This window comes from Larkinella fluvii (assembly GCF_051857545.1).
Classification (GTDB): domain Bacteria; phylum Bacteroidota; class Bacteroidia; order Cytophagales; family Spirosomataceae; genus Larkinella.
On the sequence record NZ_JBPZHB010000003.1, the window covers coordinates 1 to 57,671 of the forward strand.

Consider the following 57,671-nt stretch of genomic DNA (forward strand, 5'->3'; position numbering starts at 1 on the left):
TTGCGGAAGGTGTACAACGACAAGACGAACGGCTTCGACAACTTCGTGGGTCACGTGAACCCGAGTTCGAACCAGGCGTTGCAGGAGAAGCATTTGCTGTTGCCGCTGGGCAAGCAGGAGATGCTCAACAACCCGAACCTGAAACCACAGAATCCGGGGTATCCGAACTAAAAGTGGGTAAATTCTTGTATAATACTGGAATAGCACAAAATAAAAAAGCCGAAATTGCAGTGAAAATGGTCTCACTTGTTCTGTTCGGAGTCAATGATTAGAATGAAGCTAAAAATGACGAGCCGTATTGGGATGTGGATGGCGGGATTGGCGTGCTTCTCCGGAAGTGTGCTGATTCAAAGCTGTGGTGGGGTGGAAAAACCGGCTGAAATTGAAGCGTTGGCGGATCAGCTTCCCGAGAAGGTGGATTACAACCTGCACGTGAAGCCGATTCTGTCCGACAAATGTTTTTTCTGCCACGGGCCCGATAAAGCCAGTCAGAAAGGCGGTTTGGAACTGGCGACCCGTGAAGGGGCGATGGCGGCTTTGAAAAAAGCGAAGAACAAAAAACACGCCATTGTTCCCGGCGATCTGTCGGAAAGCGAAGTCTATTACCGGCTGGTGACGACGGACGAAGACGAAATGATGCCTCCCAAGTCGTCCAACCGCGTTCTGACCCCGTACGAAAAAGCCGTGCTCCTCAAATGGATCGAAGATGGTGCGGAGTACAAACCGCACTGGGCGCTGCTCAAACCGGAAAAGGCGAAGTTGCCAACCGTAAAAGACGCCAGTTGGCCCAAAAATCCGATCGACTATTTTACGCTAAGTAAAATGGAAGAGAAGGGCTTAAAACCGTCTCCTGAAGCCGACCGGGAAAACCTGCTGCGCCGGGTTACACTGGATTTGACCGGTTTGCCGCCTACGGTGGAAGAGCAGCAGGCTTTTCTGGCCGACCGTTCGCCGAATGCCTACGAAAAAGTGGTGGATCGGTTGCTGAAGTCACCGCATTACGGGGAGAAAATGGCCGTCGACTGGCTGGATTTGTCCCGCTATGCCGACACCCACGGCTACACCGTCGATCGCTACCGGCCGATGTGGCCCTGGCGCGACTGGGTGATCAAGTCGTTTAACCAGAATCAGCGGTTCGATCAGTTTGTGACCTGGCAACTGGCAGGCGATTTGCTACCCAATGCGACGCGGGAACAACGGCTGGCGACGGCGTTCAACCGCAACCACTCCCAGAACATGGAAGGCGGGATTATCAACGAAGAGTTTCGGGTGGAATACGTCGCCGACCGCGCCAACACCGTCGGAACCGCCTTGATGGGCCTGACGGTGGAATGCGCCCGCTGCCACGACCACAAGTTCGATCCGTTTTCGCAGAAAGATTATTACAGCCTTTTCGCGTTTTTCAATAATGTGGACGAAGCCGGGCAAATTTCCTGGGACGACGCCATGCCGGTGCCGACGATGCTCCTGAGCCAGCCGAAACACGACAGCCTGCTGACGTTTCTGGATACCAAAATCAAGGCGACGGAAAGCGCAATCCGGCAGACGGCTCAGCAGGAACAACCGGCCTTTGAGCAATGGCAATCCAAAACCGCATCGGCCCTTCCGTTCGACGCTCGGAAAGGATTGCAGGCTCATTTTACGTTCGATAAGCTGGCAAACGGCAAGTTTCTGAACGCCGTCAGCAAGAAAGACAGCGGCAAGGTGCTTGATCCGGTTTTGGTGCCGGGCAAACGCGGCAACGCTTTTCAGTCCAACGGCGACGATATTCTAACGCTGGGCGAGGTCGGTATTTTCAATCGCTCGCAACCGTTCTCCATCGGCGTCTGGGTCAACATTCCCAAAGACGTTTCCAAGGCGGCTCTCGTCCACAAAGGCAACGGCGATATTCTGTACAATTTTCGGGGGTATTTCCTGAACCTGCGCGACGGCAAACCGGAGCTGCTGATGGCGCATACCTGGCCTTACAACAGCATTATTCGGATCGGAAAGCAGGTTTTGCCGAAAGAAAAATGGATTCAGTTGACCATGACCTACGATGGTTCGAGCAAAGCGAACGGCTTGCGGCTGTTTGTGGATGGGAAAGAAACCGCGCTGGTGACCGAAAAGGACAATCTCTACAAAGACATTCTGTTTAAAGGCAAACAAACCGGGTTGATGGTGGGCGCGGACATGCGCGGCCCCGGTTTCAAGAAAGGGGCGCTGGACGAACTGGTGGTGTATAACCGCGCCTTGTCGGCCCCGGAAGTGCAGGCACTGGTTCAATCGACCCAAACCCTGCCCACCGTCACAGGCGAACCGCTGAAGGACTATTATCTCAGCACGGTTTCGACGGCCTACCAGCAACAACGCGACGAATTGCAGAAACTGCGGGCGGAGCGAAACCGGATTGCGGAGGACATTCCGGAAATCATGGTGATGGAAGACATGAAAACGCCCCGGCCAACGCACATTCTCAAACGGGGTGTGTACGATGCCCCCGGCGACCCGGTTCAGCCCGACGTGCCAGCCAGCGTGTTGCCGTTTCCGAAAGAATATCCGAGAAACCGGCTCGGTCTGGCGAAGTGGCTGCTGCATCCCGACAATCCGCTGACGGCCCGGGTGACGGTCAACCGCTACTGGCAAACGTACTTCGGAACCGGCCTGGTGAAATCGGCCAATAATTTTGGCAATCAGGGCAATTTGCCCACGCATCCCGAATTGCTCGACTGGCTGGCGGTTCAGTTCCGGGAAACCGGCTGGAATGTAAAAGCCATGCAGAAACTGCTGGTGCTATCGGCAACCTACCGGCAATCGTCGCGCGGGCGACCGGACTTGCAGCAGAAAGATCCGGAAAATACATGGCTCGCCCGTGGCCCGATGTTCCGGTTGACCGCCGAAATGATTCGGGATAATGCCCTGGCATCGAGCGGTTTATTGTCCGGCAATTTGGGTGGTGAAAGTGTGAAACCGTACCAGCCGGAAGGCTTGTGGGCGGTGAACAACACGACGTATGAGCAGGACAAAGGCGAAAAATTATACCGCCGGAGTCTGTACACGTTCTGGCGTCGAACCAACCCGCCCCCGTCGATGAACACCTTCGATGCGCCCTCGCGGAGTTATTGCGTGGTGCAGCGGCAGAAAACCAGCACACCCTTGCAGGCGTTGGTGCTGCTCAACGATCCGCAGTTTGTCGAAGCTGCCAAAGTGGTGGCGGCCCGGTCGATTGCGCCCGGCAAACCGCTACCCGACCAATTGACCCACCTGTTCCGGTTGCTGACCAGCCGAAAACCGGTCGAAAAAGAGTTGACGATTCTGACGAAACTATACCAGCAGGAATACCAGAAATTCCGGAAAAGTCCCGCCAAAATGCAGGGCTGGATTGACGCTGGCGAATACAAACTGACCCAAACAACCGAGAAACCAGCTCTGGCGGCCGGTGCCGTCGTCGCCAGTGCGGTGATGAACTCGGAAGCGTTTATTACGAAACATTAGATAGTTTTCGGTATACGGTTTTCTGTTTACGGTGGCTGACGCAGGCTTGCTGACGCGCCTTTATTCGTGCGATAGCCCAAATGCGTCAGCCACCGTAAACAGAAAACCGTATACCGTAAACCTGAAAAACATGAAAGAGAAACTCGCGCAAAGTCTGGCCGATACCTTCAACCGGCGGTCTTTTCTGAACAAAGCTTCCTGGGGCCTGGGTTCGCTGGCGTTGGGCTCGTTGTTGCCTTCGCAGCTTTTCTCCAACCCGGCCGAACGCATCGAAACCGTACCGAACCGCGCGCCGAAAGCCAAGCGGGTCGTGTATCTGTTTCAGAGCGGGGGGCCGTCGCAACTGGAGACGTTCGATTACAAACCGTATCTGGAAAAAATGCACGGCAAAGACCTGCCCGCGTCGGTGCGGAAAGGCCAGCGGTTGACGAGCATGAGCGCCCAACAATCGGCATTGCCGCTGGTGAGTTCGCCCTACAAGTTTGCCCAGTACGGCAAAAGTGGTGCGTGGGCGAGTGAATTGATGCCGTATACCGGAAAAGTGGCCGACGATCTGTGTTTCATCAAATCGATGTACACCGAGCAGATCAACCACGACCCGGCATTGACGTTTTTCCAGACTGGCAATCAACTGGCCGGGCGGCCCAGCATCGGTTCGTGGGTGAGCTACGGGCTGGGTTCGGCCAATGAAAATCTGCCTGCTTTCATCGTGATGGTGTCGAAAGATGCCCCGCAGGATCAGCCGTTGTATGCCCGGTTGTGGGGCAACGGTTTTCTGCCGTCGAAACACCAGGGTGTGCAGTTTCGCTCCGGCAACGACCCAGTTTTGTATCTGAGCAATCCCAACGGCTACAGTTCGGCGGATCGGCGGTCGATGCTTGATGCGCTGAAGGATCTGAACCAGGTGCAGGAGGAAATCTACGGCGATCCGGAAGTGTCGAACCACATTGCGCAGTATGAAATGGCGTTTCGGATGCAGACGTCGGTGCCGGAAGTGAACGATTTGTCCGACGAGCCGGATTGGGTGTTCGATCTGTACGGCGAATCGGCCCGGAATCCGGGGACGTATGCCGCCAACTGCCTGATGGCCCGTCGGTTACTGGAGCGGGATGTGAAATTTGTGCAGTTGTATCACCAGGGCTGGGATCAGCACGGGAACTTGCCCAAGAGCATCACCAAGCAGTGCAAAGCGACCGATCAGGCGTCGGCGGCTCTGGTGCAGGACCTGAAGCAACGCGGTTTACTGGACGATACGCTCGTGGTGTGGGGCGGAGAATTTGGCCGCACGAACTACTCGCAGGGCAAACTGACGAAAGACAATTACGGCCGCGATCACCACCCGCGCTGCTTCACGATGTGGATGGCGGGGGGCGGTGTCAAACGCGGCATTACCTACGGCGAAACCGACGAATTTGGCTACAACATCATCAAAAACCCGGTCCACGTCCACGATTTTCAGGCGACCCTGCTCCACTTGCTGGGCGTCGATCACGAAAAACTGACCTACGAATTCCAGGGCCGGCGGTTTCGGCTGACGGATGTGGAAGGGAAACTGGTGAAGGGGATTTTGGCGTAAAAAACCGGGTATAGCTAATCTAAACTTAAGGTCTGTGTCTCACAGACCTTTTTTTAATCACACTTGTTAAGCTCTATTCCGACGCCTGAATCCTGACAGACCTTTTTTCTTAATCTTTTATAGTTAGTGAAGACATAGACCTTGGATTAGGAATACCTCAAAAATTCAATCTTTTTTCACGCTTGCAAAATCTCTGGGGATTATGTAGGTTGGGGGAGAAATACATATTTGTATGCTTAAAAGGTGTCGGGACATAAGGGAGAATAATAATCTATATTCCTCCTTGTTAAGTCAAATAAAGTTTGTTGATAATCGCCCAATTCTTTTTACAAGGGGAATTGGTTCTCATTGGGAGTATACATCTTTCAATTCGGAGTTACAATATCAAAACGGATCAAGTGGGAAATTTACTGGTAAACAGAAAGTTGGCGAATATAGCGATTATGGTTTTCAGATCTTTTCAGAAAGTTTTCAGCGTCCTATCTTCAGGTTTGACGCAGATGGAGTTGTGCATGAAAATAGAAATGAAACTCTTCCTATTCTTCAAAGACGAGTATTTACTCCACACTTTCACCAGTATGATGAAGAGGGAGTTGAGTTTGCGTTTCGCACCCTTGAGATAAACGAGAATGTAGCAAGAATTCAATCTGACTTAGATTTTGGATTTGCCTGCTTTTGTAGAGAAGCTAAAATTCTAATGAATAGTGGCGGACGGCCCGCTCTTAGTTTTCAGGCAAGTTTATTTATTGATTCGGAATGCCTGGATTTACATAAAGGTATAGATTTTGAATAAAGTAAACGACAGATTGGTAAGTATTTTCGAGACAATTAAGTCCGATATCTGTAACCTTGTAGAATACAGGGCTAGAGGAGAAACTATAGAAATAATTACTCAATTTACTACTCTCAATAATTGTGTAGTGTCGGTTTTTTTAAGCGTTAAAGAAGATAAAATTATTGTTTCCGATGGCGGTTGGTTGCATCGTGATAAATATAATGACCAAGGCTTAGTCGACGAATTATCTATTGTTACTAGAATCAATACACAGCTAATTGAATATTACAAAATCAAACAAACTCAGTCAAAACAAAATATTAATTACTTTTATAAAACTACCAATAAGAAAGAATTGGTGTCATCCTTAGTATTAGAACTTAGTCAATTCATTGTTGCGTCTGTTAATAGCCGAATTCTAAGCTATTCTAAAGAAGAAGATGTCAATGATAGTAAAAAGGCATTTCATGATCAGGTTAATGGATATATTAAAAGCTTATTTAGAGATGTTGAGACCAATGAATATATAAAAGTGAATGAACAATACAGAGTTAAGTTTGATTGTATTTTTCGAATAAAAGTTAGGCCGTTCCTTTTAATGTATATAAGCGGTTCTAACAATTCTGTCTTTAACAAAGATATCTCTCAAGCAGTTGTAAATTTTAATGTGGTAAACCGGAACGCAGTTGCTGATGAATACTTTACCAAAATTGCCATTCTTAATACTCAGGCTCCGGGTTATAATAAAGCAAAAAGCGATTTTTATTTAGCTGAACTACGGGAAGCTGCTGATATGCCTTTAATTGATTATTTTAATCCTGCTGAATTGACATTAATTGAAAATCTTCGACCAAAAACGGCCTGAAATCACTCCGAAGTGTGTGTCTTCATAAAACGTAACCAAAAATAAATAAGTATAGTCTACAGGAATACCTAAATTATACACACATCTTTTTGGTCGCTTAGCGACCGAATGTTTGTAGAAAAGACGCTGATTCGATCTCATTCGATCGCTACGCGACCAGAAAGAGGGCGTGAATTTTACCAGCTACAAACATTAAGTCGCTACGCGACAAAAATCTGCCTCAAAGATTTATATATCCCGATCACTAGAATCCCGTTGCCCAGCACGGATAAAAGGCCACACAGCGATTCGCAAACCAAGAGCGGTTTTACTAAACAACATAACTCTGGAATTAGCCAATCCCAATCCCCTCCAACCGAAAATTCCCCCCAATCCTACTTCCCTCTGCAACCATCCAGCCCAATTCGTCATCTTTCGTCCATCAATCGGACAAATAGCATGACCGCGACCCCTCTTCTTTTAACGTTCGTGACCTTATTCAACCTGCTGGCGGCTTCCGGTCAGGCCCAGAACAAACCGGCTGATCCGGCTTTTCCTCAGCTTGACCGGGCCGTTAGGCAACTCATGGATAGCGCGAACGTACCCGGCCTGTCGCTGGTGTGGATTCAGAAGGGGCAGTTTGTCTATCAAAAAGCCTACGGTTTCACCAAAGCCGACTCAACCCAACGCGTGGATGTCAATACCGTCTTCGAAGCCGCTTCGTTGACCAAGCCCCTCTTTGCGTATGCGGTTTTGCAATTGGTGGAAGAAGGGCGTCTGGATCTGGATAAACCGCTGGTCGATTACCTGCCTTATCCGGACGTGGCCGACGATGAGCGGTATACGAAAATCACGGCCCGGCTGGTGTTGAGCCACCGCTCGGGATTTCCGAACTGGCGCAAAAACCGCCGATCCTCCCAACTGGCAATGGTTCGCGCGCCCGGTGAACGGTTTGGGTATTCCGGGGAAGGATTCGTCTATCTGCAAAAAGTCGTGGAAAAAATCACGGGCGAACCGATCAACGCGTTCATGGAAAACCGGGTCCTGAAACCGCTGGGGATGGCGCACAGCAGCTTTGTCTGGCAACCGGCCTTCACCGCCAATTACGCCCAGCCGCACGACGAATCGGGAAACGTTGGGCAAAAATACCAACCGGCGCAGGCCAACATGGCCTATTCCCTGCACACCACCGCTCCGGATTATGCCCGGTTTGTGCTGGCTCTTCTCAACGTAACGGGACTGAAACCCGCCACGGTCGATCAGATGCTGAGTCCGCAAAGCCAGTTGCCCACCCGGTTTTCCGGCTCCGATACACTGGCGGCCGGTTCCTACTGGGGATTAGGAATTGGCCTGGAACAAACACCGGCGGAAACCTATTTCTGGCACTGGGGCGATAATGGCGCTTTCAAATGTTTCGTCCTGGCGAACCGCACGCGCAAAGACGCGGTGGTCTATTTCGCCAATGGATCGAACGGCCTGGATTTCGCCGACGAGATTGTCCGCCAGACGGTGGGTGGCCAGCATCCGGCCTTTGCATTTCTGGGAATTAACTGGCAGCAGAAAGCGGGCAAGGCGGCAAAAAAATAACCCCAAAATTACTTGGTGAAGGAGGTTCTGAAGTGACAGCTTATACACCACGAGGTCTATTCATGTAGGCCAGGGTTGCGGCATTGTTGACTTCATTCCGTTCAATAACTTCAGGCGATTGATTCATCACGCCCATAAACTCGCTTATGGATTCGCGTGATAATATACCATCGAATTCAAGAAACTGAAAGATGCTTAAGATTTCAAGATCACGAACACCGGATTTTCTTACGAGGTGCCGTCGCTCGCGAAGCACTACGATGTCCTTGAAATTGCTGTAACTCAGCATAAATTCACAGAATAACCCATTTTTATGCCATTCCCCTCTTTCAAATTCATCGAGCAGTCGTTTCTCCTCCTTAACTTTTGGGTGAAGGAACATCGCATGAGCTAATTCCTTCGTGGCATCCGTTCCACTTTCTTCGTTCTCAGCACGCGTGGTAATCCACAATTGACCCCCCAGGGAATCTTCGTCGTCGTCGTCGAAAATTATTGCATAATCAACTAATCGTAAAGCCATTGAAAAATCAGTTTAGACACCTAAATATGCTCATCGAACCCGTTACTCCGCCTTTCCCACAAATCCTTTCCCCATCAACACCTGCCCCGGCCGCTTCCCGTTGTGTTTGCCGTTTTCAACGACTGGAATCCCGTTGACCAAAACGTACGAAAAACCGGTCGAATACGCGTGCGGTATGTCATACGTCGATTGATCGGATACGGTTTTTTCGTCGAAAATCACAAGGTCGGCGGCAAAACCGGTTTTCAGAATGCCGCGATCATCGAGCTTAAACCGCTGGGCGGGCAACGACGACATCCGCCGGACGGCTTCCTCCACCGGAATCACTTTTTTGTCCCGAACATACATTCCTAACACGCGGGCGTTCGTGCCGTATCCGCGCGGGTGCGGCATACCGGATTGAAACCGTGCTACGCCCGCATCCGACGCAATCATCGTGTTCGGGTAGCGCATGATCGTGGCTACATCATCTTCCGACATCGTATGGTAGACCATCTGAATGCGTTTCATGGCGGTTTTGTCCATCAGTTCCAGTACCAGATCGGCTTCGGTTTCGGCGTTGTTTTTTCGGCCCAGTTTCTGATTGATTTTGCTGATGCTCAGGCCGTTGAAGGTGGTGTCGGCGGGGTAATAAGCCACCACCGCGTAATCGTAGTTTTTACGGTCGTTTTTCTTCAAACCGTCGAGCATTTCCTTCCGGATTTTGGTGCGGGTGGCCGGATCACGGAACCGGAGTAAGGTCGCCGAATCGCCGTCGGCCAGCGCCCAGGACGGAACAATGCTGGCGAGTGATGTGCTCGAAGCGGTATACGGATATTGATCGACGGTTACGTCAAGCCCCTCGCGCCGGGCGGCTTCCACCATTGCCACGGTTTCGATGCTGGAACCCCAGATCGGTTTACTGGCGACTTTAAAGTGCGAAATCTCGACCGGAATCCCGGCTTCGCGGCCAATCTGAATGGCTTCTTCGATGGCTTTTTTGACGTCCTGCCCTTCGTTGCGCATGTGCGACGCGTAGACGCCCCCGTAGCGCGACGCCATTTTGGCCAGATTGACGATTTCGGGGGTGCGGGCGTAGGTGCCGGGCGTGTAAATCAAACCGGTCGAAATTCCGACGGCACCGTCTTTCATGGCCTGTTCAACGAGGGCTTCCATCTCGGTCTGTTCTTTGGCGGTCGGTTCGCGGAAGGCCATTTTCATCACTTTCAGCCGTACGGTATTGTGGCCGATCATCGACGCCAGGTTGGGCGAAAAACCGCCGATGCGCAGCGAATCGAAGAAGGTGCGCAGGTTGGTGGCCGAACTCCCGCAATTGCCGGTGACGAGGGTCGTAACGCCGTCGTAGAGGAAATTCTCGGCACCGGGACGGTCCTGCAAACTGCCTTCCACGTGCGTGTGAACGTCGATGAAACCGGGGGCCACGAGCTGGTTTTTGGCGTCGATCACGGTTTTGCCGTCGGTGGCCGGGATTTTTCCGATGCGGGCGACTTTGCCGTTCTGAATGGCCACATCGGCGTAGTACCACGGATTGCCCGTGCCGTCGACCACGCGACCGTTTTTGATGACCAGATCGAACGACTGGCCGTAGGAGAACGTGCTGATGAAGAGGAAGTAAAGCAGGTGTTTCATGGATTAATCAGAGTCCCAAAGGGTGATGATCTGGTCGGAATGCAGACTTTTAAACACATAAAAAAGCGTACTGTAGTTGCTGCTGGCGGCATAATCCGGAATGGCCTTTTTCGGAACGTCTTCCCATAATTCCCCCGGTTCGCACTCTTCCTTCAGGGTGTAATAGAGGGATTGTTCGAACAAGGATTGCGCATCAGAATCGTTGGCCAATTGCTTGTAGAGCGGTTTTGAACCGTAGCCGATAAAGCGGGCATAGTCACCGTCGGCGCAGGGCCATTCCCAATCCTGCCAGGTTACGAGATGCGGGGTGGTTTTCTCCAGTTCGAGCGTTTTGTGGTCGGCCAGATCGTCGATGTCAGCTTTATTCAGCGCTGGATTGGCTTCATGGAGCTGCCGTTTTAATTCCGCCACATCGCCCTGACAGGTATAGCTATCCCGTTCGTAAAGCCGGCCGTTTGATAAACATTCCGGGCAAATAAAAGCAAGTTCGTCTTCGCCGAAAAATCCAGCCGCGTCGAAACAGGGTTTTTGCCGGTGGCACAGATCGCAGCGCGAATTTTCGTCGCTGACGCCAACAAAAAGCTCCGGTTGATCAAGGTAGGTGAAGGTCATAACAGATGGCCCTTTTGTGGTGCCAGACACTAACTTAACAAACAAACGCCGGATTTGCCAGTGGAGGGGATCTGCAAATGAAGTACCGCCCGATTAAATCACGCCCGTTGGAACGTGGATTGAATGAATAGTGCAAGCGCCGAAAGGAGAAATCCGGTATTCCGCATCAGGGGTTACAGATTGACGGGTAGCGAACTCTAGTTATTAAAAAAGTTATGATTTTTGCCCGGATTTTAAGGCTGTCAATAAGGATAGTTCAAAACGGGAATGAAGGCAATCCCGACATTTTTCCTAAATTGCAAGCTTACCAGTAGAAATCACCACGATGGGATTAAAAAGTTTGCTGCCCAATTCACTCAAAACCTCCCTAAAAAAGATCATTCCAATCGAAATGATCGACCGGCTGGAGTTGCTGACCGGTGAACGCGACGCGTTGACGCCACCCTCCCGAATGATCTTCATCGGCGACGGTGATTTCAAGGCCGTTGGGGTAAAATCGGTTGATCACATCAAGGAACTGGTTGGATTACATTCAACGGATAACGTTCTGGATGTTGGCAGTGGAATTGGCCGGGTTGCGATTCCCTTAACGGACTATATCTCCGCCCCGGGCAGCTACGACGGGATCGAGATCGTTAAAAACGGCGTGGATTGGTGTACGAAAGAAGTAACGAAGCGGTTTCCGCATTTCCGCTTTCACCACCTGAATGTCTATAACAAGATGTATAACCCGCTCGGAACCATGCAGGGACACGAGCTGCGGTTTCCGTTCGAGTCTTCGACGTTTAGTCTGGTGATTCTGAATTCGGTGTTTACCCACATGCTCGAGAACGACTTTGAGCAGTATCTGGCCGAAATTTCGCGGGTCATGAAAAAAGGGGGACGAGCCTATATAACCATGTTTTTGCTCAACAGCGAGTCGCGCAAAGCCAACGCAGAAGGTAAAAGCCTGTATGGCCGTCAGTTGACGCCGTTTACGGAACGCACCATGGTGCATATTCAGGAACTGCCCGAAAGCATGATTGCCTTTGACGAAGTGTATGCCAAAGAAGCTTTTCAGAAAGCCGGCTTGACGATTCGGACGATCAATTACGGGAGCTGGGTCGGCCGCACCGGCACCATCGACTACCAGGATCTGCTGTATGTGGTGAAGTAAAAAGCGTCCGGGCTATTCCGGAAGGGGCAGCAGCACGCTGGCTTTTGTTCCGGCCGATTCGCCGGACTCCAGCCAGAACCGGCCGCCGATCGTCTCGGCGCGTTCCCGGATGTTGTGCAGGCCGGTACCGCCTTCCACCGACGGGTTCAGCCCGATGCCGTCGTCCAATACCTGTATGGCCAGCCATTTGTCATACCAGATCAGCTTGATATGAGCCTGCCGGGCCTGGGCATGACGAAGAATGTTCGTGCATAGTTCGAGGCAGATCACGTACAGGTTGAACTTGACTTCCGGGCTGAGCGGCAGCTTGCCGCTGGGGTCATAATTCAGCGAAAAAATCGTTTTTTCGACCAGATTCAACTTTTTAACCAGACTTTTGAGCGATACCAGCAAGTCCTGCTGGAGCAATTGTTCCGGCAAAATGTTGCGCGACAGTTGATGAACCTGCGCGACGGCGTCGTTGAGCAGGTTCAGGCTGTTTTCGTACAGGGTTTTGTTGCGGGGTGATAAAATATCGGCGTCCATCGTTTGGAACGTCATCTTGGTGGCACCGAGCAGACTGCTCACCCGGTCGTGGAGTTCGGTTGCCACGCGTTTGCGCTCAAGGGTCTGGCCTTTGATCAGCGCCATTTCAATCTCCCGGTTTTTGGTCCGCAACGCCAGGTTGGTTCGCCGGAGCCGCAGGCTATAATACAGCAGCAGAAACCCCAGCGAGCTGATGATGGCAATCCCAACGTACAACAGATTGCGGATGCGTTTCTGTGCCGACAGGCCCAGCCGGAGCTGGTCGATGTGTAGCTGCTTGATGGTGGCTTGCTGGGTGGCCTGCTTCTGAGCGGCAGCGGTTTTTAGTTGCTGCGTTTCGAGCTGGTGTTTCAGGGCGTTGGTCTGGGCCAGCCGACGGAATTCATTTGTTTTGAAGGTGTTGTTAAGCCGGTCGATTTCAGCCTGTTTCGCCAGCGTCTGGTAGCGCTGGTTTTGCAACAACCGCTCCTGGCGGTAGGCCGTTTCGAGTCGTTCGCGGTCGAACTGGGCCTTGCTTCGCAGGCTTTCGGTCTGGTTGATGGCCCGTTGTTCCTCCCGTTTTTTGTCGTTATAAAGTCGCTGGTAAACAAAGGCACTTTTCCAGTCCTGCTGGTGCTCATAGGCATTCATCAGCACGGAATAGGCCGTTAGCATGGGCGCGTACACCTTCTGATTCTTCGTCAGGGCCTCTTTCGCGTTGGCAATGGCCTCGTCATACTGCTTGATACCGAGATAAGAAACCGCCAGATCGGCCAGCGCGTCGGCCTGAGGAAGGGGCGCGTTGAGCTGCTCCCAGTACGCCACCGACTGTTTCAGGTACGGAATGGCCTGGGTGAATTTCTGCTGGAGGTTATACACCAGGCCGATGTCGTTGGTCAGGTAAGCTTTGTTGGAAATCGACACCCTGGGTTGTTGGTTCAGAATGTCCCACGCCCGGAGGTAGTGCATTTCAGCCTCCGCCATCTGCTGCTGCCCTTTGTAGGCATTGGCCAGAAGCCGGTGGAGGTCGGACAAATGAACGGGGTCGATTTTTTTGTCTTTGCCAAACCACGCAATGCTCTTCTGCAAATAGGCCACGGCTTCGCCATTCTCCCCGATCGAACTGCTGATGTGGCCGAGATTCCGGTAGATGCGCCAGAAATAGAGGGCATATACCTCCGGGGCGGTTTCGATCAGCGACAGCAGGCGGTGGTTCAGTTTGATCGCCCGGGGGTAATCGGTTTTGACCTCCCGGTAATACCGTTCGGTAACCAGCAGTCCTTTAATCTGGTATTTGATATTCTTTTTCCGCTCGGCGAGGTGGATGAGGTGGTTAGCCACCAGCAGCGCACTGTCGCGGTGGGTCATGCCACTGTAGTGGACATACGCCATAAAATGCAGGTATTCCATCCGGGCGGTATCGACCATGGGGGCGGGGTGCAGCCGGTCGAGGCCAAGCAGCCGGATGCGGGTGGTTTTCAACAAACTATCCACATAAGCCCGGTCCATACGTCGGTCGAAGTCAAAAGGCGGGGTGTAATACCGCTGGGCCAGCAGGGAAGCGGATGAACCCAGCCAACTGATCAGCAAAATGACTCGTTGAAACCATTTCATAGACACCTTGAACACTCAAAACCCCCTTATTTCACACGTGTGGCGACGATTGGATCTAAAACGCACCGGATTCAGTGCCAAAAAACCACGGATACCGTTGATTTTTTGGACAGCAGGAAAAGTGACCTTTGCATCGGTAATAAACTGATACACACACTTAAAAGTAACACCTCTTCGGGATTGAAACGAATCACATCACCGCCGATTTACTAAACGGTGATCACGACCCGGCTTTGGTCCGGGTCATGAACGGCATCCGCTGATAGCGGGTAGTCCCTTTTTTAATTTCCACATCCATTCAATTCGCCCGCTCGAATGGGTCGGTGTTGTAGGTAATTTCTATCGGCTCGTCTGATCGCAAAGCCGCCGGATTTATAAGCTGGATTCGGTTCGCGACGGGGTTGTATTGATAATCTTTTCCGGCTTGTAAAATGGCATCTCCTGCTTTGACCGTTATAGTCTTCTCATCGATGCCAAGTGTCGGCAAAAAAAACGCTCCTTGTTCCAGCGTATCGACTGATTGATTTTTCCCGGGCTTTATGAAAACTGTGTGAAACCGTGGCGCAGATTGAGAAACCAGTAGCGTTCTTCTGAAGGGTGCGGATTGGTGTGAAGGAAGCGAATCAGGACCGGCGAAAGGCGTTGGCCCTTCGGCTGAATAGGCGTGATTCAGAACCGTGAAGCTGATCAACGGGGCATATACGAAGGCGGTTTTCATGGGCCGGTTTGGAGAGAAAGGTTTTGGAATACAACGGGTTACGTGTTTTTTTGTTGTATTGACTTTATGAGTCATTCTCCGGCCTCTTTTGCTGTCTATAATGGTCCAATTATTGAAGGAGCGAATGTTTTTTACGTAATGCCACACAAGTTTTACTAATTACAATGATTGTAAATAACCAGATTCAGGAGTTTGTGTTAAGAACTCTTGAATCTGGTTTAAATAGTAGTGATCGTATGAAACCGGCAATTCTTTTCTTTTTATTAATTTCTCATAGTTTCGTTGTTAAATCACAAACTATTCCGCAAAGAAATTCGATTCGCTTTGGAGCAAGCAGAGTGGGTTTAGATGCACCAGATGCGTTGGGTGCAAGGTATGAAATACATTATACAAGGCTGCTGGGTTTTTCAAGAATTAAATTTGAAGCTAAAGCGGGTGTACTTAAGACAGAATACTATGAAACTATTCATCCCACTTTTTTAAATTCCAGAAAAAGGAAAAGTCTGGATTTAGTAATAAATTATAACGTTTTTAAAAGTTACAGGCACGCTATTTATCCCGGATTCGGATTTTCAATTTGGCATCGGAAGGATCTTCTTTTGAACCAGGTACAGTATGAAACTAATTCAGATGGGACAATTTATGTCTCTTCGTTTACAACGAGAGTGTTTGATGAAATAAATATCGGACCTTATTTTAGTTTACAGTATGAGTATCGTATGTTATCGAACCTTTCGATCTCAATTCAATCCGGTTTGAACTCTTTAGGCGAAGCTGGCTGGAATTCGAATTTAGGATTGTCGCTTGGTTGTCATTTTTAATGACCCATATTTCAAGTCATAAACCAATCTCCGTTTTCACTTATAGCGCACTTAGTAAGATCGCGAAAAGGGGACATGCAGTTGTTCGTTAGCTACTTTTGAGTTTTCGTCTCAATTGAATGAGTCGGAATTTTACGTTGTCATAAATTAAACCCAAAACTAAGGCAGCCGCAGCAAAAATCAGAGCGTGAATTCCCAATTTTGAATATAAAATACCACCAATAATACCGCCGATAAAAAAGAAACTGATGATGGTCAGCCGAAGTTTTATTGACGATAGAAGTTTGTGCTTCTGTTCCCGCTCTTTGTAAAAGAACAACTGCGATAACTCAATGCCCAGGTCGGTAAAAAGCCCCGTTAAATGCGTTGTCCTGACGCTGGCATTCGAGATGGTGGTAACCAGGGAGTTCTGTAGGCCCATCGCAAAAAGCAAGCTACAGGCAATGGTATTTGGGTTTTTGATGAGCAAATCCTGTCCCCAGAAGCCGATAGTAAATAGAATCAAACATTCTATCGAAGCAGGAACTACGTAAATATAATGGTCGTCTTTTTGTGAAATAATTTCAATGACCAGGCTGGAAACAAAAGAGCCCAGGAAAAAGAAAAATATATACAGGAAGTAAACAAATCCTTGCCAAAAGTTGAGTTTGAAAACTTCTTCTACAAAAAAAGCGAAATGGCCGGTTACGTTCGTTGTCAACCGCTGAACGGCAAAAAAACCGGCTACGTTTACAATACCAGCAACGAGAGATAATAACGAAGCAATTTTTAAATTATGGCTTAACGTCCGTGTCTTCCCCTGGTGTCTAAACATGGTATGTTTTTGCTTCGTTTATCAAGGTTTTTGAAGTGGCGCAGTAAAATGGGGCATAAAGCTTTGGTGGCTTTGCAATGTTTTGAAATCGAGAACTGCCTGCCAAAACCAACGTTTATTTATTACGATTTGCTATATGCACTGTCCGGCTACTTATGCAAAATTCCTTGTTTGCAGCATGTTTACCCGTCATAATCACTCTAAGTGCATTGTGGTTTTAGATTTTATTTCGTTCGCAATGTCGGGCCTATTTGGTTTTATCCAATTGTCAAAAGCATTTTGAACAAAAAGCGATACCCAATATTGTGAATCTTCTTCAGGTGTTATACCTATATCAAGAGAGTCAATATAGTCCGTTGACATCATATAGTGATCATTTAAGTAAAAGAGATAAGCAAAATGTTGAACGAAAACAGCCGTTAAGTCCGTAGAGAAAATGTCTAATTCTCTAACTCTGTTGGGTAAACAAATTTCATTGTCATTGAGTAATAGGTTGTAATAGTAATTGTAATGAGTATGGTCGTTGCATCGGTCTCTCACACCTTTATAAAGTTTGTCTTTTGAAAGTAGGTCTGTTATTGGTTTTAATTTATCGGAGTCTTTGATATATTTTGAAATTATTCGATATTCAGGAATTGATGCTGTTCCTTTTCTCCAATTATCAATATGCTCAACAATGAAATTGTCTATATTAAAATGGTTATTTAAATACAGGTTCGTGTAGATATTGATTATCGTCGAGTCGTAATATTTTCTCAATAAAGCATAAGAGTCATTTATTCGTCCGTTTGATAACAATTCTTTGATTGAGTCAAGTGTTCCTTTTACAGAACTAAATACGTAGGTGTCTAAGTTTAAAGTTGCTTTTGTTCCTTGGCTCATAAATCTCATTGTCGTATGAGCCAAAGAGTTATAAAAATCTGCGAGATCTGAAAGTTGTCCAAATACTTTATGGTCTGTATATTCTTTTCCTAATCTTTCTAATTTGTCCATTCTTGTCTTTTTTTAGCCTTCCCATTAACTCTAAAATATGCAAAATTTTATCGTATTATCGAACTATATAGTGTTTTATATGCATAACTTTAGTTTCATCTCTTTCCCGGCCTGTATACCAAAGACCGAACACAATAATAGCCGGGCTTAGTTGTCCGGCTATTGTTGTGTTCGATAATTTTCTGACAACCGCTACACCTTCCCCCTCAAAAAATCCGCCGTATAATTCGCACCCTGCGGTAATTTCACCAGCTCTTCCGGGGTGCCGGCAAAAGTGACGTAACCGCCCGTATCCCCGCCTTCGGGGCCGAGGTCGATGAGGTAGTCGGCCGATTTGATGATCTCGGTATTGTGTTCGATGATGATCACACTGTCGCCCTGATCAACCAGCGCGTTGATGGCTTTCAGCAGCTTGCGGATGTCGTGGAAGTGCAAACCGGTGGTCGGTTCGTCAAAAATAAACAGCGTTCCGCCTTTGTTGGCGTTGCCTTTTCCCAGAAACGATGCCAGCTTAACCCGCTGTGCTTCACCACCCGACAAGGTGTTGGACGACTGCCCCAGGGTGATATAGCCCAAGCCGACGTCCTGCAACGGCATCAGTTTTTCAACCATCTTCGGTTCAGCTTTCCGGAAGTAGTCAATGGCTTCATCGACGGTCATTTCCAGAATATCCGCCACGTTTTTGTCGTTGAGCGTCACTTCCAGAATTTCCTGCTTAAACCGCTTGCCGTTACAGCCTTCGCATTTCAGGAAAATATCGGCCATGAACTGCATCTCGATCTTGACCTCGCCTTCGCCCTGACACACCTCGCAGCGACCGCCATCCACGTTGAACGAAAAGTGCGACGGTTTATAGCCCCGCGCTTTTGCCACGGGCTGTTCCGCCATCACCTGCCGCAAATAATCGTAGGCTTTGATGTACGTCACCGGGTTCGAGCGCGACGACTTACCAATCGGATTCTGGTCGATCATCTCGATGGAGGTGACGCGGTCCAGACTGCCGCCCAGGCTATCGTGCTTGCCGGCTTCTTCAGAACCGTCGCCCTTCAAACGCGTCAAGGCCGGGTACAACACCTTGCGGATCAGCGTCGATTTGCCCGAACCACTCACGCCCGTCACCACGGTCAGCGTATTCAGCGGCAACCGCACGTCCAGATCCTTCAAATTATTCTCCCGCGCGCCGTTCACCTCCAGCCAGTGCGTCGCTTTCCGCCGGAATTTCGGCACCGGCACGGTTTCTTTTCCCGTCAGAAAAGCCAGGGTGTGAGAATTATGGGTGAAGCGTGAAGAGTTATGGGTTACGACGGAGTTGCCAGGCGGTTGTTCTTCGTTCTCACGATAACTCTTCACGCTTAACTCATAACTCATAATTTCCTCCCAGGTGCCCTGAAACACCAGGTGGCCACCGTTGACACCCGCATCCGGGCCGATGTCGATGAGCTGATCGGCCGCCCGCATCACTTCCTCTTCGTGTTCGACTACAATGACGGTATTGCCCAGATCGCGGAGGGTTTCCAGCACGCTCACCAGTTGCTTGGTGTCGCGCGGGTGGAGGCCAATGCTGGGTTCATCCAGAATATACATCGATCCAACCAGCGCACTACCGAGCGAGGTTGCCAGTTTAATGCGCTGGTATTCACCGCCGGAAAGGGTGTTGGTCAGTCGGTTTAGCGTTAAATAGGTCAACCCAACACGCTCCATGTAATCCAGGCGGTTACGGATTTCGGTGAGTAGCCGCTTGCCCACTTCCTGCTGGTGCGGGGGGAGTTCCAGATTCCGAAAAAAAACGGCGGCTTCGCCAATCGGCATCAGCACAATGTCGGTGATGGATTTTTCACCGGCAATTTTTACGTAACTGGCGTCCTTCCGCAGCCGCGAACCCCGGCATTCGGGGCAGGTGGTTTTGCCGCGGTAGCGCGACAGCATCACGCGGTATTGGACCTTAAACGTCTGGCTTTCGACGAAATCGAAAAACGCGTTTAGACCCTGAAAATATTTGTTACCCGTCCAGAGAACTTCTTTCTGCTCCGGTGCCAGGTCTTTATACGGGCGGTGAATCGGAAAGTCGAACCGAATGCCGTTTTTGAGCAGCGGTTTCAGAAATTCCTCATTCATTTTCTCGCTTCGCCAGGGCGCCAGGGCCCCTTCAAAGACCGACAGATTTTTGTCGGGAATGACCAGATCCGGGTCAATGCCCAGCACTTTACCAAAACCGTCGCACCGGCGGCAGGCACCATAGGGATTGTTGAAGGTGAACAGGTTAACGCTCGGTTCTTCAAAAACCAGCCCGTCCAGTTCAAATTTATCCGAGAAAACGCGCGATTCTTTGCCCACGACATCGACCCGGCAAACGCCTTCGCCTTCGTTGAAAGCGGTCTGGATCGAATCCGAAAACCGGTACTGACTGTCTTCGTCGGGCTGCCCGTCCGCATCGAACTGAACCGTGCTGCGGTCGATCAGAATTTCCAGCGCGGCCCCCGGCGCGGGTTCTTTCACACCCTGTTCCAGCATTTCTTCCATGAACAGCACTTCGCCGTCGGCCACAATCCGGGTGTAGCCTTTCTGGAGCAATACTTTCAGCTCGTCGGCCAGCGTCCGGTCGGGGCGGATGTGCAGCGGAGCCATAATCAGCACGCGCTGTCCCTGTTCGTAGGTATACAGGTATTTAACAACGTCCGTTACCGTATCTTTGCGCACTTCCTGCCCCGAAATGGGGGAGTAGGTGATGCCCAGGCGGGCAAAAAGCAATTTCAGGTAGTCGTAAATTTCGGTGGTCGTTCCAACTGTTGAGCGGGGATTGCGGGTCGTTACCTTTTGTTCGATGGCAATGGCCGGCGACACCCCTTTGATGTAATCGACCTCGGGTTTTTCCATCCGGCCCAGAAACTGCCGGGCGTAACTGCTCAGGCTTTCGACGTACATGCGCTGACCTTCAGCAAATAACGTGTCGAACGCCAGGGAAGATTTGCCGGAGCCCGAAAGGCCGGTGATCACCACCAGTTTGTTGCGCGGAATGGCGACGTCGATGCTTTTTAGGTTGTGAACCCGGGCACCCTTGATGATAATATACTGTTTGGGATCAAGATGTTCAACGTTGGGTTGCTGAAAGGAGCCGTCAGGCGGCAGACTAACCGATAAATTCATCCTATAAATTTAGCAAAACTCTATCTTTGGACTAACGGTTTTTTTGAAAGGATGGTTTCCTTTTCAATAACGATTGCCCCCAGCCGAAGCAGGAGATGGCGTAACCAACGGAAATACATGGATTCAATTGTTCAGGAAGATATTCTGAAACTTCTGCTGGCGATGGTGCTGGGCGGTTTGATTGGCGCGGAACGCGAATACCACAGCAAATCGGCGGGACTCCGGACCACGATTCTGATCTGTGTCGGATCGGCGCTGTTCACCATCGTTTCGCGTCGTTTCAGCGACGACGACCGGATTGCGGCCAACATTGTCAACGGCATCGGTTTTCTGGGTGCCGGTATTATTTTCCGGCAGGAGACCAGCGTCAAAGGCCTGACCACGGCGGCCACCATCTGGGCCGTAGCCGCCATCGGAATGGCGGTGGGCGGTGGTTTTTACGATGTTGCCGTGGGCGGTTTTATCATCATTGGAGCCACGTTACTGGTGTTGCCGGCGCTGGCGGCCCGCATTGCCCGCGCCAATCAGGCCCGACAATTCCGAATTGTTACTACCTTTAAACACAAAACGCTGATGACGTATGAAACGCTGTTTGAGGAATGTGGGTTGCATCCCCGGCTGCAAAGCCAGCAGCGCATTGGCAACGAAATCATTGGCATCTGGCGCGTTACGGGGTCCGAAAAAGCCCACGAGCGATGTATTCAACACTTGCTGAATGACCCGGAAGTAAAAGAGTTTGGGTTTTGAGTGAGGGCATTATTGCCAGAACCCGCATTTTGCTGCTCCTAAATCCCCTAAAGGGGACTTTAGCATCCGGATTAATCGCGTCCAAGTCCCCTTTAGGGGATTTAGGGGCGGTAAGCGCAAGTTTTACTTACTAAAAACCACTATTTTTTCGTTTATAATTCAAGTGTCCATTTTTGTTCATTAATCAACTCTATGAACCTCATACAGAAAGGTTTATTGGCAATTATGCTGATAAGCAGCAGTGCCGCCTTCGGGCAAATTACCGAAGATCCCGAAGAACGACGTGAAGAAGGGAGAGATCCGTTGAAAACCAAAACGCCGGAAGGAGACCCGTTACCCTTTTCGCAGCGGCTGCGGTTTGGGGGCGGCATCAGCAATGTGTCCATTGGGAATCCTTTCAGCATTGGCGTCGCGCCCGTCATTGCCTATCAGGCTTCCGAGCGGGCCATTCTGGGCGTCGGCATCAATTATGTCTATTACCGGGCCAAATTATACTACCAGGGTGGAGCCACCGAAATCTACCGGGCCAATCAGTACGGCGGGCGGGTGTTCGGGATGTATGAGATCGTTCCCAACATTGTCAAAAACCTCTACGTTCACGGGGAATTCGAAAATACGAATGTTGGCTACACGAACTACAACATCATCCCCTACGAAACGCAGCGACGCTGGGTGAGTGCCGGCTTGGTCGGGTTAACGTATTCCCAGCCCATCAGCCGGCGGTTTGGCGTGAATTTAACGGCCTTGTACAACCTGAGTTATAATGCCGATCCGACGTTCTCGTCGTTCGTCTACGGCAGCAGTCCGTGGGTGATTCGGGTGTCGTTTTTTTAGTGGAGAGAAAAGACGCGGGAGTAGAGAATAGAGACCGTCGCAGGAATGGTTTTCTTTATTCTCTACTCCCGCGTCTTTTCTCTCTCTTTTTAGCATTAATGCCATTAGAATTATAAAAATTTCTACTTAATTCGGGTAGATTTTCAAAACCGGATTAAGACCTTGACCACCGAACGGCAACCCGACCCAATTCTCTGGAACGCCCTGAAACAAGGCGACCGGCGGGCTTTTGCCGAACTCTACGAGCGGTATTACCGCATCCTCTACAATTACGGATACAAACTGCTGCCCGACGCGGCTCTGGTGGAAGATGCCATTCAGGATTTGTTCGTGGACCTCTGGCGGATTCAGCAGAATTTGGCCGAAGCCGAATCCGTCAAGTTTTATTTGTTTCGGTCCCTGCGCCGAAAAATTCACCGCCTGAGTGAGAAAGAAAACCGGTTTTTATCCATCGACCAGGCTACATTCCCGTTTCAGACTGACACCACGCCGGAGCATCAGTTCTCCGACGGGGAGCAGCAATTGACCCGGCAACTGGCCCAAGCTCTGAAACAACTCCCTGATCGTCAGTTGGAAGTAGTCACGTTGCGGTTTTACGAAAACTTCAAAACCAGCGAGATTGCGGCCATTATGGGCATCACCGACAAGTCCGTCCGGAATACGCTGCACAAGGCCATGATCCACCTCCGCGAAAATGCCCGCTATCTGGCTCCTTTTCTGGGCCTCTTGTTGCTGCTTCTTTTGGCATAGTATCCTCCACAATCATACGTGTTTCGTTTTTTCAGCCCGCGTTTTTAACCGGGGCTGATAGAACCATTCCGGCCGTAATCAAGTCCGTAAATCCAGAGTCGGCTAGTTTGCTGTTTCGTAAAAAAGACAGCACGTAATGCCGTATAGAAAATAGCATACCGCAACTGCAAGCCGGAGATTGGTACGTTGAGTGACTGCGTAGGAATCAAAACGCCATTGGCACTTGTGTCCGAAAAAAGACAGGTGATGTCCACTTTTGGACATCACCTCATAAAGAGAAAGTTAGTTAACTACTTGACAATCAATTATTTAAATTTAAATTATCTGGTATTGGCAGGATATTTGTTCTACAAAAGTTAAAGTATTCCTGCTTTACGAATCGTTGTTTCCTGACCAACCCCAGTCCACAGGGACATAGACTGGTATCCCAGGCAATGCAGTGCAAAAAAAGTCCATGAGTAAGTACTAAAATCTTTATTTTGTGAAAAGGTCTCACCGCTTCCTGCTTATCCTAGCCTTCCTGCTTATCCTAGCCTTCGTGGCTCAGCCCCTTCTATCGAATGCTCAAGCCAGCAGGGCACTCGACAGTTTGTTTCATGCCTTAGATACAGCCCATGTTTTTAACGGGAATGTGCTCATCCGTGAGAAGGGTCGGACTACTTTCCAACGGTCAGTTGGCTTGTCGGACTTAAAAACCCGCCAAAAGCATTCGTTGCATTCCGCTTTCCAGATTGGCTCCATCTCCAAGACTTTTACCGCCCTGGCGGTTATGCAATTGATCCAGCAGCATAAACTTGGTCTTAAAGATAGTTATCAAAAATATTTCCCGGATTTTCCTTTCGCACAGATTCATATCGACCATTTGCTTTCGCATACGTCAGGGCTGCCCGACAAGGAAGAATTATTCTTTCCGCTGATTGATCAGGACTCAACCCGACAAATAAGCAACCACGATATTATTCCGGCTTTAAAGCAGTCGAAGAAAGCACTGGCTTTCTTACCGGGCAGTCAATGGCGTTACTGCAACATCGGTTATGCCTTACTGGCGACTTTGGTCGAAAAAATAAGCGGTGAACGTTTCGGCGATTACTTGACTCGTCATATCTTCCGCCCGGCTGGTATGAAGCACAGCTATCTCCTGGGCGACCTTCCAGGCGATACCAGTTATGTGACGGGTTACCTGGTTCGTCACCATTATCTCAACGACATGGAAAGTATTGGCAGCAGCCAAAAAGTTAGGCGCTGGACGTTTAATCTGCGTGGGCTTTACGGGCCAACGAACATCGTCAGTACGACCGGCGATCTGGCTACCTATGCCACTGCCATAGACGAGCACAAGCTACTGAGTAAGGACATGCAGGACCTGGCCTTTACGCCCTATCAACTAACAGATGGCACTTTGGCCGCTCCCGGCGGTGAGTTTGGGGCGACTAACTATGGATTAGGTTGGTTTCTGCCCACCAACACCCAACTGGGTCGAATCGTCATGCACACCGGTCGCGAACCTGGTTTCTTTACCTTTTTCTGGCATGATCTTACGCACCATCGGACCATTATTTTACTCGATAATGCGGAGAGTACCGGTTTCGGCACGGCCTGCAAGCAAACGATCAATCGGGCTTACCAAACTCCTTTTTTCGGGACGGAACAACCCGGCAAGCGGTCGCTCTTCCTGCCTTACGTTCGAACGTTATTAAAAGAAGGGCCGGATGCCGCTGCGACCTTATTCAACCAGCGCAAAGCCGACACCGCTCATTACTTTACCGACGAGCGGGAGTTGAACGAACTGGGTCTGGAGCTTCTGGCAGACCATCATGACACCGCTGCGCTGGAAGCGCTCAAGCTAGCGACCTTGCTTTACCCGCAGAGTTGGAACACGTATGATAGCTACGGAAAAGCCCTGCTGCAAAGTGGTAGACGCAAAGAAGCCATCGCCATGTATCGCCAATCGGTCCTGATGTTTCCCGGCAATTTGCCAGGCCAAAAAATTCTGAATGAATTGACGAAGGACTAGTGAAGGCCGTATTTGTCTTTCAAGCGGTTTTACTCACTCGAATCAGAAGGTAGCACGTACTGAAAAGGGGGACAGTTCTGCTTCACACTCGCATACGAACGCCCTTCAACCGAGCCCACGATTTGAATCGTGGGCTCGGTTGAAGGGCGTTCGTAATCCAACGCGTAAATCCAGAGTCAAAATAAAAAAATCAGAAAACGAGGGGACACTTCGCTACTTCCAGGCTCTTGGTATATAACAATGGAATAGTTATCTATTTTATGGGCCGGATGCAATGAATGACTACCGTAATTATACCACCGAAGACTTTGCCGAAGATGATTTTTTCCGACGCTGGGTGCTGGCACCCGATGTCGAAACCGATTCGTTCTGGCAGGGATTTCTGGCGGAGCATCCCGAAAAAAACACGGTTATTCTGACCGCCCGTTCGCTGCTACAAGCCATTGCGCAGGTGCAGACCATGCCCACAGAAGCGCAGGGAAAACGGATGTGGGCCGCCATCGAGCACCGCACCGCCGGACTGCCCGGGCTGGAGGAACAACCGGATGCTGACGATGAAAACCGCTGGGTTTGGCCAAAAATCAGACGCCCGGACTGGTTCCAGTTGGCGGCTGCTGTAGTGTTGCTGGTGGGAATTGGCTGGTGGTATATGCTGCGGTCCAAACTGGTGGAACAGCCGGGAACCTATTCCGGACTGGTGGCTGGGTCGACAATCGATCTGGTCGAAAAAATAAACAACACCCCGCAGCCGCTGACCGTCCGGTTTGAAGACGGCAGCACGGTGGTCTTGCAACCGGGGAGTCGGGTGAGTTACACGGCTACGTTTACGGGCGAAAAACGGGAAGTTTATTTGTCGGGCGAAGGTTTTTTTGAGGTCTCCAAAAATCCGGAAAAACCCTTCATGGTGTATGCCAATGGATTGGTTACCAAAGTGATCGGGACCAGTTTTATGGTTCGGGCGCTGGAGGAAGCCAGGGGCGTAACGGTTATTGTGCGAACCGGGAAAGTAGCGGTTTTTCCGATCAAATCGCTTGATCGAAACCAGCCCGAAACCGGGCAACCGGCGGGAGCGCTCTTGCTGACGCCCAACCAGCAGGCCTTTTTCGATGCCGGTAGCGACCGGCTGACCCGCAAACTCGTGGAAGCTCCGCTTTTGCTCAAAACGCCCGAGAATAACCACAACTTTATTTTTGAAAATACGCCGGTGGGCGAGGTCTTCAAAACACTGGAAACCTCGTATGGCGTGTCGATTGTCTACGATGCGAAGACGTTGAAAAGCTGCAACCTGACCGCCCCGCTGGGCGACGAACCGTTGTTCCGAAAACTCGACATCATCTGCCAAACCATCGACGCTACCTATGAAGTCTGGGATGCAAAAATTGTGGTAACCGGAAAAGGCTGCCAACCAACGGAATGAATCCTGAATTAGTGATACCGTATTGAGCTAGTTGGATGCTAAAAAATAAAATAGTACAAATAACTCATAACTCATAACTCATAACTCATAACTCATAACTCATAACTCATAACTGAATCTTTAACCCTGATTGCATGAAGAAACGCCAACCCAACGAATAACAAAAAGCCGGAACAGAACCGTACTGTTGCGACCAGTACGGCTCCATCATCCCGGCGAATCAGTGCCCTCCCTTGCTTTACCGGTATTGCGACTACCCTGAAAAACGGGGACGGGGATTGTTTTTGCCTCCACTTCTGAAAAATGTTGAACAAAAACACTGCTAAAAGTATGAAAAAACTGCGGGATTATTCCCCAACTCTTTGCCAGATTATGAAGATTACTTGCGTACAGTTGGTGCTGGCCGTAGTCTTTGCCGGGCTAACCCTGGCCCGTAATGGAATGGCGCAGGAATTGCTCAATCGGCCGATCTCTGTTCAATTGGAAAACAAGGACTTACGGACCATTCTGAACCGATTGGAGAAAGCTGCTAATGTAAAATTTACGTACGTTCCGCAACTCATTTCGGTCGGCAATAAAGTGACACTCCGTGCCGAAAACGACCGCCTGGAGGTGGTGCTGAATCGCCTGCTGAAACCGCTGAACATCACCTACCAGGTTTCGGGCAATTACATCGTGCTGAAAAAAGAGCCAACCAGCGCGGTTTTGCCCGAAGAAACGACCCTGGAAGCGCCAGCCCTGATGGCGGAGATACCCATTACGGGGATGGTTACAGACGAAAAAGGCGAAGGATTGCCCGGTGTTAGCGTGTTGCTGAAAGGCACGCAACGCGGCACGGCCACCGATAGCAAAGGGACATTCCGGCTGGCGGTGCCCGACAATTCGGCGGTTCTGGTGTTCAGTTTTGTGGGTTACAGAAATCAGGAAATAACCGTTGGTTCACAATCGACCCTGACGATTCGGCTGGAAGCGGACGAAAAATCGCTCAACGAAGTCGTCGTGGTCGGCTACGGAACCGTGAAACGCTCCGATCTGACAGGCTCGGTGGCCAAAGTGGGCGAGGAAAGCATCAAAGCCACGCCCATCGTGGCCCTGGATCGGGCCATGCAGGGCCGGGTGGCCGGTGTGCATGTGACCACCAATTCGGCCCAGCCCGGTGGTTCAACAACGGTCCGTATCCGGGGAACGGGTTCGGTGAATGCGGGGAATGAACCCCTGTATGTGATCGATGGCTATCCAACCGGCAATCTGAACTCCATTAATCCCAATGATATCGAATCCATTGAAATATTAAAAGATGCTTCGGCGACGGCTATCTACGGCTCGCGGGGCTCCAATGGGGTCGTTATGGTTACCACCAAGCGCGGCAAAGAAGGACAATCGAGGGTCAATTTCGAGAGTTACTACGGTGTGCAGTCGGTCCGTAGGAGCGTTCCGCTGATGAATGCCCGGGAATATGCTGAATTCATCAACGAAGCCCGGATCAACGGCGGCAGCACGGCCTATTTTGACGGTTCTGCTGCCGACCGTCCATTGCCGACGTCGCTGGGCGAAGGCACCGACTGGCAGAAGGAAGTGTTTCGGGAGGCACCTATTCAGAGCTACCAGATGAGCTTCACGGGGGGCGAAACGAAAACCCGGTACGCGATATCGGGAAGTTATTATGACCAGCAGGGCATCGTCAAAAACTCGTATTTTAAACGCTTTACGCTTCGCGCCAATCTGGATCGTGACGTAAAGTCTTGGCTGAAGATCGGTTTATCGATGCAGGGCGCCTACACCAAATCGAATGCGGCCCGGACAGAAACCGATGGCGGGATTAACAGTGGCGTTACGACATCGGCGATCAACTACGCGCCGGTTTTTCCGGTTTACAATAGCGCAGGCGGCTATTATCTGGATCAGGGTTCTTTAAACGGCAATCTGGTCGATAACCCGGTGGGGCTGGTGAACGAAATCACCGACCAGAATCTGAACGCCCGGCTGCTGGGAAATGTGTTTGCCGATATAAAGCTGGCCGAGGGACTGACGCTCCGCACGAGTTGGGGGGCCGACATCCTGAATACGAAATCAAATTATTATGCTACCCGGCAGATTCGTCTGGGCGCTACATCCAACGGAAGTGCTTCCGTCAATTCAGGCTTTAATCTGAATTGGCTCAACGAGAACACGCTGTCGTACACCCGGAGCATTACCCCAAAACACACCCTGAACGCCCTGATCGGGTATACGACGCAGGGATATCATAACGAGGGAATTACGGCGAGTGCTGTCAACTTTACCGACGACTTTGCCCAGTTCAACAATCTGGGGGCCGGAGCCACGCTGCAAACTCCATCCTCATCGGCGAGCGATTGGGCGCTGGTTTCGTATCTGGCCCGTCTGAACTACAACTACGATGATCGCTTTCTGCTTACGCTCACCGCTCGACGCGATGGATCGTCGCGGTTTGGAACCAACAATAAGTACGGTTTTTTTCCGTCGGGAGCGCTGGCCTGGCGCATTATCAATGAAAAATTCCTGCAAAATCAGAAGGTATTGACCGACCTCAAGCTCCGGACCAGTTATGGATTAAGTGGGAATCAGGCTATTGGCGATTATCAGTATTTATCGGGGTTGGGCGTCAGTACGGCGATCTTGGGCGGAGCTTCTCCTGTGTTACGAACTGGCTGGACCCCCACGGCCATCAGTAACCTGGATTTGCGCTGGGAAAAGAATGCCCAGTTTGACGTAGGGCTCGATGTTGGCTTATTGAATAACCGGATTCAGTTTACCGCTGATTACTACATCAAAACGACTTCTGATTTGTTGTTTTCGGTTAATATTCCCCAAACGACCGGGTATAGCACGGCGCTCCGGAACATTGGCAAGGTCGAAAACCGGGGCCTGGAACTAGCGTTGTCAACGATTAACGTTGACAAAAATGGCTTCCGGTGGAATACGGAGTTTAGTATGGCCGTAAACAGCAACAAAATTCTGACCCTCGATGGTCGCCCTGAATTTACGACGGGCAGTGGCATTGGTCACCTTCAGGTATCCAACACCGTTTTATTGAAGGTGGGTGAAGCACTGGGTAATTTCTACGGACGGGTCATGGACGGCATTTTCCAGAACCAGGGGGAAATTGACAATTCGGCCCAGAAAACCGCGAAACCGGGCGATATCAAATACCGGGATCTGAACGGTGATGGCATGATCAACGACAACGACCGCACCATTATCGGAAATGGCTATCCTAAACTCTTCGGTGGGCTGAACAATACCGTAACGTATAAAGGCTTTGAGCTGAATGTCTTTTTTCAGGGCGTTACGGGAAATCAGATCCTGAATTATCTGCGGTTTGACCTGTATAATCTGAACGGAAACAACAACCAGGCCGAGGAGGTGGTGAACCGGTGGACACCAACCAACCCGAGCAACGAAATTCCACGGGCTACGCTCACGGGCGGTCAACGGATTCTGTCGACGTTCCAGATTGAAGATGGGGCGTATCTGCGGCTCAAAAACCTCTCGCTGGGCTACAACCTGCCTTCAGCGCTGCTGAACAAAATTGCCGTTCGGAATGCCAAAGTATACGTGGCGGCCCAGAATTACCTCACGTTTACGGCCTATAAAGGCTATGACCCGGAGGTGAGTCGCTTCGGTACTACCTCGATCAGCCAGGGGATGGATTACGGGGGATATCCAGCAGCTAAAACACTTCTTGTTGGTTTAAATCTGACCTTCTAAACGCCTTACTATCATGAGATCCTCTATTTTTCTTCTGTTTATAACCGGCTTACTGACGGCCTGTTCGACTGATCTGGATTTGAATCCGCTCGGTTCTCAATCGGTCGGGACCTACTACAAAACAGCTTCCGATGCGGAGGCCGCGGTGTTGAGTATGTATGGTCAGTTGCGGGGAATGTACCGCGATGAAATTGTCGTTACGCCAAATGTGATTGCCGCCGACGATGGCATTCCGTTTCTGACGGGGAATGCCGACCGGGTGGCAATGTGGCGTTATGGCCTGATTTCGACCAATACGTTTGTCGGAAACATCTGGAGTAATGCCTATACCGGTATTCAACGATCCAACCTGATCATCAGCCGGGTTCCGGCCATTCCGATGGAGGAGGCTACCCGGAAAAGCTACGTTGGAGAGGCTAAATTTCTGCGGGCCATGCACTATTTTACGTTGGTTCGCTTTTTTGGCGACGTGCCGCTGGTGACCACCGAAACGACTTCACTGGAAAATGTAAACGCAGCACGGTCTTCGGTCGATGAGGTGTATAAGCTGATTGAAAGCGACCTGAAAGAAGCCGAAACGGTATTGCCTAAAAATTATACGGGCAACAACATCGGTCGGGCAACATCGGGTGCTGCGAAAGGCCTGCTGGCCAAAGTCTATCTCACCTGGGCGGGGACAAACGCGAGTTCGCCGTATTGGGCACAGGCGGCCGCCAAGGCGAAAGAGGTGATCGATTCAGGGATTTATGATCTCTGGGCCAATTATGCCGATGTATTCGACCTGAAAAACCGGGGTGGAAAAGAGTCACTTTTCGAAGTCATGTACATCACCGATTTGGCGGGCAACAATTTTACCACGGGGTATGCCCCGCGTGGAGCGCCCATCGTACCGAGTACCGGCAGCGGTATTTTTCGGGTCAGCAAAAGCTTGTTCGATAGCTACACGGCCGCCGATAAACGCAAAGCGGTCACGTTCCTGACGTCGTATGTTCATCCGACTACCAAAGCAACCGTTACCCTGTCAACCGATGATGCCGATCCCGCCCGGGCCGTGTCGTTCTGGAAGTTGGCCGATGTAACCGCTACCGTTAGCGGAGGAGGGGGAAAAAGTTTTAGTGTCCAGCGCTTTTCGGATATTCTGCTGATCTATGCGGAGGCACTCTCGGAAGCCAATAACGGCCCGAATGCCGAGGCCTATGCTGCGATGAATCGGGTTCGGGTGCGGGCGGGCCTTCAGCCTGTGAGTGGTCTCAACCGGCAGCAATTCAAGGATGCCGTTTTGCTGGAACGCCGACTTGAGTTTGCTTTTGAAGCGAACCGGCGGTTCGATCTGGTTCGGACAGGACGTTTGCTGGATGCGGTGAATGCCGAAACGTCGTACGGTCGGAGTCCCGCCATCAAAGCAACCAACGTACTGTTCCCCATTCCGCAACGCGAAATGGATGCGAATTCGGCTTTAAAACAAAATGACGGCTATTAAACGCGAACGCAATGACTTTTCGAAAACAACTTTTATTCCTGGTTTTTCTGCTTTCCTGGAAGACCCAGGCCCAACAAACTTATGACGTCGTCGTTTATGGCGGGACACCAGCGGGAGTCATGGCGGCTATTCAGGTAGCGCGTATGGGGCAGTCGGTGGTCGTATTGGAACCGGGTAAGCATCTGGGGGGGATCATGGTCGAAGGGCTGGGCGGAACGGATATTGACAATCAAAAAGATTTTCAGAATAGCCCTGCCGTTGGGGGCCTGGCCCTCGAATTTTACCGACGGATTGTCAAAGTCTATGGCCGAAGCGACGAGTTGGAGGAGGTGCTGCGTACCAAAACCAAAAAAGCAGACATCTGGCGCTTCGAACCGCACGTGGCCGAGCAGGTAATCAAAGACTGGGTCGCCGAGCATAAGATTATCGTGGTGTATGAAAGCCAGTTGCTGGAAACACCGGGGGCTGTCTCGAAAAAAGGCACAGCCATCCAGCACATCAAACTTACCAACGGAAAAACGTATCATGGAAAAACGTTTATTGATGCGACGTTGGAGGGCGATTTGCTGGATCGCGCCGGGATCAGTACGGCCATTGGACGCGAAGCCAACAGTGTCTATGGCGAAACCAAAAACGGCATTCGGGCCGTCACAGACCACAACCAGTTTGCGGTGAAGGTAGATCCGTACAACGTGCCGGGCGATCCCTCCAGCGGGGTGATTTATGGGGTCTTTAATGAGCCGTTGGGAGAGCCTGGCTCGGGCGACCACCGTCTCCAGGCCTATTGTTTCAGAGTCTGTTTGACCAACAAGCCGGAGAACCGAATCCCGTTTCCGAAACCGGCAGATTATGACCGAAAGAAGTACGAACTATTCGAACGGTATCTGAAAGCGGGCGGAAGGTTGTATCGTCCGGGTGCGAATATCCCGAATCAGAAGACGGATTTTAACGGGGGCCGGGACGTATCGCACAACCTGAACGGGATGAACTATGCGTATCCGGGTGGAACGTACCAAAAACGAAAGGAAATCATTGATTTCCACCGGCATCACACGCTGGGACTTTTCTATTTTTTAGCTACAGATCCCGAAATTGGCCGACTGGATTCCGATCTGCAAAAAACCTGGTCGCAGTGGGGACTCGCCAGGGATGAATTCACCGACAATGGCGGCTGGCCCCGGATATTCTACGTACGCGATGCCCGCCGGATGGTATCCGACTACGTGATTACGGAACACCATGTCAAAAAAGACAACCCTACGCCGGTTGAAGACCCGGTGGCCCTGGCCTATTGGCCTCCCGACGTACACAATGTTCGTACCATCGTAAAAGAGGGCTATGCGTACAATGAAGGATTTGTGTTTGGCGGCCATGAGTGGCAACCGTTACCCATTTCATACCGGGCTCTGGTGCCCAAAGCTTCGCAATGCACCAATCTGCTGTCGGCTTCCTGTCCATCATCCAGCCATATTGCTTACGGAGCCATTCGGATTGAATTTACCTTCATGGCCCTGGGGCAGGCCTGTGGCACGGCGGCCGTGCTGGCGAATGAAAAACGCGTAGCCGTTCAACAGGTTTCGTACCCCAAACTACGGGAGCGACTATTGGCTGACCGGCAGGTGATTCGTCTCGAAAAGACCGACGCACCCGCTAAGTAAAAAACCGGTCTTCGGGCCTTTCTGGTACATGACTACCAGCAGGATCAAAACCCTTCTTTTCTATAGCATTCTTTTCCTTTCGTGGCCTGGGAACGGGGTTGGGCAAACGCCCGACTTCTCCCGGGTGCCGGGAGCGATTGTCGCCCACAGCCCGGCGTCTTCGGGTTTGTACATCGGTTCGCCCAGCCTGTGCGTGTTGCCCAACGGCGATTATCTGGCGTCCCACGACCTGTTTGGCCCCCAGTCCAATGAGTTCGTGAAACCCAATTCGCGGATTTATCGCTCGACCGACAAGGGCAAAACCTGGACGCAGATCGCGGAAATCAACGGGCAGTTCTGGTCGAAACTCTACGTCCACCGCAACGGCCTGTATTTCTTTGGCACCGACAAACACCACGGCAATACGATCATCCGAAAATCCGACGACAACGGCGTCACCTGGACCAACCCGACCGACGGCGAAAACGGCCTGTTGCTGGCGGGCGAATACCACTGTGCCCCGGTGCCGTTTCTGGAACACGACGGGCGGCTCTGGCGGGCGATGGAAGACGCGATGGGACCCATCAAAAAGTGGGGCAAACGCTACGGCGCTTTCATGATGTCGATGCCGCTGGAGGCCGACCCGATGAAAGCTGCTAACTGGACCAGCAGCAACGTGTTGCGGCACGATTCCACCTACCTGAACAACGGTTTTGGCGGCTGGATTGAAGGCAATGCGGTGTTGAGTCCGAACGGTGAAATGCTGGATATTCTGCGCGTCGATCATAAAGTCTCGCTGGACGAAAAAGCCGCTTTTGTAAAAATCAGCCCGGATGGCAAAACCGCTGCCTTCGATGTCAGCACCGGTTTTGTGCCGTTCCCCGGTGGCAGCAAGAAATTCACGATTCGGTATGATCCGACATCAAAGCTCTACTGGACGCTGACGAATTACATTCCGCAGGCGTTCAAGCAGGCCAATGCCGGGAAAAATCCGGCCAGTTTGCGGAATACGCAGGCATTGTGCAGCTCGAAAGACTTGAAGACCTGGGAACTGCGGCAAGTTGTGTTGCAGCACCCCGACGTTGCCAAACACGGTTTTCAGTACGTCGACTGGCTGTTTGAAGGAAAAGACATCATTCTGCTATCGCGCACGGCGTATGATGACGGCCTGGGCGGGGCGCACAACAACCACGATGCCAACTTCCTGACGTTTCACCGAATCAAGAAATTCCGGAAAAAAACGGTGGCGAGTTTATAATGAAGCTCGATCCGGCAGCGATTTTCCTGGTAGAACCGATCCGTATGAAGGCGGTTTCATTCGTTTTTTGCCCCTGTCGAGACCCATTTTCTATTCTTAAAACGCCGAAAGGTACTCTGACTGACGGGTTGCGGAAGTTGCCGGTTGAGCTCTGCCAAAGCCTGCCGCGAATCGTGAGGATATTTGGAAAGGGCCTTCTGAACGGCTTCTACATGGCGGGTATTGGCCGGGTTTAATTTGGGCTTTAATCCCCGCCCCGTCTTGTCATACAATCCAGCCATTCCTCTTCTTTTCCACCGGTTTAACCAATTATAAATACTCCGCTGATCTACGTTAAAAATCCTGGAAAGCTCTGAAATATTCATCCCATAATAATGATAAAGAACACATTGGCATCGCTTTTCAAAGGGTTTGTCGGTGCCAGCACGCACGATTTGACGGAGTTGCTGAAGATCTTCTTTATTGATATACATAGAAACTACAGTCTAAAAATAATTCATTGACTAGTTTGATAAATCCGTGCTTTGGCCCTGAACCAGGCCGTTGTCTTCACTCAGTACGGTTTGATCAAATGGGATAACGCGTAAATACCTTTTCGGCTTTTTACGGTGTTTTTAGACAGAGAATCAGAAGAGTAAAAAGATAAACAAGCGATGGTAATTGAACGATAAGTATTATACGTTTATCAGTTGCTGCCATTCCTGTTCCAATCGCCACAGATGGCAGCGAATGGGCGAGCCGTCAAACGCTTCGACCGGTAAATGAATACAACTTACAGGGTCGGATAGGGAGGCTGATAACAGCAAAGCCCCTCCCCGGACATACTGATTGAGCACTTCCAGCGCTGATCCCAGATCCGGCCGTGTAAAACTGATTTGTTGATAACCCCACACAGGAGACAGTAAATAGGCGCAAATGGTTGTTTCCATAATCCATTGAAGTTTGCAGCGGGTTTGAAAAGGGTATGGTCTTGCCGGGTCAGATTTTTGACCGACGTCATACGGACGATCCCGTACTTTTTTTGCCAATCGATTGCGGGCATGGATTGCATCTATCAGGATTACATCGTGCTGTTGGGTGGATTCGTCAAAGATTTTAATACCTTTTTGATTCCAGACAAAATGTGGAATTAATTCGAACATACTATCGGATGAGTTTAGGAGTATTACAGGACTTCAATAAGTATATATTGTTCAGGATTTATGCTTGTTGATATGAAATATCGCTAAGCATAAATCCTTTTCTATGCACTAATAATTAGACATAAATATTGAAATCTCTTTTATTTAATTCATTATTTATATTATTATAATTCAATATTTTATTAGTATTATTTATATAATATTACAGTTGTATTAAAATAATTATGTTTTATTTAGAAATAATCTATATTGATTCATAATTATTTTCAGACAAAAATATAATTCCCAATATTCTTTGGTTATTTATACAAATTTTGAGTTTTATACTGGCTTGGTTTATGAATTGAATGATAATAGCACTGGTAGGAATTGTGTAGAGGATCAATCCGATTTACCAGATTGATTTTGCCAGATCTCACTCAGTAATATAGCCGTCTAATGATGGCGTAGTCAGATACTGAAGCGATTTTTTGCGGTTACTGAATATTTTGCTGTCGGGGTTTTTACGGTAATATGTTTCGGTAACGGATCTGGTCGTCGACTGATTCTCCTTTAACCAGATGAGCGTTTTTCGTGTTTAACAGCTATACATTTCATCAACAGGGCTCCTATCATGAAAAACAGAGATGTTATTGCTACCGGTTTGCAATTTCCGGAAGGTCCGGCTTTTACCTCCGATGGAACGCTCTGGTGCGTCGAGCAGGAGGGTGGCAGCCTGTTCTGGCTCAAACCGGATGGAACAAGCGGTCGGGTTCACGTAGGCATTGGGAGCCGACCGAATGGTCTGTATATCGATGACCGCGACCGGCTCTGGTTCTGCGATTCGGGTCTGCACGCCATCCGTTGCATCAATTACCCCGGTCAGGAACCCGAAACCATCGTCGATCACATTGCCGACGAACCGCTCAACTGGCCCAACGACCTGATTTTCGACCCGGAAGGCAATCTGATTTTCACCTGCCCCGGTTCGCCCGATGACGACGAACCGGGTTCTGTCTGCGTGTGTTCGCCCGTGGGCGAGGTGAAAAAAATCTCCGAAAAACTTTTCTACCCCAATGGCCTGGCCTTTTTGCCGAATGGCCGAACCTTGCTCGTGGCCGAAACGCACCGCAAACGCATCTGGGTCGGCCGCTGGGATGCCGTTGGTCTGAACTGGATCGATCCGAAGGTTTGGGCCGAAACCGGCCCGGATGGTTTTGGCCCCGACGGACTGACGCTGGGGCCGGATAACCTGCTCTACGCAGCTATTTACGGCGGCAGCTGCCTGCAAGTCTACAAGCCAACCGGCGTTTTATCGCATACCATTGAGCTTCCCGGCGAAAATCCCACCAACTGCGCCTTCGATCCCACCGGGCGACTGGGCCTGGTGGTGACGGAAAGCGAAAAAGGGCAATTGCTGCGGATTGAAATGTAAAAAAGGAATGTAAAATCATAAATGTAAAATGCCGAATGATAAAGTTTGGGCTTCGGTTTTACTTTATCATTCGGCATTTTACATTTATGATTTTACATTATTTCCCCTCCCTTTCCAACCTTTCTCCTTCTTTTCTGCCCTTTAGGGTGAACGTTCAACCCTAGCCTGGCTCCTTTGACGCTGACGCCCGATATATCGGAAAGTGAACTCGTTGACTTCTGTCTGCGACGGGATCGGCCTGTGGAGCAGCGGATGGCGCAACGGCTGTTGTTCGAGCGGTATAAACGGGCGATGTTTTCGGTGGCCCTGCGGATTTTGAACGACAACGACCACGCCAATGATGCCTTGCAGGATGCCTTTGTGGAGGTGTTCCGGCATCTGGACTCGTTCCGGTTTCAGTCGACGCTGGGAGCCTGGATCAAAACAATTGTGGTTCGGCAGGCGCTGCGAAAACAGCAACTCGAATGGCGGTTTGAAACCCTCGACGAACAGTTTCACGATCAGCCCGTTGAGGTGCCGGACACGATCACCGGGGCGGTTCTGGATGCAGCCATTCGGTCGTTGCCCGATGGGGCGCGGGCGGTTTTTGTGCTGGCCGAAGTCGAAGGGTATAAACACCACGAAATTGCGGCCATGTTGAACATTTCGGAAGGAACTTCCAAATCGCAGGTCAGCTACGCCCGGAAATTATTGCGAAAAAAGCTATCTGAATTCAGGTGACGATGAACTGGACGAAAGCACTGCAACAACTGCCCGAACACGAACCCCGGCCCGATCTGTGGGATCGGATCGACGCGGATTTGCGGGCGGATGCAACGATCGACCGGGCGCTGGACGACTTGCCAGTTTTTGACCCGAAAGCCGATGCCTGGGAACAGATTGCCGGGCAACTGGAAAAACCGGTGGTTCGGGCGCTCTGGAAGCCCTTGTACCGGTGGACTGCCGCAGCCGCCGTCGTTGCGGTGGTGATGGGAATCTGGCTGGTGTTGCAACCAGCTTCGGACGAAAAAGTGACGATTAGTTACCAAACCGAAGTCGTTGAAACGGAATTGACGGTGGCGTCGGAACCGCTGCAATCGGCTGCTGATCAGAAAGTTAAACGTTTTATTGACGAGCAGTGTGCGCAGCAAACCGTTGTGTGTCAGAAACCGGAGGTGAAGGAACTGAAGCAGCACCTGAACGAACTGAGCAGCCGGAAAGAAGCCGTTGAGCAGGAATTGCTGGTGTTTGGCAACGACCCGGCGCTGGTGCAGGCCCAGATCAAGATTGAAAACGAACGCGCTGAGGTGACCAAAGAACTCGTCCGGATTTTAACGATATGAAAACGCTGCTTTTTCTACTGACTTTCGTGACGATTTCTACCCTGGCCCAAACCCGGCTGCAGGTGGTGACGAAAACCGTGGAAAAAGAACTGGCCTATAGCGTCGGCCAGCGCGTGAATCTGACGGCCCAGAAAGCCGACATTACGATCAAAGGCTGGAGCAAAACAACGGTTCTGGTGCGGCTGAAACTGATTGCCAAACACCCGGAGCGCGAGGTGGCCGAACGCGAACTGACCTACCTGAACTACGACATTCAAACCCGCAACAACGTCATCGACCTTTCCAACCGTTTCACGATTCCGCAGCGGTCGGGCGCGATCAAGGGCAATCTGAAGGCGGTTTATGAAATCTGGGTGCCGACGCGCTGCTCCATAAGCCTCCAGAACACGTTCGGCGATGTGAGCCTCAGCGATCTGGCCGGCGACACGAGTTTGAAGGTGGAATTTGGTAAACTCTCTATTTCCAACCTGAACGGAAAAACGACGGTTATCTCCGACTACGGCGACATCGACGCCACGGAGTTGGGCGGTTTTTTTACCATCAAAGCCGAAAAAGCCGAAATCATCCTCCGCGATCTGAGCGGCAACGGCACCATTCAAAGCCGGTATGGCAGACTCTCGATCCAGCCCGTCGCCAGCCTAACGGCCCTGACCGTTCAGACCGCCCGCACTGAGGTTTTTCTGTATCCCAAACGGCTGGACGATTTTCAGTATGAGATCGAAACGACGTATTCGACGATTCAGGTACCTGAACTCTACAGCGGACACCTGAGTGCCAACAAGCGACGTTTTCGATACGCATCCAGCGGCAGTAAAGGCACCATTTCTGTAACGAATTCATACAGCCCGGTGATCATTCAGCCAAGCGTGGGCGGGGTGACGCTGGCGAAGTAAACGGTTTTGCAACGAAGAGATATTCCTAATTTACAAAGCAATCGGTATGAAACGTCTGTACTTTTTCGGGTTTTTATGGATTTGTTCGTATGGTGCGCAGGCTCAGGGGCGTGATTCCGTACGGGTAGACTATTCGGTTGAGCACGCGGACACTGCCCACCGGAACATCCGCGAAACGTTCCGGTATGTTACCCGCGCCACCGTAGAGGAAAAAACGCTGATCAAAGCCGGAGCCGTTGTTCCCCTTCCACTGGTAGGGGGGTATTATGCAACGTACGGGTATGGCGTTGGTATGGGCGTGGAACAAAAAATAGCGCCTGCTTTTTCCGTGCAGGCATTAGTAATTGGACGGTATTACCGCACCGGCACAATCATCAATACGAAGGTCCTGGAAATGCCCATTGCGGGGCGGTATTATTATTCGATCAAAAAGCGTATGCGGAAGGGACTGAGTGCTAACAACTTTTCAAATGATTACGTCAGTATTCAGCTTGAAAACATTCTCTACGGAGCCGGACGGTATTATTCGACTTCAACCAGTGGTAACCAGACAACCATTCTGTCTGAAAGAAATGTAAACCGCCAATTCGCTATGCTGAGTGCGGTCTCCCTGCAATGGGGAATTCAGCGACGACTTGGTTCAAAGGGGTACATAGATTTTAACCTTTCTTTTGCCGCTTTACCGGTATTAACCCAACAAAGAGTGCCTGATTTTGTAACGCCCATTAAAATCAATTTTAATCTGGGCCTGGGATGGTAATGAGCTTTTTTTACCTGGAAAATATGAAAACCGCTACCATAATTGGTCTGGTGTTGCTAACGATTTCGTCCGTTTCCGCCCAGCAAACGACCTATTCTCAGGAAGACAGCACGATCACCACCAGCGAACTCAAGCGGTTTTATCGCTACATCACACGGGCCAATGTGGAGGAGAAAACCCTGCTGAAAATTGGGATTCGACCGAATTCTTTCTCGCCTTTTTCCAGCGATGATATAAACTCGCATTTCGGTCTTAATTTGGAAATGGCCGTAGAGCATAAAATACATCCCTCGGTTTCCATCCTGGTTGGAATAGATTATGTTCCTCTCTATAATTCAATCAAAAGGCGTGCAACCCCTCCGCAATCGGGTTCAAAACTGATCTTTCGGTCTACCAGCCATGACGTAAAAGCCCGCTTTGGCACTCGGTACTATTACGCAATGGCCAGGCGCATTCGAGAGGGAAAAACGGCTAATAATTTTTCAGGAAATTATGTCGGATTACAGATTAGTCGCCCGGTGCTTTATCAATTTACTCGTTACGATTACGATTCTCAAACAGGAGCGCCTACCACCTCTAAGCATAAAACTCCTCTCTTCAGATTAGATCAGCCATCCTTAGAACTCAATTGGGGCTTACAACGACGGTTGTGGCGATTGGGGTACATTGACGTGAGTGCTGGCCCCAGAATGACTTTTATTGGCGAAAGTACCTTCCCGGTGAATAACGAAAAATACACCACGTTTTCTTTTCAATTCAATGCGTTGATTGGTATAGGCTGGTAGTTGTCAACACCTTACAAGAATATGATTCTTATGAAAACTGTATCCACTACCATTCTCTTTTTACTGACTGGTTTCGCATCACTCTATGCCCAGCAAACCACCTACTCCCAGGAAGACAGCACGATCACAACCGGCGAATTGAAGCGGTTTTATCGCTACATCACACGGGCCAATGTGGAGGAGAAAACGCTGTTCAAACTGGGGTTCTGGCCGAATGCCGGAGATCGGGATTTTACGGGAAGGCCTTCCTTTCGGATTGGCCTGAATGCCGATGTGTCGGTGGAACGGAAATTAACGCCTTCTTTTTCGGTGATGGCTGGGTTTGATTTTATGCTTCGGTACAATAAGTATGATCAATTTGCGGTGCCTTATTATAATAATGGAACTTATATTGATACCGATAGAATGTTCAGAGGATTTGTTTATGCCAAAGTAGGAACTCGGTTTTATTACGATATGGCAAAACGCATCCGGGAAGGAAAAGCGGCCAATAATTTCTCGGGAAACTACATTGGTATTCAATATACTCGGGCGCTTTCGGTTCGAGTCATCGAACACCGCTATGATACAAAAACTGGATCGTCCGCAGGGACGAATAATTATGATATAGGGGGGGCGTATGGCGCACCACTGCTTTCAGCCATGTGGGGATTTCAACGCCGGATCGGGCGACGGGGTTTTGTCGATCTCAATGTTGGGCCAGAAATCACTATTCCAAAACGGGAGAAAAACCATCTTTACGGGCCGGGTCGTGCACTCGGGGACTTTTATAAAAATACATACGGCCCCAGCCTTGCTCTCCGCGTCAACGCCGTCATCGGTTTGGGCTGGTAATTTAATTCGAGCAAAATATTTATTCCTGCCGGTATTCAATTTTGAATACCGGCAGGAATAAACCAATTTCATATCAAATCGCCGGATCAGCCGGGGTGTTGGGATTCGTTAACCGCTCCTGGTCGGGATACGGGTAGAAATTCCGGTTGCGTTCCGTCAGACTGGTCGGCGGGGCGGGGCGTCCAAACCGGCGGCTGTCTTCGAGCCGCAGACCGGTCAGGAACAGTTCGGTTCCGCGTTGCTTGTAAATCTCCGTCAACAACGCTTCCGCTGTAACGGCTCCGGCGTAAGCAGCCAGTCCGGGATAGACCCCGAACGGATCACCGGTTCGCTGCGTCCGAACGGCGTTGATGTCGGCCACGGCTGCTGTCAGGTCGCCATTGCTGCGCACCAGGGCCTCGGCCCGAATCAGCCGCACCTCGTCCGGCATATACACCGGAATGGGCCGGTCGATGGCGTCGAAAAACCCTTTGAGCGTTTTCAAGGCTTCGCCATTGACGGTTTTATCGGGTGTCGACAGGTAAAACGCCAGCCGACCGTCGCCCGCTTCGAGCAGCGTGGCCGGTAAGCCCAGCGTGGCCCGGGGCGCGTAGTTCGCCGAAATCTGCACCTGCTGGTAGATCGGATTCGGGCTTTGCGTGTTATACACAAACTGCGAGCGAGCCGTCAGATTCACCGCATTGGCCGCGGCCAGTGCCGCCGGGTAATTGCCTGCCGCCAGATTATACCGCGCCCGATACGCCTGAATGGTGTTGACCAGATCGAAATCCGCGCCAGTTACCTGAGTGGTGAACGTCGCCGTTGGCGGGTTGGTTGCCACGAGCGAAGCGGCTTCGTCCAGCAGCCGGATGGCTTCGGTCAGGGCGGCTTTGCGGTCGGAGAACGTCACAGACCCGGTTTTGTTGGTTTGTAGCGGCACCTGCTCAAAAGCCGTGGCGAGTCCGCCGAGGGCCATCGCCTTGAACAGATTGGCGTGGGCGACAATGCCACTGCGCAGGGCCGGTTCGTTGGCTAAAACCGTCGGCGCATTGGCGATCAGATCCTCGGCCATGCCCATGACCCGCAACATCCGCAGCCAGAGGCCCAGCACGTTTCCGTTGAACGTGGGCAGGCCCGTACCGCCCGCTTCCAGCTCCAGAATGTTCGTAAAGGTCGTAATGCCCTTGATTTCGCGTGTGGTGGTGCCGGGGGCCAGCAGCAGCGATTCGAGCGCGGAAGTCGAATAGAATTGCCGCATCCCGATGCTGAGCGTAATCATGCCGTCGCGGGTGCTGAGCACCTGTGCGTCAGTGGGGCCGTTGGGGTTGGTGATGTCGAGCTTACAGCCCGCCAGCAGCAGAAAAGCGAAGAAAATGATTAATCGTGTTGGCTTCATATGAAATAGATTGGAAAGAACGGGCGAGGGCCGAAACCGCTCCCGGTTTACCAGATAAAATCGTTAAAACGTTGCGTTGATGCCTACCGTCAGCGTGCGCGGGATGGGAACCTCCACAAAATCGAAGCCCCGGACGGCATTGGATTGACCAGCCGCGTTCGTTTCCGGATCATAACCGCTGTAGTTGTCGATCGACAGCAGGTTGCGACCCGCTACGCTAAACCGCACGTTGCGGAAGCCCCAGAATTTGGGCGTCACCGTATAAGCCGCCGACAACTCCCGGAGTTTGACAAACGAACCGTCTTCGATCCAGTTTTCAAAAATACTGAACAGCGCGGCACTCGTGCCTTTCGGAACTTCTCCGCGCAGTTCGGGTTCGTAGCCTTTTAAACCACCGTACAGATCGCGGTCGCCCACGCGCTTGGTGAAGTTGAACACGTCGAAATTCTGCATGGCATCCCACTGCATCCGGAACGACCAGCGCGATCCCAGCGACACTTCGTTGATCAGCGAGTAGATGGCGGTCGGGTTGGGGTTGCCGATCACTTTGCTCAGAATCGTGCCGCTTGGTTGGCCGTCTGCGGCCCGTTGAACGGTGTATGTACCGTTGGCACCCTGAATCCCCCGCTCGCGCTGGGGCAAACCGCCCGGCGTCAGCAACAGGCTTCCGTCGGGATTACGGGCAAAAAACGTGGCGTAAAAAGCGCCCAGCGGATAGCCATTGACGGCAGCCACCTGCCCAAAACCGCCCGCAAAGGGCAACACTCCGTTGCCTTCGACGCCATCGGTGACGTTTTTGTTCTGCGTATAGGTTGCCGTGATGTTCCAGCGAACGTTTTTCGTCTCAACGGGAATCGCCCGCACCAGCACTTCAAAACCGCGGTTGGTCATCGTACCGATGTTGACAAACCGGTTGTTGTAGCCACTGCTGGGCGACAGCGTGCGGTTCAGAATCAGGTCTTTAACTTCCTTGTGGTAATAGGTGAACTCCACGCCGATGCGGTTTTTGGCCAGACTGAAATCCGTTCCGATTTCGAGTTCGGTTTGCCGTTCGGGTTTCACGCTGAAGTTGCCCAACTGCGCGGGAGCAGCATAGCCCACCTGTCCACCTACCGATACCGGCGTATAATTGGTAAACCGGTCGTAGGGACCGATGGCGGTCAAGTTACCCGCCTGTCCCCAGGCCGCCCGGATTTTGAAGTCCGGCAAGGCGTTTGCCAGCGACGAGTTTTTCCAGAACGATTCGTCCGACACGACGTACGAACCGCTCACCTTGGGGTAAAACTGCCAGCGATTGTCGATCCCGTAGACCGAAGCGGCATCGACCCGACCGGCGGCCGTCACGAAAAATCGGTTGAACAAACCAAAGGTTTGCTGCGCAAAGACACCAAAGAAACTCCGTTCGGTACGGCTTTCGGCCGCGAGGATATTGGCCCCGTTGTTGATGGTCTGGCCGAAAACGCCCAACTGCTGGGCGGTGATGCCCGTCGTGAAGCTGCGGTCGTATTGCAAGGTAGCGCCAATGCCGGTCGTGGATTTCAGCCATTCGGTGGGGCTGGCCTGGTAGCGAATGTTCAGGTCGTTGTTCAACTGCAAAATCGACGCTTCGCTTTTGCGCGAATACCCGGCGTTGTATGAGGGCGTCGTGTTGTTGGGCGGAATGTAGCCCGTGGCCAGTTGGGAATACGTATCCAGACCGAACGTAAAGTCGATGCCTAAACCAGGCAGGGGCGTCAGGTTAAGCTGGGCATCGCCAATGTAGCGGCTGGTCCGCTGGCGGAAATCGAAGCGTGCAATGGCTTCCAGCGGGTTCGTGCGACGCACCACCGAAACCGGAGCCGTCGAGGGATAAACGCCCGTGGCCGGATCGGGTTGCGGATTGATGAAGTTGTTGCTGAAAATAAAACCGGTGAGCGCACCATACGCTTCGTTGATCCCGCCGTTCGGAATTTCCTTGCTGTTGCTGTAGGTATACGCCGAACCGATGCTCAGCGTCGCCCACTTGGTCAGCGTCTGCTGAATGCGCATCCGGCTGGAAGCCCGGCTGAAATCCGACCCCTGAACAATGCCCTGATTGGCAAACAGCGACCCGGAGAAAAAATACTGGGTCGTGGGTGTTCCGCCCGAAACCGACAGGTATTGCTCGTGACCGGTGGCGGTTCGGAAAATATCTTTCTGGAGATCGTAGCGCGTAACCGGCGTCTGTGTTTTGTCCGTTACGGTCGCGTTGGCAAACGTCGCGGGGTGTTCGTTGTAAGGCAGCGTTTTGCGAATGTCACTCAACCGAAACTGGGTGGAAAACGTAATCGTCGGGCGGCCTTCCTGACCCCGTTTGGTGAAAATTTGCACGACCCCGTTGTTGGCCCGCGACCCGTAAATGGCGGCTGCGGCTGCGCCTTTGATGATTTCGATGCGCTCGATGTCGTTCGGGTTGATGTCGACCAGGCGGTTTTGCGAGTAACCACCCAAGTCGATCAGTTCCCGCGAATCGTTGTTGACAATCACGCCATCGACAATGTACAGCGGATCGGACGAGCCGACGATGGTGCTGGGGCCCCGCAGCCGGACGCTGATGCCACCGGCGGGGTTGCCGGAGTTCTGGGTAATCTGCGCGCCGGAAACTTTACCCGCCAGCGCCTGATCGATCGAGGTGGCGGCTGAGAGTTGCAGGTCTTTGGCCTGCACTGTCGCAATGGTATTGCCGAGTTGCTTCCGGCTGGTGGCGCCGGACGTTCCGGTAACGACCACCTCGTCGAGGCCCAGGGCGTCGTCGGCCAGGCTAATGCTGGTCGAAACGGTGGTATTCTGCGAGAGCGTAATGCTCTGCCGCTGGGTCTGGTAACCGATGGAACTGAACTGGAGCGTGTAGGTGCCGGGTGCTAAATTAGCCGTAAAACGATACGCACCGGTTTGGTCGGAAATCCCGCCGGCGGTGGTGCCAATAATACCTACCGCAGCGCCGGGCATCGGCTTGCTGTCGTTTTTTGTCGTTACTTTCCCTTGAAACGTATACGTTGTCGTTTGGGCGTTAATTTCCCAGCCGACTAGCAGAAAAAGGACAAAGAGTAGCCCACGAAAGCCACTTTTCACATGAAATAGTTTTGATTTCATAGAATGTTGATAAAAAACCTGTAAATAAGACGAGGACTGATCGTCCATTGAGTAAGTAATGGATTTTTCAGGAAAGAAAAAAGACGTCTGTGACGAATGGAAGGCGCTTTTGAATCGGTTCGTGACGTACGATCATTTTTCTGAACGGTGCAGCAGATTGGGGCGGTTTTTGTACCGCTATCAATTACTTTCTATAATTTGTCCTGTCCAACACCAAACCGATGTCTACCGAAACTGCTTTTCAAATCCTCAATGCGCTCGTGCTGCCGCAATGGCTGCTGATGCTGGTTGCGCCCCGTTGGAAACCGACCGATTTTCTCACCAAAATGCTTCCAATTCCGGTCCTACTGGCGGTTTTTTACATTTATTATCTTTTTTTGGAAGATAGTGGCCTGGATTGGCAATCGTTTAGCACGCTGGCGGGAATAAAAACGTTATTCAGCCAGGATGCCGCCTTGCTGGCTGGCTGGATTCACTACCTGGCGTTCGATCTGACGGTGGGAAGCTGGATGCTGCGCGACAGCAAACGCCGGAAAGTGCCGCACGGCTGGATGATTCCGTGTCTGCTGTTCTGTTTTCTGCTGGGCCCGGTCGGTTTGCTGCTGTACCTCGGCGTTCGATCCATGAAACAGCAGACCATTTATTGATACGCTATTTTTTACACCGATGAAAACGCTTTCTTTTTTACTGGTACTGGTTTCCACAACCGCCTTTTCACAATCCCTGCTGTGGAAGGTATCGGGGAACGGACTGAAAAAACCGTCCTATCTCTTTGGTACCTACCACATTATGAAGGATAGCTACCTGAACCAGAATCCCAAAATCAAATCGGCCTACGAAGGGGCGGAGGGCGTGGTGGTCGAAACCGAAGTCGATTCGTCGGCCATGCTGTCGATGGCCATGCGGGGGCTGATGCTCGACAAAAGCCTGGACAAACTGCTGTCGCAAACGGATTACCAACTGGTGGCCGACGAATTCAAGAAGGGAACGGGCTACGATCTGGCGCTTTTCAACCAGATGAAACCCATCGTGACGGCCACCATGCTCAGCCTGGCCTACGTTCAGAAAGAGTCCGATACGCTCAACAGCTTCACGGGCTTGCCACTCGATCTGTATTTTGCCAGCGACGGTCGCAAACGTCAGAAAACCGTCAGTGCGCTCGAAACAATGGAGGAACAGATGGCTTTTTTGTTCGACCACGATCCGGTGGAAAAACAGGCGCAGCACCTGGTGGAAATGGTGAAGGAAAAGGACGAGATGCACGACATGAGCAAATCCGTGACGGAACTGTACCTGAAACAGGATTTGCAGGGCATGTGGAAAATGAACGAAAAATCCGGGAATACTTTCGGCAACATGACCTACCTGCTCGATGAGCGCAACCACAACTGGATGAAGCGTTTACCGGGCCTGATGGCTTCACGACCCACTTTCGTCGCCGTGGGCGCACTGCACCTTCCCGGTCCGCAGGGACTGATCGAGTTGTTGAAAAAGGAAGGCTACGTGGTCGAACCGCAGTAATTACACCGCAAACCGCCGTTTCAGAATGTCGATCAGCATCGCCACTTCGTCGCTGCTCATGTCCCACAGATACTGGGCGGCATACCGGTATGAAACCAAGTCGCGGGCCTGATCGTAGCTCGTTGCGCGGTTCAGTTCTTCAATCGCTTCGTTGTAGGAAGCCGCGTTGCCGTTGAACAACTGATTGATAAACATGAACTTCTGATTCAGCGAAATGCTTTTGCTGATGCTTTCGATGGGCGCGCGGTAGAAGGTTTCGCCAATGGTTGCCGGACCGGTCGATTCCGTATCCACTTTCAGGCTTTCCTCCAGCGTCGACGTTTCGTTCAGATGGGTGGTTGCCTGACTGGGCTGCATCGACGGTGCGGGCGGTTCAACGGAAGAACTTGAATCCGATAGAAAAAGCGGTTTTACCGGGGCATCATCATCCACCGGGGTGCCATTGACGGTCAGGCCCGAACCGTTGACGGGTGGTGGAACGGCGGGCGTTGCCGGAACGACGGTATTCTCCACTTCAGTATCAAAAAAGGACTTGTTCGCCGTTGGCGTTGGTTGCGGGGGCGAAAACTCGTAGGAAGATTTGCGGAGCAAAACCACCGGATCGAGCAGCAGTTTTTCCGAAAACAACGGAATGTATTTCTCCGGTTTTTCCAGCTCGCGGCTTCGCTGCATCAAAATTTCATCGAGCCAGTTCAGGGCCTGGTTGACGTAAACGACGCTTTTCCCTTTCATGCGGTCTTCAATGGCCGCCGGAACGAACTTGTTGATCTGGGTATAGCGGGTCAGTTGGTGCGCGGCTTCGGCCGTCAGGGAGAAGTCGGGCTGGTTCCGCAGGGCTTCATCGAAATAGTGGCGCGGGTCGAACAGTAGAATCAGCGTCCGGCGGGTGGCTTCGGTCAGCAACGGCTCCAGATGTTCCCGGCGCACCGAAATGTGTTGCGACACGGTATTCATAAACACCTGCATCGCCTGCCGCACATCCGGGTGTTCAAAATCAAAAAAAGGACTGCGAAAACGCTCCGCATCGCTTCGCCATTTGTCGGACAGGCTGCTGATAACGAACAAATTGACCTGACTGACGGGGCTTAGTTTTAGGAGTTCCTGCCCGCTGATGACGGTATGATGGGCAAAAAAATCACCCGCCACTTTTCGGGCGTATGATTTGCAATATTCAGTAAGGGAGGAGGCATTGAACTTGTTCGACATATCAAAATATCTTTGCTTTGTAAAGATATGGTTTTCGCTTAGAATATTCCGATCAGACATTGGTGAAATTCTCGTTAAAGCCAGTTTGGCCACTACAAGAAAGGTGCCAGATTAGTAATCTATTCAACGCTACGAACGTATGTTTATTGAACCGAACCGCCGGCGTGAACCGCCCCACCTGCGTACGGGTTGGATTGAAGTGATTTGCGGCTCCATGTTTTCTGGAAAAACCGAAGAACTGATCCGGCGCATCAACCGGGCCGTAATCGCCCGGATGAAGGTGGTGATTTTCAAGCCGTTGATCGACACCCGGTATCACGAAGAAAACATCGTTTCGCACAATGCCAATGCCGTTCGTTCGCAGCCCGTCCAGACGGCCCACGACATCCGGTCGCTGGCTGGTGATAGTGAGGTGGTGGGCATCGACGAAGCCCAGTTTTTTGATGATAAAGAGCTGATCGAGGTGTGTAACCACCTGGCCGACAATGGAAAGCGAGTCATTCTGGCCGGGCTGGACATGGACTTCGAAGGCAACCCGTTCGGCTGTATGCCGCAGTTGATGGCCATTGCCGAGTACGTCACGAAAGTCCACGCCATTTGCGTGGTGTGTGGCGACATCGCCAGCTATTCCTACCGCCTGAATCATTCCAAAGAAAAGGTATTATTGGGCGAAACCGACAGCTACGAAGCCCGCTGCCGCCGGTGTTATAATCTGGGGGATCAGGTGGTTAGCAAGGAGTGGGTGTATGAGGACAGTAGTGATGAGTTAAGAGTTAAGAGTTAAGAGTTAAGAGTTAAGAGTTAAGAGTTAAGAGTTATGGGTTATGGGTTTAGGATGCGGGAGCGGATCTACCAGGCTTTTTTTGGTAATAAACGGTGCTGTCTTTTATTTTTTACTCTTAACTCATCACTCTTAACTCTTAACTTATTTGCGCAGCCCGGCACCTGGCATTCCCACCCCAGTTTTCTTTCTGCCCAAACGCTGGCGGCTGTTCAGAGCAAAATCTACTGCGCGTCGGAGAACGGTTTTTTCTACTTCGATCCGGTGGCGAATGAAGCCACGCGGCTGAGTCGGGATGACGGATTTAGCGAAACCGGCGTCAGTCAGTTATTTTATGCAACGGACCAGAAACGGTTGCTGGTTGGGTACCGCAGCGGCACCATCGACCTGCTGTCCGTCAGCGATTCCGGCGAACCCGGAACCCTGACTACGATTACCCTTATACGCGACGCCACGCAGATCCCCGGCAGCAAACGCATCAACCACGTGTCCCGAACCGGCAACGACGCCTACCTGGCCTGTGATTTCGGGATTGTGGTGCTGGATGTCGTCAAAGCCGAAATCCGGGATACCTACCGAACGATTGGCCCGAACGGAACGCCGGTGGTGGTGTATGCCACGGCCCTGGCGAATGATTCCATTTACGCAGCCACCTCGCGCGGACTGCTGGCGGCTCGTTTCACGCCAACGGTTAATCTGGCTTTTTTTGGCAACTGGAAAACCGTCTCCCTGCCGTCTGGTGCTTCCGTTCAATCCGTAGCAGGCGTCAACAACCGCCTGTATGTGGCCTGGCCGGGGCAGGGCGTTGCCGAGCGGCAGGGCGGGCGTTGGACGGTGGTTAAACCGTTGCCGACGATCACCGGTTTGCTGGCAACGGCGACCGAGTGGATTGCCACCGCGCCCGACGAACTCCAGCGCGCATCGGGCGTGCTGATGCAAAACGCGTTGCTGGGCGAACCGAAGGAAATAACCGAAGCCGCCGGCAGTTTCTGGGTGGCCGATTCCCTGTCCGGATTGCTGCGCATTACCGGCACCGCCGTTCAGTCCGTTAGCCCTGACGGCCCGGCTTCGGATGTTTTCCAACGGCTGGCTACCGACCAGTCGGGTCAGGTGCTGGCGTTGCCGGGTGGTTTTTCCGACGATCTGAAACCGCTGCGTCGCCGTCGGGGCTTCGATCGGTTCAGCGATGGGCGCTGGCAGAACTTTCTGACGTCGTCCCTTCCCACTGATTTCGCCACGGCAGGCTATAATCCGACCGATCAGCGGACGTATCTGGGAAGTTTCGGGGGTGGATTGTGGTCGTCCGACAATCAGAATTTGGCGGAAGTCGTAAACCGGGTGTTTGCCAACATCAGCAGCCTGACGGTCGATCCAAACGGTGACGTCTGGCTGGCAACGCCGACGCTGGATTTTGGAAAAGCAACGGTTCAGGTCCGGCGGAAAACCGGGCCGTTCGAGTCGTTTATTCCGGGACGGGGCGATATTCACCAATTGATTCTGGACGACAACGGTTTTTTGTGGATGCGGCTGAGTGCAACCAACGGCGGGGGGCTGCAGGTTTTTGACCCGAAAACAAACCGAACCCGGCTTTTGTACAACCAGTCGGGCGAGGGAGATTTGCCGGATCGGAACGTTCGGTCGCTGGTGAAAGACCGCGACGGCCTGATCTGGATTGGAACGGATAATGGCGTGGCGGTTTTTGATAATCCGGCAGCGGTTTTTACCGGAACGGTCAACGCATATCGGCCGGTTTTCGACCGTCAGCGGTTGCTCAGTGGCGAGTCTGTGACGGCGCTGGCGGTTGACGGCGGTAACCGGAAATGGATCGGAACCACCAACGGAATCTATCTTTTCAACGAAGACGGGACGGTTTTGGTTGAAAATTTTACCGCCGACAACAGTCCGTTGCCATCGTCGCAAATTACGGATATTGCGATTGAACCCACGCGTGGCGAGGTGTTTATGGCTACGCCCAACGGCCTGGTTTCGTACGGCGGAACGGCCAGCGAACCCGCCCCAATTTTTGCAGGAATCACGGTTTTTCCGAACCCGGTCCGGCCCGATTTCGGCGGTTTGGTCAGCGTGCGGGGGCTGGTCGAAAATACCGTGGTCAAAATCATGGATGCGGGTGGGCAACTGGTATACGAAACCCGGTCGCAGGGCGGAACCGCCACCTGGAACCTGCGCGACTACCGGGGCCGATCAGCCGAAACCGGGGTCTATTTTGTGTTTGCGGTTTCGCCGGATGGAAAAGAAGGATTGGCGGGTAAATTGGCCGTCGTGCGGTAATTGTGGTTTCAACGTTTTATTTTTGTAGAATGACCACCAAACCATTCATTGTCGGCATTACGGGCGGGAGCGCATCGGGAAAGACATCGTTTTTGAAAGGACTGATCTCCGCGTTTTCGGAAGACGAAATTTGCCTGATTTCGCAGGATAATTATTACAAACCATTGGATCAGATTCCGCGTGATGACATTGGGGTGCACAATTTCGATTTGCCGCAAACCATTGATCACCTGCGGTTTGCCTGGCACATCCGGCAACTTCACGAAGGCAAGGTTGTTGAAACGATGGAATACACGTTCAATAACCCGAATGTGGTTCCCCAAAAGCTGATCTTCAAACCAACACCCATTATTGTAGTCGAAGGAATTTTTGCTTTTCACTTTGACGAAGTGGCCGAACAGCTTGACTTGAAGGTATTTATCGACGCCAAGAACAAGATTAAATACGAACGGCGGATGGTGCGCGACCAGGCCGAACGCGCCCTGACACCCGAAATGATCAAACACCAGTGGGATTACCACGTCCGCCCGACCTACCAGGAATTTATCAAACCGCACAAAGCGATGGCGGATATCGTCATTCCCAATAACCTGCACTACCAGAAGGGGCTGGAAGTGGTGGTTGGGTATTTGAAAGGGAAAGTCGCTACTTTCGAAAAAAAATAACAAAAACCGGTCGCCGGATTCGGTGGCACTACTTCCTAAACCCATTATGAATTTCACCCTGACGCTGCTTTCAGCGACGCTCTTACTGGCAACTTCTGCGATGGCTCAAAAACCGGAAACCGTTGATCTCTGGCCCAAAAACCAAATTCCGAATGCGATACCGAACGAGGCCGTTCAGGAAAAATCGGAGTTGGGCAAAGACGGTATTTTACGAATCAGTGATGTTAAAGTCCCGACGCTGGCGGTTTTTCTGCCGCCGAAAGACAAGGCCACCGGAGCGGCCATTCTGGTCATTCCGGGCGGAGGGTACAGCCTTCTGGCCTACGGACACGAAGGTGAGGAAATGGCGAAATGGTTCAATGAACACGGTATGGCGGCTTTCGTGCTGAAACACCGCCTGCCCGACGACCGGACGCAAACGAACAAACACGAAGTACCGCTGGCCGATGCGATGCAGGCCATGAAGCTGATTCGCCAGCATGCGGCCAAATGGAACGTCAACACCGACCGGCTGGGCGTGATCGGTTTTTCGGCGGGCGGCCACCTCGCTTCGACTTTGTCGACCCATTACCACCGGGGCACGACCGCCAGCGAAGACGCCAAGCCGAATTTTGCGATTCTGATGTATCCGGTGGTGACGTTCGGAGCCAAAGCGCACGGCGGTTCACGGGAGAAATTGATCGGGAAAACGCCCAGCGCGGAGCAGATTGCGTATTATTCGAATGAATTGCAGGTGGATGGCAAAACCCCGCCGACGTTTCTGGTCCATGCGCAGGACGACAAAGGCGTGCCGGTGGAAAACAGCATCGACTACTACCTGGCATTGACTAAAGCCAACGTCCCCGCCGAAATGCACATCTACCCGAAAGGCGGCCACGGCTACGCGCTCCGGGTGCAGGGCAAAGGCTCCATTGAAAACTGGCCCGCGGCCTGTGAAGGCTGGCTGAAGTCGATGGGGTTGCTGGAGAAGAAATGATTGTTTCGCGGAGTTGAGCGGAGAAAAAGGAGGTAAGCGGAGATCGTTTTGTTAAACTCTGCTAAACTCTTTTTTCTCCGCTCAACTCCGCGAAACAACTCAAACTCTCAAAAACACCTTCTTCTTATACAGAAAATACAGAAACGCCCACTTCACGGCCAGGAACGCCAGCACGGCACCCACCGCCCGGACGGGTTCGGAGAAGAAACTGAGAATGCCTTCGAAGAAGAATTTGGCCGCGTATTCGAAGTCGATGAACTCCCCGGCGATGTAGATCAGGATGGAATTCATGCCGATCACCGTAAAGAAAAACGCCCAGCCGCTCACTTTTTTAACGTCGATAATCCAGTAAAACAACGCCAGCATCAGGATGCTCCAGCCCCCGGCTACCAGCGTGAAGGAACTGGTCCACAGGTTTTTATTGATCGGGAACACCAGCCCCCAGCTATAGCCCAGCACCAGACAGGAGATGCCGCCCAGCACCAGCCACAGTGTTTTCTGATCGCGGTGGGCGGATGGGCCGTCGCTGCGGAGCAATTTCCCGGAAAAAATGCCGAGCAAGGCCGTTGCGATGGCGGGAATGGTGGAAAACAGGCCCTCTGGATCATGCACTTTGAGATACAGACGACCCGGCAGCACCGACCGGTCGACGTAACCCGCCAGACTGCAATCCATCGTCAAGACGCCCGCCCCGCAGCCCGGTACCGGAATCAGTTTCATCGCGGCCCAGTAGCCCAGCAGCAAACCGGCAAACCAGGCGTACTGGACTTTCGGATTCGGGAAATACAGGTAGATCAATTGACCAAACATCCCGGCCAGACCGATCCGCGCCAGAACGCTCGGAAATCGCATGTCGCTGATGGGTTTGGTGAACAAACCATTGTTGTAAACGATGCCCAGCGCCACCAGAATCAGACCGCGCGTGATGATTTTTCGGGCCAGTTCGCTTTTCGCAACGCCCCGTTCCAGCCGGCTTCCGACGGCAAACGGCGTGGAAACGCCCGCCATAAACAGAAAAAGCGGAAAGATGCAGTCGTAGGGCCGAAAACCGTCCCACTCGACGTGGGTGAACTGTTCGGCCATGAAGAAGGCCCAGGCCCAGCCGGTGGTTTTGGCCAGAACGTGAAAAATTTCTTCTCCTCCGGCAATCCAGAACATGTCGAAACCCCGCAGGGCATCCAGGGACATCAGACGCCGGACGGGCGCCGGTTGGGCAAGGGCAGGCTCTGAAGCAGCCGTAGAAGTTGATTGCATACCAGTTTGTAGAATAGACCGTCTATAGTACTGCTTGGGGTCTGGAATGGGCTATTGTTGCTGAAAAGCAGTTTTTCGGAGGCAAGCCGGTTATTTATCATTCAGAATCAGCGGCACATTCCCACGTCCGCCCAGAACGATGATTTTGGCATTGGGCGAAGCGGCCAGTTCGCGCTGGGCCTTAATCTGTTCGTAGACCAACTGTTTGTCGGACAAGCCCGTGGCCAGAATTTTCTGGTAATCGGCGATACCCTGGGCTTCGACGCGCTTCCGCTCCGCTTCCTGCCGTTCTTTTTGCAGAACAAACTGCATTTTCTGGGCATCCTGCTCGGCATTGATTTTCGATTCGATGGTGGTTTTGACAGACGCGGGGAGGTTGATATTCCGGATCAGCAACTGTTCCAGCATCAGCCCGCGTTTTGTCAGGTCAGATTCGATGGTTTTGTAGATGCGGTTTTGAAATTCATCCCGTTTGGTGGAATAAAGCGCCACGGCATCGTAATAAACGGCATTGTCCCGAATGCGGGTGCGGGTGATCGGTCGAACGACTTTGTTGGAATAATCCGAACCGATGCTGCGGTAAATTCGCGGTGTTTCGGTGGGGTTAACGCGGTATAAAACCGTCAGATCGATGATGACTTCCAGACCGTCGGCGGTGAGCACCCGGATGGCGTCATCACCCTGTTGACCACTCTCGTCCTGAACACCCGACATGGTGTAGTTCTGCGTTTTAACGTCAAATTCCGTGACTTCGACCAGGGGGTTGACCCAATTCAGGCCACTTTCCAGAACGCGATCCTGTACACTGCCAAACAAACTCTGGACACCCACGGTCCCGGCATCAATTTGACGAATGGACGAAGTGGCTAATCCGATCAGGATCAATATAATACCGACTACTTTTAGTGGTCGGGAAAAGCGCGAGAATTCAAGCGACGGCGTATTGGTGGCGAAACCGATGATTAAGGCGAGTGCGCCAAGGATCAGAAGAAACATAGTTTTCGGTAGCAATGGGCCTTGGCCCGTGGTGAGTTTGGAATAGCAGCTTGTAAAGCCCTGGAAGAAAGGGGGCTAACGGCTAGTAATAATACAAACTTTTAGCCACAGAAGCTGGTGATTTTTTTGATAGGAACGCGGATTGAACGGATGCAATGGATTTTTACGGATAAATCAGTTTTGATCCGTTGCATCCGTTCAATCCGCGTTCCTATCATTCCTATCAACTATTCTACACTAAACCGCTGGATCCACTGCGCAATGGTGGCGTTGGAGAGATTGAACAGGAGATTGGGGAATAAACCGAGCAACAGTGCCAGAGCCGCCAGCGGAATCAGCATGAGCCGTTCGCGGGCCGTGAGATCCGTAAGCTGACCGATGAATTCGGTGCGCGACCAGAGCGTTCCGAAGAACATGCGCTGGAGCGTCCAGAGAAAATACGCAGCCGCCAGGATGATGCCCAGCGTGGCAACGGCCGTCATCCAGCCGGGTAGCCAGAGCGATTGGAAACTGCCCATCAGCGTAAAGAGTTCGCCCACGAAACCGGAAAAACCGGGTAACCCCAGGGAGGCAAAAAACGCAATGGCGGTCAGGGCGGTGTAAGTGGGCATGGTGCTGGCCAGACCCCGGTAACTATCGATGCGCCGGTCGTGGGTGCGGTCGTAGAGAACGCCGGTGAGCAAAAACAGCATGGCCGATAACACGCCGTGGCTCGCCATTTGGTAGACAGCGCCGTTGACGCCTTCCGAAGTGAGCGAGGATATGCCGAGGAGCACAAAACCCATGTGGGAGACGGACGAGTAGGCAATCATTTTCTTGAGATCGCTCTGTGCCAGTGCGTTAAAGCCACCGTAGACAATCGAAATAACGCCTAAACCGGCCAGCAGCAGGGCATATTCGGCGGCTCCGTCGGGAAACAGCCCCCAGCCAATTCGCAGAAAACCGTAGCCGCCAATTTTGAGCAACACCCCCGCCAGCACCACCGAAACCGGTGTTGGCGCTTCCACGTGGGCGTCGGGGAGCCAGGTGTGAAAAGGCACGACGGGCAGTTTGATGGCAAATCCCAGAAAAACGCAGAGGAAAGCCAGCATCCGTGACGGAAGGCCGAATATGACGATTTCGCCGGTTGGCCCCAGAAACGAGTTGGGCAGGTAATTGCCGCCGTGGGCCATGTAGCGCAGGTCGAAGGTATGCACCAGTTGCTGCGACTGGATTTTGTAATCGGCCAGCAGAAACTGGACCTGACGGATGATCTCGTCGGTGATTTCCGACCGGTCGCCGATCAGGCCGATGTTGATGGCGGTTTCGACCGGGTCCATGACTGATAAATACAGGCTGATCATCACCAGCAGAATCAAAACCGAACCCGCCAGCGTGTACAGGAAAAATTTGATGGACGCATATTCCCGGCGCGGCCCACCCCATAAACCGATGAGGAAATACATCGGCAGCAGCATGAATTCGAAGAAGAGGAAAAACAGGAAAAAGTCGAGGGCAATAAAGCAGCCGATGATGGTGGCCGTCAGCAAGAGATACAGGGCGTGGTAGGCTTTTAAGCGCTTATCGATGGTCCAGGAGGAGAGGGCACCAACGAGCATGATTGCGCCCGTCAGCAAAACCAGCGGCAGGCTAATGCCGTCGATACCCACCAGATAATCAATGGAAACGACGCCGAGCGAACCCAGCGGCAGGCTGATCCA

The 57,671-nt window shown here is 51.6% G+C and carries 45 protein-coding genes and 1 pseudogene (1 of these 46 running past the window's edge); 30 read left to right on the forward strand and 16 right to left on the reverse strand.

Annotation, left to right across the window (positions count from 1 at the left end):
• The 6 genes and pseudogenes from ACS5NO_RS07590 to ACS5NO_RS07615 form a co-directional block, all read left to right on the forward strand.
• Positions 1 to 171, forward strand: a pseudogene (locus tag ACS5NO_RS07590) (RagB/SusD family nutrient uptake outer membrane protein); the annotation flags it as partial.
• 114 nt (positions 172 to 285) lie between these two features.
• Positions 286 to 3,474, forward strand: coding sequence for a DUF1553 domain-containing protein (locus ACS5NO_RS07595; RefSeq protein WP_439414578.1), 3,189 nt, complete (start codon positions 286 to 288; stop codon positions 3,472 to 3,474).
• 130 nt (positions 3,475 to 3,604) lie between these two features.
• A complete protein-coding gene (locus ACS5NO_RS07600; RefSeq protein WP_150881058.1) occupies positions 3,605 to 5,050 on the forward strand; it encodes a DUF1501 domain-containing protein in 1,446 nt (481 codons plus the stop codon).
• Between the two features lie 283 nt (positions 5,051 to 5,333).
• On the forward strand, positions 5,334 to 5,843 hold the full coding sequence (locus tag ACS5NO_RS07605; protein ID WP_439414579.1) for a hypothetical protein: 510 nt from the start codon (positions 5,334 to 5,336) through the stop codon (positions 5,841 to 5,843).
• Positions 5,836 to 6,690, forward strand: coding sequence for a hypothetical protein (locus ACS5NO_RS07610; RefSeq protein ID WP_439414580.1), 855 nt, complete (start codon positions 5,836 to 5,838; stop codon positions 6,688 to 6,690). Before ACS5NO_RS07605 ends, ACS5NO_RS07610 begins: the two co-directional genes overlap by 8 nt.
• Before the next feature lie 438 nt (positions 6,691 to 7,128).
• On the forward strand, positions 7,129 to 8,256 hold the full coding sequence (locus ACS5NO_RS07615; RefSeq protein ID WP_439414581.1) for a serine hydrolase domain-containing protein: 1,128 nt from the start codon (positions 7,129 to 7,131) through the stop codon (positions 8,254 to 8,256).
• Positions 8,257 to 8,296: 40 nt separating this feature from the next.
• Here the strand turns inward: ACS5NO_RS07615 and ACS5NO_RS07620 are convergent, their stop codons facing one another.
• The 3 genes from ACS5NO_RS07620 to ACS5NO_RS07630 are packed head-to-tail and all read right to left on the reverse strand — an operon-like array spanning position 8,297 to position 11,017.
• Entirely contained in the window at positions 8,297 to 8,776 is a 480-nt protein-coding gene (locus ACS5NO_RS07620) for a hypothetical protein (RefSeq protein ID WP_439414582.1), read from the reverse strand.
• A gap of 42 nt (positions 8,777 to 8,818) precedes the next feature.
• Positions 8,819 to 10,405 (reverse strand): N-acyl-D-amino-acid deacylase family protein, encoded by a 1,587-nt coding sequence (locus ACS5NO_RS07625; protein WP_439414583.1) that lies wholly within the window; start codon positions 10,403 to 10,405, stop codon positions 8,819 to 8,821.
• A gap of 3 nt (positions 10,406 to 10,408) precedes the next feature.
• Positions 10,409 to 11,017, reverse strand: a complete 609-nt coding sequence (locus tag ACS5NO_RS07630; protein ID WP_439414584.1) for a CbrC family protein — start codon at positions 11,015 to 11,017, stop codon at positions 10,409 to 10,411.
• A 325-nt stretch (positions 11,018 to 11,342) separates the two neighbouring features.
• On the opposite strand from ACS5NO_RS07630, the gene ACS5NO_RS07635 reads away from it, so the two are divergent.
• Positions 11,343 to 12,173: a class I SAM-dependent methyltransferase gene (locus ACS5NO_RS07635; protein ID WP_439414585.1), complete on the forward strand. Its 831-nt coding sequence runs from the start codon at positions 11,343 to 11,345 to the stop codon at positions 12,171 to 12,173.
• Between the two features lie 12 nt (positions 12,174 to 12,185).
• On the opposite strand, the gene ACS5NO_RS07640 is transcribed toward ACS5NO_RS07635, so the two are convergent.
• Positions 12,186 to 14,291 (reverse strand): tetratricopeptide repeat-containing sensor histidine kinase, encoded by a 2,106-nt coding sequence (locus ACS5NO_RS07640; RefSeq protein WP_439414586.1) that lies wholly within the window; start codon positions 14,289 to 14,291, stop codon positions 12,186 to 12,188.
• A gap of 298 nt (positions 14,292 to 14,589) precedes the next feature.
• Positions 14,590 to 15,009 carry a hypothetical protein gene (locus tag ACS5NO_RS07645; protein WP_439414587.1) on the reverse strand — a complete coding sequence of 140 codons (420 nt, stop codon included), beginning with the start codon at positions 15,007 to 15,009 and terminating at the stop codon, positions 14,590 to 14,592.
• 164 nt (positions 15,010 to 15,173) lie between these two features.
• On the opposite strand from ACS5NO_RS07645, the gene ACS5NO_RS07650 reads away from it, so the two are divergent.
• Positions 15,174 to 15,830 (forward strand): hypothetical protein, encoded by a 657-nt coding sequence (locus ACS5NO_RS07650; RefSeq protein WP_439414588.1) that lies wholly within the window; start codon positions 15,174 to 15,176, stop codon positions 15,828 to 15,830.
• A gap of 88 nt (positions 15,831 to 15,918) precedes the next feature.
• Here the strand turns inward: ACS5NO_RS07650 and ACS5NO_RS07655 are convergent, their stop codons facing one another.
• From ACS5NO_RS07655 to ACS5NO_RS07665, 3 genes are all read right to left on the reverse strand, one after another.
• A complete protein-coding gene (locus tag ACS5NO_RS07655; protein ID WP_439414589.1) occupies positions 15,919 to 16,644 on the reverse strand; it encodes a YoaK family protein in 726 nt (241 codons plus the stop codon).
• 195 nt (positions 16,645 to 16,839) lie between these two features.
• On the reverse strand, positions 16,840 to 17,637 hold the full coding sequence (locus tag ACS5NO_RS07660) for a hypothetical protein (protein ID WP_439414590.1): 798 nt from the start codon (positions 17,635 to 17,637) through the stop codon (positions 16,840 to 16,842).
• 192 nt (positions 17,638 to 17,829) lie between these two features.
• Positions 17,830 to 20,781, reverse strand: a complete 2,952-nt coding sequence (locus tag ACS5NO_RS07665; RefSeq protein WP_439414591.1) for an excinuclease ABC subunit UvrA — start codon at positions 20,779 to 20,781, stop codon at positions 17,830 to 17,832.
• A 117-nt stretch (positions 20,782 to 20,898) separates the two neighbouring features.
• Here ACS5NO_RS07665 and ACS5NO_RS07670 point away from each other — a divergent pair, with 117 nt between their 5' ends.
• The 9 genes from ACS5NO_RS07670 (at position 20,899) to ACS5NO_RS07710 (ending at position 34,647) form a co-directional block, all read left to right on the forward strand.
• Positions 20,899 to 21,528 (forward strand): MgtC/SapB family protein, encoded by a 630-nt coding sequence (locus ACS5NO_RS07670; protein ID WP_439414592.1) that lies wholly within the window; start codon positions 20,899 to 20,901, stop codon positions 21,526 to 21,528.
• A 192-nt stretch (positions 21,529 to 21,720) separates the two neighbouring features.
• Positions 21,721 to 22,362, forward strand: coding sequence for a hypothetical protein (locus tag ACS5NO_RS07675; protein ID WP_439414593.1), 642 nt, complete (start codon positions 21,721 to 21,723; stop codon positions 22,360 to 22,362).
• Positions 22,363 to 22,524: 162 nt separating this feature from the next.
• Entirely contained in the window at positions 22,525 to 23,112 is a 588-nt protein-coding gene (locus ACS5NO_RS07680) for an RNA polymerase sigma factor (protein WP_439414594.1), read from the forward strand.
• Between the two features lie 538 nt (positions 23,113 to 23,650).
• On the forward strand, positions 23,651 to 25,126 hold the full coding sequence (locus ACS5NO_RS07685; protein ID WP_439414595.1) for a serine hydrolase: 1,476 nt from the start codon (positions 23,651 to 23,653) through the stop codon (positions 25,124 to 25,126).
• A 274-nt stretch (positions 25,127 to 25,400) separates the two neighbouring features.
• Positions 25,401 to 26,543, forward strand: a complete 1,143-nt coding sequence (locus tag ACS5NO_RS07690) for a FecR family protein (RefSeq protein ID WP_439414596.1) — start codon at positions 25,401 to 25,403, stop codon at positions 26,541 to 26,543.
• 372 nt (positions 26,544 to 26,915) lie between these two features.
• Positions 26,916 to 30,272 (forward strand): TonB-dependent receptor, encoded by a 3,357-nt coding sequence (locus tag ACS5NO_RS07695; protein WP_439414597.1) that lies wholly within the window; start codon positions 26,916 to 26,918, stop codon positions 30,270 to 30,272.
• Between the two features lie 13 nt (positions 30,273 to 30,285).
• The gene (locus ACS5NO_RS07700; RefSeq protein WP_439414598.1) at positions 30,286 to 31,752 is read left to right on the forward strand and encodes a RagB/SusD family nutrient uptake outer membrane protein; all 1,467 of its coding nucleotides are present in this window, start codon (positions 30,286 to 30,288) and stop codon (positions 31,750 to 31,752) included.
• 11 nt (positions 31,753 to 31,763) lie between these two features.
• Positions 31,764 to 33,410, forward strand: coding sequence for an FAD-dependent oxidoreductase (locus ACS5NO_RS07705; RefSeq protein ID WP_439414599.1), 1,647 nt, complete (start codon positions 31,764 to 31,766; stop codon positions 33,408 to 33,410).
• Between the two features lie 28 nt (positions 33,411 to 33,438).
• Entirely contained in the window at positions 33,439 to 34,647 is a 1,209-nt protein-coding gene (locus ACS5NO_RS07710; protein ID WP_439414600.1) for a sialidase family protein, read from the forward strand.
• A 56-nt stretch (positions 34,648 to 34,703) separates the two neighbouring features.
• Here ACS5NO_RS07710 and ACS5NO_RS07715 read toward each other — a convergent pair whose 3' ends face one another.
• Together ACS5NO_RS07715 and ACS5NO_RS07720 are read right to left on the reverse strand one after the other, a co-directional pair.
• Entirely contained in the window at positions 34,704 to 35,120 is a 417-nt protein-coding gene (locus ACS5NO_RS07715; RefSeq protein ID WP_439414601.1) for a helix-turn-helix domain-containing protein, read from the reverse strand.
• A 201-nt stretch (positions 35,121 to 35,321) separates the two neighbouring features.
• Entirely contained in the window at positions 35,322 to 35,789 is a 468-nt protein-coding gene (locus ACS5NO_RS07720) for a hypothetical protein (protein ID WP_439414602.1), read from the reverse strand.
• A 613-nt stretch (positions 35,790 to 36,402) separates the two neighbouring features.
• Between ACS5NO_RS07720 and ACS5NO_RS07725 the strand changes: the two genes are divergently transcribed.
• The 7 genes from ACS5NO_RS07725 (at position 36,403) to ACS5NO_RS07755 (ending at position 41,797) form a co-directional block, all read left to right on the forward strand.
• A complete protein-coding gene (locus tag ACS5NO_RS07725; RefSeq protein WP_439414603.1) occupies positions 36,403 to 37,203 on the forward strand; it encodes an SMP-30/gluconolactonase/LRE family protein in 801 nt (266 codons plus the stop codon).
• A gap of 174 nt (positions 37,204 to 37,377) precedes the next feature.
• Positions 37,378 to 37,923 (forward strand): RNA polymerase sigma factor, encoded by a 546-nt coding sequence (locus tag ACS5NO_RS07730; RefSeq protein ID WP_439414604.1) that lies wholly within the window; start codon positions 37,378 to 37,380, stop codon positions 37,921 to 37,923.
• A 2-nt stretch (positions 37,924 to 37,925) separates the two neighbouring features.
• Positions 37,926 to 38,525 (forward strand): hypothetical protein, encoded by a 600-nt coding sequence (locus tag ACS5NO_RS07735; protein WP_439414605.1) that lies wholly within the window; start codon positions 37,926 to 37,928, stop codon positions 38,523 to 38,525.
• Positions 38,522 to 39,418, forward strand: a complete 897-nt coding sequence (locus ACS5NO_RS07740; RefSeq protein ID WP_439414606.1) for a DUF4097 family beta strand repeat-containing protein — start codon at positions 38,522 to 38,524, stop codon at positions 39,416 to 39,418. Before ACS5NO_RS07735 ends, ACS5NO_RS07740 begins: the two co-directional genes overlap by 4 nt.
• A 46-nt stretch (positions 39,419 to 39,464) precedes the next feature.
• Positions 39,465 to 40,178 (forward strand): hypothetical protein, encoded by a 714-nt coding sequence (locus ACS5NO_RS07745; RefSeq protein WP_439414607.1) that lies wholly within the window; start codon positions 39,465 to 39,467, stop codon positions 40,176 to 40,178.
• Positions 40,179 to 40,201: 23 nt separating this feature from the next.
• On the forward strand, positions 40,202 to 40,963 hold the full coding sequence (locus ACS5NO_RS07750; protein ID WP_439414608.1) for a hypothetical protein: 762 nt from the start codon (positions 40,202 to 40,204) through the stop codon (positions 40,961 to 40,963).
• A gap of 30 nt (positions 40,964 to 40,993) precedes the next feature.
• Positions 40,994 to 41,797, forward strand: coding sequence for a hypothetical protein (locus tag ACS5NO_RS07755; RefSeq protein ID WP_439414609.1), 804 nt, complete (start codon positions 40,994 to 40,996; stop codon positions 41,795 to 41,797).
• Positions 41,798 to 41,870: 73 nt separating this feature from the next.
• Here ACS5NO_RS07755 and ACS5NO_RS07760 read toward each other — a convergent pair whose 3' ends face one another.
• The gene (locus ACS5NO_RS07760) at positions 41,871 to 43,172 is read right to left on the reverse strand and encodes a RagB/SusD family nutrient uptake outer membrane protein (RefSeq protein ID WP_439414610.1); all 1,302 of its coding nucleotides are present in this window, start codon (positions 43,170 to 43,172) and stop codon (positions 41,871 to 41,873) included.
• Between the two features lie 63 nt (positions 43,173 to 43,235).
• The gene (locus ACS5NO_RS07765) at positions 43,236 to 46,283 is read right to left on the reverse strand and encodes a SusC/RagA family TonB-linked outer membrane protein (protein ID WP_439414611.1); all 3,048 of its coding nucleotides are present in this window, start codon (positions 46,281 to 46,283) and stop codon (positions 43,236 to 43,238) included.
• Between the two features lie 221 nt (positions 46,284 to 46,504).
• On the opposite strand from ACS5NO_RS07765, the gene ACS5NO_RS07770 reads away from it, so the two are divergent.
• Positions 46,505 to 46,930, forward strand: a complete 426-nt coding sequence (locus ACS5NO_RS07770; protein ID WP_439414612.1) for an ABA4-like family protein — start codon at positions 46,505 to 46,507, stop codon at positions 46,928 to 46,930.
• Between the two features lie 19 nt (positions 46,931 to 46,949).
• A complete protein-coding gene (locus tag ACS5NO_RS07775; RefSeq protein WP_439414613.1) occupies positions 46,950 to 47,804 on the forward strand; it encodes a TraB/GumN family protein in 855 nt (284 codons plus the stop codon).
• On the opposite strand, the gene ACS5NO_RS07780 is transcribed toward ACS5NO_RS07775, so the two are convergent.
• Positions 47,805 to 49,010 (reverse strand): DUF8457 domain-containing protein, encoded by a 1,206-nt coding sequence (locus tag ACS5NO_RS07780; protein ID WP_439414614.1) that lies wholly within the window; start codon positions 49,008 to 49,010, stop codon positions 47,805 to 47,807. It abuts the gene before it with no gap.
• Positions 49,011 to 49,149: 139 nt separating this feature from the next.
• Between ACS5NO_RS07780 and ACS5NO_RS07785 the strand changes: the two genes are divergently transcribed.
• Genes ACS5NO_RS07785 through ACS5NO_RS07800 form a run of 4 tightly spaced genes read left to right on the forward strand, consistent with a single transcriptional unit; the run spans position 49,150 to position 53,721 of the window.
• Entirely contained in the window at positions 49,150 to 49,794 is a 645-nt protein-coding gene (locus ACS5NO_RS07785; RefSeq protein WP_439414615.1) for a thymidine kinase, read from the forward strand.
• A 51-nt stretch (positions 49,795 to 49,845) separates the two neighbouring features.
• Positions 49,846 to 52,080, forward strand: a complete 2,235-nt coding sequence (gene porZ, locus ACS5NO_RS07790) for a type IX secretion system anionic LPS delivery protein PorZ (RefSeq protein ID WP_439414616.1) — start codon at positions 49,846 to 49,848, stop codon at positions 52,078 to 52,080.
• 29 nt (positions 52,081 to 52,109) lie between these two features.
• On the forward strand, positions 52,110 to 52,745 hold the full coding sequence (locus ACS5NO_RS07795; RefSeq protein WP_439414617.1) for a uridine kinase family protein: 636 nt from the start codon (positions 52,110 to 52,112) through the stop codon (positions 52,743 to 52,745).
• 46 nt (positions 52,746 to 52,791) lie between these two features.
• Positions 52,792 to 53,721 (forward strand): alpha/beta hydrolase, encoded by a 930-nt coding sequence (locus ACS5NO_RS07800; protein WP_439414618.1) that lies wholly within the window; start codon positions 52,792 to 52,794, stop codon positions 53,719 to 53,721.
• Between the two features lie 99 nt (positions 53,722 to 53,820).
• Here the strand turns inward: ACS5NO_RS07800 and ACS5NO_RS07805 are convergent, their stop codons facing one another.
• The 3 genes from ACS5NO_RS07805 to ACS5NO_RS07815 all read right to left on the reverse strand — a co-directional run.
• Positions 53,821 to 54,975 (reverse strand): acyltransferase family protein, encoded by a 1,155-nt coding sequence (locus ACS5NO_RS07805; RefSeq protein WP_439414619.1) that lies wholly within the window; start codon positions 54,973 to 54,975, stop codon positions 53,821 to 53,823.
• A 90-nt stretch (positions 54,976 to 55,065) separates the two neighbouring features.
• Complete coding sequence (locus tag ACS5NO_RS07810) at positions 55,066 to 55,971, reverse strand: prohibitin family protein (protein ID WP_114408310.1); 906 nt, start codon at positions 55,969 to 55,971, stop codon at positions 55,066 to 55,068.
• 227 nt (positions 55,972 to 56,198) lie between these two features.
• Positions 56,199 to 57,671, reverse strand: the 3' portion of a protein-coding gene (locus ACS5NO_RS07815; protein WP_439414620.1) for a complex I subunit 4 family protein. 189 nt of this gene lie beyond the right edge of the window; 1,473 of the gene's 1,662 nt are visible here — the last part of the coding sequence; its start codon lies beyond the right edge, outside the window; the stop codon is at positions 56,199 to 56,201.

Coding starts and splice junctions, on each gene's coding strand:
- ACS5NO_RS07620 (WP_439414582.1), bottom strand. CDS start 8,776: ATGGCTTTACGATTAGTTGATTATGCAATAATTTTCGACGACGACGAC.
- ACS5NO_RS07665 (WP_439414591.1), bottom strand. CDS start 20,781: ATGAATTTATCGGTTAGTCTGCCGCCTGACGGCTCCTTTCAGCAACCC.
- ACS5NO_RS07785 (WP_439414615.1), top strand. CDS start 49,150: ATGTTTATTGAACCGAACCGCCGGCGTGAACCGCCCCACCTGCGTACG.
- ACS5NO_RS07760 (WP_439414610.1), bottom strand. CDS start 43,172: ATGAAGCCAACACGATTAATCATTTTCTTCGCTTTTCTGCTGCTGGCG.
- ACS5NO_RS07645 (WP_439414587.1), bottom strand. CDS start 15,009: ATGAAAACCGCCTTCGTATATGCCCCGTTGATCAGCTTCACGGTTCTG.
- ACS5NO_RS07635 (WP_439414585.1), top strand. CDS start 11,343: ATGGGATTAAAAAGTTTGCTGCCCAATTCACTCAAAACCTCCCTAAAA.
- ACS5NO_RS07710 (WP_439414600.1), top strand. CDS start 33,439: ATGACTACCAGCAGGATCAAAACCCTTCTTTTCTATAGCATTCTTTTC.
- ACS5NO_RS07750 (WP_439414608.1), top strand. CDS start 40,202: ATGAAAACCGCTACCATAATTGGTCTGGTGTTGCTAACGATTTCGTCC.
- porZ (WP_439414616.1), top strand. CDS start 49,846: ATGCGGGAGCGGATCTACCAGGCTTTTTTTGGTAATAAACGGTGCTGT.
- ACS5NO_RS07805 (WP_439414619.1), bottom strand. CDS start 54,975: ATGCAATCAACTTCTACGGCTGCTTCAGAGCCTGCCCTTGCCCAACCG.
- ACS5NO_RS07705 (WP_439414599.1), top strand. CDS start 31,764: ATGACTTTTCGAAAACAACTTTTATTCCTGGTTTTTCTGCTTTCCTGG.
- ACS5NO_RS07600 (WP_150881058.1), top strand. CDS start 3,605: ATGAAAGAGAAACTCGCGCAAAGTCTGGCCGATACCTTCAACCGGCGG.
- ACS5NO_RS07765 (WP_439414611.1), bottom strand. CDS start 46,283: ATGAAATCAAAACTATTTCATGTGAAAAGTGGCTTTCGTGGGCTACTC.
- ACS5NO_RS07800 (WP_439414618.1), top strand. CDS start 52,792: ATGAATTTCACCCTGACGCTGCTTTCAGCGACGCTCTTACTGGCAACT.
- ACS5NO_RS07745 (WP_439414607.1), top strand. CDS start 39,465: ATGAAACGTCTGTACTTTTTCGGGTTTTTATGGATTTGTTCGTATGGT.
- ACS5NO_RS07650 (WP_439414588.1), top strand. CDS start 15,174: ATGATTGTAAATAACCAGATTCAGGAGTTTGTGTTAAGAACTCTTGAA.
- ACS5NO_RS07780 (WP_439414614.1), bottom strand. CDS start 49,010: ATGTCGAACAAGTTCAATGCCTCCTCCCTTACTGAATATTGCAAATCA.
- ACS5NO_RS07640 (WP_439414586.1), bottom strand. CDS start 14,291: ATGAAATGGTTTCAACGAGTCATTTTGCTGATCAGTTGGCTGGGTTCA.
- ACS5NO_RS07725 (WP_439414603.1), top strand. CDS start 36,403: ATGAAAAACAGAGATGTTATTGCTACCGGTTTGCAATTTCCGGAAGGT.
- ACS5NO_RS07755 (WP_439414609.1), top strand. CDS start 40,994: ATGAAAACTGTATCCACTACCATTCTCTTTTTACTGACTGGTTTCGCA.
- ACS5NO_RS07770 (WP_439414612.1), top strand. CDS start 46,505: ATGTCTACCGAAACTGCTTTTCAAATCCTCAATGCGCTCGTGCTGCCG.
- ACS5NO_RS07775 (WP_439414613.1), top strand. CDS start 46,950: ATGAAAACGCTTTCTTTTTTACTGGTACTGGTTTCCACAACCGCCTTT.
- ACS5NO_RS07615 (WP_439414581.1), top strand. CDS start 7,129: ATGACCGCGACCCCTCTTCTTTTAACGTTCGTGACCTTATTCAACCTG.
- ACS5NO_RS07695 (WP_439414597.1), top strand. CDS start 26,916: ATGAAGATTACTTGCGTACAGTTGGTGCTGGCCGTAGTCTTTGCCGGG.
- ACS5NO_RS07715 (WP_439414601.1), bottom strand. CDS start 35,120: ATGTATATCAATAAAGAAGATCTTCAGCAACTCCGTCAAATCGTGCGT.
- ACS5NO_RS07810 (WP_114408310.1), bottom strand. CDS start 55,971: ATGTTTCTTCTGATCCTTGGCGCACTCGCCTTAATCATCGGTTTCGCC.
- ACS5NO_RS07595 (WP_439414578.1), top strand. CDS start 286: ATGACGAGCCGTATTGGGATGTGGATGGCGGGATTGGCGTGCTTCTCC.
- ACS5NO_RS07655 (WP_439414589.1), bottom strand. CDS start 16,644: ATGTTTAGACACCAGGGGAAGACACGGACGTTAAGCCATAATTTAAAA.
- ACS5NO_RS07670 (WP_439414592.1), top strand. CDS start 20,899: ATGGATTCAATTGTTCAGGAAGATATTCTGAAACTTCTGCTGGCGATG.
- ACS5NO_RS07720 (WP_439414602.1), bottom strand. CDS start 35,789: ATGTTCGAATTAATTCCACATTTTGTCTGGAATCAAAAAGGTATTAAA.
- ACS5NO_RS07625 (WP_439414583.1), bottom strand. CDS start 10,405: ATGAAACACCTGCTTTACTTCCTCTTCATCAGCACGTTCTCCTACGGC.
- ACS5NO_RS07735 (WP_439414605.1), top strand. CDS start 37,926: ATGAACTGGACGAAAGCACTGCAACAACTGCCCGAACACGAACCCCGG.
- ACS5NO_RS07675 (WP_439414593.1), top strand. CDS start 21,721: ATGAACCTCATACAGAAAGGTTTATTGGCAATTATGCTGATAAGCAGC.
- ACS5NO_RS07630 (WP_439414584.1), bottom strand. CDS start 11,017: ATGACCTTCACCTACCTTGATCAACCGGAGCTTTTTGTTGGCGTCAGC.
- ACS5NO_RS07740 (WP_439414606.1), top strand. CDS start 38,522: ATGAAAACGCTGCTTTTTCTACTGACTTTCGTGACGATTTCTACCCTG.
- ACS5NO_RS07660 (WP_439414590.1), bottom strand. CDS start 17,637: ATGGACAAATTAGAAAGATTAGGAAAAGAATATACAGACCATAAAGTA.
- ACS5NO_RS07795 (WP_439414617.1), top strand. CDS start 52,110: ATGACCACCAAACCATTCATTGTCGGCATTACGGGCGGGAGCGCATCG.
- ACS5NO_RS07700 (WP_439414598.1), top strand. CDS start 30,286: ATGAGATCCTCTATTTTTCTTCTGTTTATAACCGGCTTACTGACGGCC.
- ACS5NO_RS07690 (WP_439414596.1), top strand. CDS start 25,401: ATGAATGACTACCGTAATTATACCACCGAAGACTTTGCCGAAGATGAT.